Source organism: Sphingomonas baiyangensis (assembly GCF_005144715.1).
In the GTDB taxonomy this organism is placed as follows: domain Bacteria; phylum Pseudomonadota; class Alphaproteobacteria; order Sphingomonadales; family Sphingomonadaceae; genus Sphingomonas; species Sphingomonas baiyangensis.
Window position 1 is genome coordinate 341,350 of sequence record NZ_SWKR01000002.1, and the last position, 55,886, is coordinate 397,235.

General features: G+C 66.3%; 55 protein-coding genes and 4 tRNA genes (2 of these 59 only partly in view). 32 read left to right on the forward strand and 27 right to left on the reverse strand.

Translation table 11 applies throughout. The annotated features are described in order from the left end of the window. Together FBR43_RS04695 and FBR43_RS04700 are read right to left on the reverse strand one after the other, a co-directional pair. A protein-coding gene (locus FBR43_RS04695) for a peptidylprolyl isomerase (RefSeq protein WP_136942076.1) crosses the window boundary here: on the reverse strand, nt 1–1,687 show its 5' portion. It extends 245 nt beyond the left edge of the window; the window shows 1,687 of its 1,932 coding nt (coding positions 1–1,687); its start codon is at nt 1,685–1,687; its stop codon lies beyond the left edge, outside the window. Between the two features lie 92 nt (nt 1,688–1,779). Then, a complete protein-coding gene (locus tag FBR43_RS04700; protein WP_136942077.1) occupies nt 1,780–2,970 on the reverse strand; it encodes an acetyl-CoA C-acyltransferase in 1,191 nt (396 codons plus the stop codon). A gap of 86 nt (nt 2,971–3,056) precedes the next feature. Between FBR43_RS04700 and FBR43_RS04705 the strand changes: the two genes are divergently transcribed. Beyond that, nucleotides 3,057–3,803, forward strand: a complete 747-nt coding sequence (locus FBR43_RS04705) for a prepilin peptidase (protein WP_136942078.1) — start codon at nt 3,057–3,059, stop codon at nt 3,801–3,803. Between the two features lie 16 nt (nt 3,804–3,819). Then, nucleotides 3,820–5,229: a coniferyl aldehyde dehydrogenase gene (locus FBR43_RS04710; RefSeq protein ID WP_136942079.1), complete on the forward strand. Its 1,410-nt coding sequence runs from the start codon at nt 3,820–3,822 to the stop codon at nt 5,227–5,229. 149 nt (nt 5,230–5,378) lie between these two features. On the opposite strand, the gene FBR43_RS04715 is transcribed toward FBR43_RS04710, so the two are convergent. Beyond that, nucleotides 5,379–5,975, reverse strand: coding sequence for a DUF1989 domain-containing protein (locus tag FBR43_RS04715; protein WP_136942080.1), 597 nt, complete (start codon nt 5,973–5,975; stop codon nt 5,379–5,381). Beyond that, nucleotides 5,972–6,658 carry a guanitoxin biosynthesis heme-dependent pre-guanitoxin N-hydroxylase GntA gene (gene gntA / locus FBR43_RS04720; RefSeq protein ID WP_136942081.1) on the reverse strand — a complete coding sequence of 229 codons (687 nt, stop codon included), beginning with the start codon at nt 6,656–6,658 and terminating at the stop codon, nt 5,972–5,974. The genes FBR43_RS04715 and gntA overlap by 4 nt, the downstream gene beginning before the upstream one ends. 127 nt (nt 6,659–6,785) lie before the next feature. On the opposite strand from gntA, the gene FBR43_RS04725 reads away from it, so the two are divergent. The 3 genes from FBR43_RS04725 (at nt 6,786) to FBR43_RS04735 (ending at nt 11,744) form a co-directional block, all read left to right on the forward strand. Continuing rightward, a complete protein-coding gene (locus FBR43_RS04725; RefSeq protein WP_136942082.1) occupies nt 6,786–7,238 on the forward strand; it encodes a MarR family winged helix-turn-helix transcriptional regulator in 453 nt (150 codons plus the stop codon). Between the two features lie 72 nt (nt 7,239–7,310). Further along, nucleotides 7,311–9,425 carry a malate synthase G gene (locus FBR43_RS04730; RefSeq protein WP_136942083.1) on the forward strand — a complete coding sequence of 705 codons (2,115 nt, stop codon included), beginning with the start codon at nt 7,311–7,313 and terminating at the stop codon, nt 9,423–9,425. Between the two features lie 48 nt (nt 9,426–9,473). Then, entirely contained in the window at nt 9,474–11,744 is a 2,271-nt protein-coding gene (locus FBR43_RS04735; RefSeq protein WP_169542494.1) for a spermidine synthase, read from the forward strand. A 7-nt stretch (nt 11,745–11,751) separates the two neighbouring features. On the opposite strand, the gene FBR43_RS04740 is transcribed toward FBR43_RS04735, so the two are convergent. Beyond that, entirely contained in the window at nt 11,752–12,264 is a 513-nt protein-coding gene (locus FBR43_RS04740; RefSeq protein WP_136942084.1) for a hypothetical protein, read from the reverse strand. A gap of 83 nt (nt 12,265–12,347) precedes the next feature. Here FBR43_RS04740 and FBR43_RS04745 point away from each other — a divergent pair. Continuing rightward, nucleotides 12,348–12,424, forward strand: a tRNA-Arg gene (locus tag FBR43_RS04745). A 39-nt stretch (nt 12,425–12,463) separates the two neighbouring features. Here FBR43_RS04745 and mutL read toward each other — a convergent pair. After that, on the reverse strand, nt 12,464–14,254 hold the full coding sequence (mutL, locus tag FBR43_RS04750) for a DNA mismatch repair endonuclease MutL (protein WP_136942085.1): 1,791 nt from the start codon (nt 14,252–14,254) through the stop codon (nt 12,464–12,466). A gap of 147 nt (nt 14,255–14,401) precedes the next feature. Here mutL and FBR43_RS04755 point away from each other — a divergent pair, with 147 nt between their 5' ends. From FBR43_RS04755 to FBR43_RS04780, 6 genes are all read left to right on the forward strand, one after another. Further along, nucleotides 14,402–15,445, forward strand: a complete 1,044-nt coding sequence (locus FBR43_RS04755; protein ID WP_136942086.1) for a rod shape-determining protein — start codon at nt 14,402–14,404, stop codon at nt 15,443–15,445. A gap of 33 nt (nt 15,446–15,478) precedes the next feature. Next, a complete protein-coding gene (gene mreC, locus FBR43_RS04760) occupies nt 15,479–16,360 on the forward strand; it encodes a rod shape-determining protein MreC (RefSeq protein ID WP_136942087.1) in 882 nt (293 codons plus the stop codon). Further along, nucleotides 16,357–16,866, forward strand: a complete 510-nt coding sequence (locus FBR43_RS04765) for a rod shape-determining protein MreD (RefSeq protein ID WP_136942088.1) — start codon at nt 16,357–16,359, stop codon at nt 16,864–16,866. Before mreC ends, FBR43_RS04765 begins: the two co-directional genes overlap by 4 nt. Next, a complete protein-coding gene (gene mrdA / locus FBR43_RS04770) occupies nt 16,863–18,812 on the forward strand; it encodes a penicillin-binding protein 2 (RefSeq protein ID WP_136942089.1) in 1,950 nt (649 codons plus the stop codon). The genes FBR43_RS04765 and mrdA overlap by 4 nt, the downstream gene beginning before the upstream one ends. Further along, the gene (gene rodA, locus FBR43_RS04775; protein ID WP_136942090.1) at nt 18,809–19,921 is read left to right on the forward strand and encodes a rod shape-determining protein RodA; all 1,113 of its coding nucleotides are present in this window, start codon (nt 18,809–18,811) and stop codon (nt 19,919–19,921) included. Before mrdA ends, rodA begins: the two co-directional genes overlap by 4 nt. A 127-nt stretch (nt 19,922–20,048) precedes the next feature. Further along, nucleotides 20,049–20,124 (forward strand) — tRNA-Lys (locus FBR43_RS04780). A gap of 886 nt (nt 20,125–21,010) precedes the next feature. On the opposite strand, the gene FBR43_RS04785 is transcribed toward FBR43_RS04780, so the two are convergent. Then, the gene (locus tag FBR43_RS04785) at nt 21,011–22,102 is read right to left on the reverse strand and encodes a 3-dehydroquinate synthase (protein ID WP_136942091.1); all 1,092 of its coding nucleotides are present in this window, start codon (nt 22,100–22,102) and stop codon (nt 21,011–21,013) included. Nucleotides 22,103–22,128: 26 nt separating this feature from the next. Then, nucleotides 22,129–22,953: a substrate-binding domain-containing protein gene (locus FBR43_RS04790; RefSeq protein WP_169542495.1), complete on the reverse strand. Its 825-nt coding sequence runs from the start codon at nt 22,951–22,953 to the stop codon at nt 22,129–22,131. 185 nt (nt 22,954–23,138) lie between these two features. Between FBR43_RS04790 and FBR43_RS04795 the strand changes: the two genes are divergently transcribed. Genes FBR43_RS04795 through FBR43_RS04825 form a run of 7 tightly spaced genes read left to right on the forward strand, consistent with a single transcriptional unit; the run spans nt 23,139 to nt 29,926 of the window. Further along, the gene (locus FBR43_RS04795) at nt 23,139–23,891 is read left to right on the forward strand and encodes a class I SAM-dependent methyltransferase (protein ID WP_212611884.1); all 753 of its coding nucleotides are present in this window, start codon (nt 23,139–23,141) and stop codon (nt 23,889–23,891) included. Beyond that, the gene (locus FBR43_RS04800) at nt 23,888–25,087 is read left to right on the forward strand and encodes a glycosyltransferase (RefSeq protein WP_212611885.1); all 1,200 of its coding nucleotides are present in this window, start codon (nt 23,888–23,890) and stop codon (nt 25,085–25,087) included. The genes FBR43_RS04795 and FBR43_RS04800 overlap by 4 nt, the downstream gene beginning before the upstream one ends. Next, nucleotides 25,084–25,989: a nucleotidyltransferase family protein gene (locus FBR43_RS04805; RefSeq protein WP_136942094.1), complete on the forward strand. Its 906-nt coding sequence runs from the start codon at nt 25,084–25,086 to the stop codon at nt 25,987–25,989. The genes FBR43_RS04800 and FBR43_RS04805 overlap by 4 nt, the downstream gene beginning before the upstream one ends. After that, nucleotides 25,986–26,864, forward strand: coding sequence for an NAD-dependent epimerase/dehydratase family protein (locus tag FBR43_RS04810; RefSeq protein ID WP_212611886.1), 879 nt, complete (start codon nt 25,986–25,988; stop codon nt 26,862–26,864). The genes FBR43_RS04805 and FBR43_RS04810 overlap by 4 nt, the downstream gene beginning before the upstream one ends. Continuing rightward, nucleotides 26,798–27,853, forward strand: a complete 1,056-nt coding sequence (locus tag FBR43_RS04815; protein ID WP_212611887.1) for an NAD-dependent epimerase/dehydratase family protein — start codon at nt 26,798–26,800, stop codon at nt 27,851–27,853. The genes FBR43_RS04810 and FBR43_RS04815 overlap by 67 nt, the downstream gene beginning before the upstream one ends. After that, a complete protein-coding gene (locus FBR43_RS04820) occupies nt 27,834–28,700 on the forward strand; it encodes an ROK family protein (RefSeq protein ID WP_136942095.1) in 867 nt (288 codons plus the stop codon). Before FBR43_RS04815 ends, FBR43_RS04820 begins: the two co-directional genes overlap by 20 nt. Beyond that, a complete protein-coding gene (locus tag FBR43_RS04825; protein WP_136942096.1) occupies nt 28,697–29,926 on the forward strand; it encodes a family 4 glycosyl hydrolase in 1,230 nt (409 codons plus the stop codon). Before FBR43_RS04820 ends, FBR43_RS04825 begins: the two co-directional genes overlap by 4 nt. A gap of 61 nt (nt 29,927–29,987) precedes the next feature. Here FBR43_RS04825 and FBR43_RS04830 read toward each other — a convergent pair whose 3' ends face one another. The 6 genes from FBR43_RS04830 to FBR43_RS04855 form a co-directional block, all read right to left on the reverse strand. After that, the gene (locus tag FBR43_RS04830; protein WP_136942097.1) at nt 29,988–30,548 is read right to left on the reverse strand and encodes a sugar transferase; all 561 of its coding nucleotides are present in this window, start codon (nt 30,546–30,548) and stop codon (nt 29,988–29,990) included. Next, nucleotides 30,545–31,474 (reverse strand): NAD-dependent epimerase/dehydratase family protein, encoded by a 930-nt coding sequence (locus FBR43_RS04835; protein ID WP_136942098.1) that lies wholly within the window; start codon nt 31,472–31,474, stop codon nt 30,545–30,547. The genes FBR43_RS04830 and FBR43_RS04835 overlap by 4 nt, the downstream gene beginning before the upstream one ends. Before the next feature lie 839 nt (nt 31,475–32,313). Further along, nucleotides 32,314–32,508: a helix-turn-helix transcriptional regulator gene (locus tag FBR43_RS04840; RefSeq protein WP_136942099.1), complete on the reverse strand. Its 195-nt coding sequence runs from the start codon at nt 32,506–32,508 to the stop codon at nt 32,314–32,316. 35 nt (nt 32,509–32,543) lie between these two features. Beyond that, nucleotides 32,544–33,326, reverse strand: a complete 783-nt coding sequence (locus FBR43_RS04845; RefSeq protein ID WP_136942100.1) for a hypothetical protein — start codon at nt 33,324–33,326, stop codon at nt 32,544–32,546. Further along, nucleotides 33,323–34,561 carry a tyrosine-type recombinase/integrase gene (locus FBR43_RS04850; RefSeq protein WP_169542496.1) on the reverse strand — a complete coding sequence of 413 codons (1,239 nt, stop codon included), beginning with the start codon at nt 34,559–34,561 and terminating at the stop codon, nt 33,323–33,325. The genes FBR43_RS04845 and FBR43_RS04850 overlap by 4 nt, the downstream gene beginning before the upstream one ends. A gap of 248 nt (nt 34,562–34,809) precedes the next feature. Continuing rightward, nucleotides 34,810–35,244 (reverse strand): copper chaperone PCu(A)C, encoded by a 435-nt coding sequence (locus FBR43_RS04855; protein ID WP_249276463.1) that lies wholly within the window; start codon nt 35,242–35,244, stop codon nt 34,810–34,812. 188 nt (nt 35,245–35,432) lie between these two features. Here FBR43_RS04855 and dnaK point away from each other — a divergent pair, with 188 nt between their 5' ends. Beyond that, complete coding sequence (gene dnaK / locus FBR43_RS04860; RefSeq protein ID WP_136942102.1) at nt 35,433–37,340, forward strand: molecular chaperone DnaK; 1,908 nt, start codon at nt 35,433–35,435, stop codon at nt 37,338–37,340. Between the two features lie 66 nt (nt 37,341–37,406). After that, a complete protein-coding gene (gene dnaJ / locus FBR43_RS04865; RefSeq protein ID WP_136942103.1) occupies nt 37,407–38,519 on the forward strand; it encodes a molecular chaperone DnaJ in 1,113 nt (370 codons plus the stop codon). Between the two features lie 102 nt (nt 38,520–38,621). Here dnaJ and FBR43_RS04870 read toward each other — a convergent pair whose 3' ends face one another. Beyond that, entirely contained in the window at nt 38,622–38,891 is a 270-nt protein-coding gene (locus FBR43_RS04870; RefSeq protein ID WP_136942104.1) for a hypothetical protein, read from the reverse strand. Between the two features lie 134 nt (nt 38,892–39,025). After that, nucleotides 39,026–40,411, reverse strand: a complete 1,386-nt coding sequence (locus tag FBR43_RS04875) for a M28 family peptidase (RefSeq protein ID WP_136942105.1) — start codon at nt 40,409–40,411, stop codon at nt 39,026–39,028. 137 nt (nt 40,412–40,548) lie between these two features. On the opposite strand from FBR43_RS04875, the gene ettA reads away from it, so the two are divergent. Both ettA and FBR43_RS04885 read left to right on the forward strand, forming a co-directional pair. Further along, a complete protein-coding gene (ettA, locus tag FBR43_RS04880; RefSeq protein WP_136942106.1) occupies nt 40,549–42,228 on the forward strand; it encodes an energy-dependent translational throttle protein EttA in 1,680 nt (559 codons plus the stop codon). Between the two features lie 7 nt (nt 42,229–42,235). After that, entirely contained in the window at nt 42,236–43,423 is a 1,188-nt protein-coding gene (locus FBR43_RS04885) for a sensor histidine kinase (protein ID WP_136942107.1), read from the forward strand. Here FBR43_RS04885 and FBR43_RS04890 read toward each other — a convergent pair. Further along, nucleotides 43,360–44,889: an alkaline phosphatase gene (locus tag FBR43_RS04890; RefSeq protein ID WP_136942108.1), complete on the reverse strand. Its 1,530-nt coding sequence runs from the start codon at nt 44,887–44,889 to the stop codon at nt 43,360–43,362. The two genes, FBR43_RS04885 and FBR43_RS04890, sit on opposite strands and share 64 nt — an antisense overlap. Before the next feature lie 63 nt (nt 44,890–44,952). Between FBR43_RS04890 and FBR43_RS04895 the strand changes: the two genes are divergently transcribed. The 8 genes from FBR43_RS04895 (at nt 44,953) to FBR43_RS04930 (ending at nt 50,884) form a co-directional block, all read left to right on the forward strand. Then, nucleotides 44,953–45,300: an arsenate reductase gene (locus tag FBR43_RS04895; protein ID WP_136942109.1), complete on the forward strand. Its 348-nt coding sequence runs from the start codon at nt 44,953–44,955 to the stop codon at nt 45,298–45,300. Nucleotides 45,301–45,363: 63 nt separating this feature from the next. Further along, nucleotides 45,364–45,804 (forward strand): hypothetical protein, encoded by a 441-nt coding sequence (locus tag FBR43_RS04900; RefSeq protein ID WP_136942110.1) that lies wholly within the window; start codon nt 45,364–45,366, stop codon nt 45,802–45,804. 39 nt (nt 45,805–45,843) lie between these two features. Then, on the forward strand, nt 45,844–46,704 hold the full coding sequence (panB, locus tag FBR43_RS04905) for a 3-methyl-2-oxobutanoate hydroxymethyltransferase (protein ID WP_136942111.1): 861 nt from the start codon (nt 45,844–45,846) through the stop codon (nt 46,702–46,704). Nucleotides 46,705–46,777: 73 nt separating this feature from the next. Next, on the forward strand, nt 46,778–47,479 hold the full coding sequence (locus FBR43_RS04910) for a tetratricopeptide repeat protein (protein WP_136942112.1): 702 nt from the start codon (nt 46,778–46,780) through the stop codon (nt 47,477–47,479). Continuing rightward, nucleotides 47,476–48,798, forward strand: coding sequence for an outer membrane protein assembly factor BamB family protein (locus FBR43_RS04915; RefSeq protein WP_249276464.1), 1,323 nt, complete (start codon nt 47,476–47,478; stop codon nt 48,796–48,798). Before FBR43_RS04910 ends, FBR43_RS04915 begins: the two co-directional genes overlap by 4 nt. A 30-nt stretch (nt 48,799–48,828) precedes the next feature. Continuing rightward, a complete protein-coding gene (der, locus tag FBR43_RS04920; protein ID WP_136942113.1) occupies nt 48,829–50,196 on the forward strand; it encodes a ribosome biogenesis GTPase Der in 1,368 nt (455 codons plus the stop codon). Beyond that, on the forward strand, nt 50,193–50,393 hold the full coding sequence (locus FBR43_RS04925; protein ID WP_136942114.1) for a sulfurtransferase TusA family protein: 201 nt from the start codon (nt 50,193–50,195) through the stop codon (nt 50,391–50,393). The genes der and FBR43_RS04925 overlap by 4 nt, the downstream gene beginning before the upstream one ends. Nucleotides 50,394–50,464: 71 nt before the next feature. Further along, nucleotides 50,465–50,884 (forward strand): Hpt domain-containing protein, encoded by a 420-nt coding sequence (locus FBR43_RS04930; RefSeq protein WP_136942115.1) that lies wholly within the window; start codon nt 50,465–50,467, stop codon nt 50,882–50,884. Between the two features lie 48 nt (nt 50,885–50,932). Here FBR43_RS04930 and bfr read toward each other — a convergent pair whose 3' ends face one another. The 8 genes from bfr to hspQ all read right to left on the reverse strand — a co-directional run bounded on the left by bfr (nt 50,933) and on the right by hspQ (nt 55,294). Next, nucleotides 50,933–51,427, reverse strand: a complete 495-nt coding sequence (gene bfr, locus FBR43_RS04935) for a bacterioferritin (RefSeq protein ID WP_136942116.1) — start codon at nt 51,425–51,427, stop codon at nt 50,933–50,935. Between the two features lie 104 nt (nt 51,428–51,531). Next, complete coding sequence (locus tag FBR43_RS04940; RefSeq protein WP_136942117.1) at nt 51,532–51,702, reverse strand: (2Fe-2S)-binding protein; 171 nt, start codon at nt 51,700–51,702, stop codon at nt 51,532–51,534. Between the two features lie 55 nt (nt 51,703–51,757). Beyond that, entirely contained in the window at nt 51,758–52,999 is a 1,242-nt protein-coding gene (locus tag FBR43_RS04945) for a DUF418 domain-containing protein (RefSeq protein ID WP_249276465.1), read from the reverse strand. A 40-nt stretch (nt 53,000–53,039) separates the two neighbouring features. Further along, entirely contained in the window at nt 53,040–53,381 is a 342-nt protein-coding gene (locus FBR43_RS04950; RefSeq protein ID WP_136942118.1) for a hypothetical protein, read from the reverse strand. A gap of 64 nt (nt 53,382–53,445) precedes the next feature. After that, on the reverse strand, nt 53,446–53,997 hold the full coding sequence (locus FBR43_RS04955; protein ID WP_136942119.1) for a GNAT family N-acetyltransferase: 552 nt from the start codon (nt 53,995–53,997) through the stop codon (nt 53,446–53,448). A gap of 166 nt (nt 53,998–54,163) precedes the next feature. Further along, nucleotides 54,164–54,433 carry a 50S ribosomal protein L27 gene (gene rpmA, locus FBR43_RS04960; RefSeq protein WP_136942120.1) on the reverse strand — a complete coding sequence of 90 codons (270 nt, stop codon included), beginning with the start codon at nt 54,431–54,433 and terminating at the stop codon, nt 54,164–54,166. A gap of 26 nt (nt 54,434–54,459) precedes the next feature. Next, on the reverse strand, nt 54,460–54,840 hold the full coding sequence (rplU, locus tag FBR43_RS04965) for a 50S ribosomal protein L21 (RefSeq protein ID WP_136942121.1): 381 nt from the start codon (nt 54,838–54,840) through the stop codon (nt 54,460–54,462). 115 nt (nt 54,841–54,955) lie between these two features. Then, complete coding sequence (gene hspQ / locus FBR43_RS04970; RefSeq protein WP_249276466.1) at nt 54,956–55,294, reverse strand: heat shock protein HspQ; 339 nt, start codon at nt 55,292–55,294, stop codon at nt 54,956–54,958. Between the two features lie 174 nt (nt 55,295–55,468). On the opposite strand from hspQ, the gene FBR43_RS04975 reads away from it, so the two are divergent. Further along, a tRNA-Ser gene (locus FBR43_RS04975) sits at nt 55,469–55,558 on the forward strand. Between the two features lie 69 nt (nt 55,559–55,627). Here the strand turns inward: FBR43_RS04975 and FBR43_RS04980 are convergent. Beyond that, nucleotides 55,628–55,717 (reverse strand) — tRNA-Ser (locus FBR43_RS04980). A 77-nt stretch (nt 55,718–55,794) separates the two neighbouring features. Then, nucleotides 55,795–55,886, reverse strand: partial view of a tyrosine-type recombinase/integrase gene (locus FBR43_RS04985; protein ID WP_136942122.1) — the 3' portion only. Its footprint extends 952 nt past the window's final position; 92 of the gene's 1,044 nt are visible here — the last part of the coding sequence; its start codon lies beyond the right edge, outside the window; the stop codon is at nt 55,795–55,797.

A 55,886-nucleotide genomic window follows, 5' to 3' on the forward strand; every position in this document is an offset into this window, starting at 1 on the left:
TGCCTTCCTTCATCGAGAACATGAGCGCGACGGGCGGCGGCAGCTGTTGGCGGCGCGCGGCGAGATCGGCGCGCGACACGTCGATCGACTGGACAGGCGGCGCCTGGATACCCGCCGCGCCGATCGCCTGGCGCAGCGCGGTGCCGCGATTGACGTTGGCGATGACGCGATTGGCCTGCGTGCGCGCGGCCTGGCGCGCCTGATCGAGCCGATAGTCGCGCGCCACGGTCTCGCGGATCGAGGCTAGGGGGCGGGCGGCGGCGGGAACCACACGCTGGAGTGCGACGAGCGCGAAGCTGCCATCCTCGCCCATCGCGACGAGCTGCGGCGAATCGCCTTCCTCAGCGGCGAAGCCGGCTTCGGCGATACGCGCGATGGTGGGATCGGGCTCGGCGGGGCGATCGGGATCGAAGCCGCGCGCGGTGACGGGCGGGGTCTGGCGCGCCTCGAGCCGCGTCTCGGCGATCAGCTCGTCGAAGGTGGCGCCATCGGTGATGCCGGTATCGAGCCGGTCCTGCGTCGCGCCAATCGCTTCGGTCGCCTTGCGCTGGCGGACTTCGGCGGTCAGTTCCTCGCGCACTTCGGCAAGGCTGCGTGCCGGTGTCTGCGTGACGTCGCTTACGCGCAGCACGTGCCAGCCGAGCGGCGAGCGGACGGGGCCGGCGACCTCGCCTTCGCCCGCGGCGAACGCGGCGGCGGCGACGGCGGCGCTGGTGCGACCGGCCAGCGCCTCCTGCGACGCATCCTCGATCGTCGTCGGGACGAGCCCGGCGCCGCGCGCGGCATCGGCGATGCTCGTGCCGCCGCGCACCGCGGTGGCGATGCGGCGCGCGGCCGCCTCGTCGGCGACGATCACCTGATCGACCGAGCGGGCGGTGCTGGCGCCATAGCGCGCGGCGGCGGCGCGATAGGCTGCCTGCAGATCGGCATCGGTCACCTGCGTCGCGGCGGCGACGCTCTCGGGCGAGACGAGCGCGTAGCGCAGCACGCGGCGCTCGGGCAGCATGTAGCGCGAGCGGTTGCTGTTGTAGAATGCGGTAAGCTGCGCATCGCTGGGCGCGGCGGCGGCATCGGCGCGTGCGGGGACGAAGGCGATATCGGCCTGGCGGCGCTCGAGCAGCAGTGAGGCATAGGGCAGCGCATGCTGGCGCGCGACCTGGCTCGCACCGGTGGTGGGGGCCAGCAGCCACTGCGCGAAGATCTCGCGGCGAATGTCGTCGCGCAGCTGCTGCTGGGTGATCTGGTTGCTGGCAAGCGCGCGCTCGAACGTCGCCTGGTCGAACTGGCCGTTGAAGCCCTGGAAGGCGGGGATGCTCGCGATCCGCCCGTCGATCAGCGCCTTCGAGGCGACCATGCCCGATGCGTCGGCGAACTGCTCGAGCGCGACCGAGCCGATGACACGCGACAGCACGCCTTCGAGCCCGCCGGCGCCGACGAAGCTCGAAATGTCGAGATCGGGATTCTGCTCGCGCGCGGCGTTGAGCGCGATGCGCGTGCGCTCCTCGAGCTCGCGATCGGTAATCGCCGCATCGCCGACCGTCGCCACCGTCTGTCCCTGCGGGCCGCCGGTGGGCGCGACGTTCGACAGGTCGGTCAGCCCGAAGGCGAGCGCGATGATCGCCAGCACGCCGAGTGTGACGATGACGCCGATCCGCGAATTGGTGAGGCGGCGAATGAAGCTGAGCATGCGGAACCGATCTTCAGGGAAAATGCGCCGACGGCTTTAGGGCGCACCCTTCGCGCTTGCAACGATTCCGCTGGCGTTCGCGCAGGCGAGCTTCAGCGCAGCAGCTCGACTGCCATGGCCGTCGCCTCGCCACCACCGATGCACAACGAGGCAAGGCCGCGCCGCGCGCCCTTCGTCTCGAGCGCCGAGAGCATGGTGGCGAGGATGCGCGCGCCGGATGCGCCGATGGGGTGGCCCAGCGCGCACGCGCCGCCATGCACGTTGAGCACGTCATGCGGCAGCGAGAGGTCGCGCATCGCGATCATCGCGACGCAGGCGAACGCCTCGTTGACCTCGAACAGATCGACATCGCCGGCCTGCCAGCCCGCCTTCTCCAGCGCCTTGCGCATCGCGAACACCGGAGCGGTGGTGAAGCGCGCGGGCGCGTGCGCGTGGCCGGCATGCGCGACGACGCGGGCGACGGGATCGAGGCCGTATTTCTCGGCGACCGACATGCGCGTCATCACCAGCGCGGCGGCACCGTCGGAAATCGACGAGGCGTTGGCGGCGGTGATCGTGCCTTCCTTCGAAAAGGCGGGCTTGAGCGTGGGGATCTTGGCCACGTCACCGCGCGCGGGCTGCTCGTCGAGGCGGATCGTGTCGGTGCCCTTGCGCGTCGACACCTCAACCGGCACGATCTCGCGATCGAACGCGCCCGACTTTTGCGCGGCCTGCGCGCGCTCGAGGCTCCGGATCGCGAAATCGTCCTGCGCTGCGCGGGTGAACTGATATTCGGCCGCCGTCTCCTCGGCGAAGCTACCCATCAGCCGGCCGGGCTCATAGGCATCCTCGAGCCCGTCGAGATACATGTGATCCTTGAGCACGTCATGGCCGATGCGCGCACCGGCGCGGTGGCGCAGCGAGAGATAGGGCGCGTTGGTCATGCTCTCCATGCCGCCCGCGACGATGAGGTCGACCGAGCCGGCGGCCAGCGCCTCGGCCGCCATGATCGCGGCCTGCATCCCCGAGCCGCACATCTTGTTGACCGTCGTGGCCTCGACATGCTGCGGCAGGCCGGCGCCGATCGCCGCCTGGCGCGCGGGCGCCTGGCCGAGGCCGGCGGGCAGCGCGCAGCCCATGTAGATGCGCTCGATCGCCTCGCCCTTCAGCCCGGCGCGCTCGACCGCGCCGCCCACTGCCGCTGCGCCGAGCGCGGTTGCCGCCGCGCCCGACAGGGAGCCCTGGAAGCTGCCCATCGGCGTGCGGGCATAGCTGGCGATGACGACGGGGTCGGTGGCGGGCATTCGGGCATCCTCTCGCTTGGTTGCCGGCCATGTAGGCGGCGCGGCGGCGCTTGTCACCGCGCGGGCGATGCGCCAACGCTCGGGCGATGTCGGCGGCATGGGTCTGGCCGCTGTCGCTCGGGCTACTGGGGCTCGTGTTCGGCAGCTTCATCGCGACGCTGGCGATCCGCTGGCCGGCGGGGCGGTCGATCGCGCGCGGGCGCTCGGCGTGCGACGGCTGCGGGGCGACGCTGGGGCCGGGCGAACTGGTGCCGGTACTGAGCCATGTGATCCAGCGCGGGCGATGCCGCCATTGCGGCACGCCGATCGCGCACAGCCATCTCGCGATCGAACTGCTCGGCTGCGCGGTGGGGCTGGCGGCGGGCATTGCGGCGCCCGGCATCGAAGGGGCGGCGGGCGCGGTGTTCGGCTGGCTGCTGCTGGCGCTGGCGGCGACCGATGCGGTGGCGTTCTGGCTGCCCGACCGGCTGACCGCGACGCTGGCGCTGGCGGGCCTCGGCGCGGGGGCGCTGGGGCTGGGCGCGCCGCTTGGCGACCGGCTGATCGGCGCCGCGGCGGGGTTCGCGGTGCTGGCGCTGGCGGCAGCGGCGTACCGGCTGATGCGCGGGCGCACGGGGCTGGGCGGGGGCGACCCCAAATTGTTCGGCGCGATCGGGCTTTGGCTAGGCTGGCGCGCGCTGCCGGCGGTGCTGCTCGTGGCGGCGTTGCTGGGCATCGCCTGGGCGATGGCGCGGGCGATGCGTGCCGACGCGCGGCTGCCGCTCGGCACGCTGCTGGCGATCGCTGCATTCGGCTATTGGCTGGCGAGGCAATTGTCGCTTACACCGATGTAGATAAGGGAGAGCGGCGATGCGCGACATACTCGATCGGCAACGAAGCGCCTTCATGGCCGAGCTGCCCGTTTCCGCCGCGGTGCGCCGCGACCGGCTGAAGCGCGCGGCGGCAATGATCGTCGACAACCAGCAGCGCTTCTGCGACACGCTGAGCGAGGACTTCGGCCATCGCAGCCACGAACAGTCGCTGCTGACCGACATCGCCTCCTCGGTTTCGCCGATCCGCCACGCGACGAAGTCGCTCGATCGCTGGATGAAGCCCGATCGCAGGCCGGTGCTGTTCCCGCTGGGGCTGCTGGGCGCCAGGGCCTGGGTGGAATATCAGCCCAAGGGCGTGATCGGCATCATCGCGCCGTGGAATTTCCCCGTGAACCTGGTGATGAGCCCGCTTGCCGGCGTGCTTGCGGCGGGCAACCGGGCGATGGTAAAGACGAGCGAGTTCACGCCATGCGTTGCCGCCTTGTTCGAGGAACTGGGCGCAAGCTATTTCGACGAGAGCGAAGTCGCGTTCGTGTCGGGCGGGCCCGATGTCGGCAAGGCGTTCGCCGGCCTGCCCTTCGACCATCTGCTGTTCACCGGGGCGACGGGGATCGCCAAGCATATCCTCCACGCCGCCGCCGACAATCTGGTGCCCGTCACGCTCGAACTGGGCGGCAAGTCGCCGGTGATCGTGGGCGCCGGGGCCGACATGCGCCAGGCGACCGAGCGCGTCGTGCTGGGCAAGATGATGAACGCGGGGCAGATCTGCCTCGCGCCCGATTACATGCTGGTGCCCGCCGGTCGCGAGCAGGAGGCGATGGACGGCCTGCGCGCCGCAGCATCGGCGCTGTACCCCAGCCTCATCGACAATCCCGACTATACCGCGATCATCAACGACCGGCATCACCAGCGGCTGACCGACTGGATCGAGGACGCGCGCGCCAAGGGCGCGACGGTGGAAGTCGTGAACCCGGCCAACGAGGATTTTGGCGCCAGCAACGGCCGCAAGATGCCGTTGCACATCGTGCGTGATGCGACCGACGACATGACGGTGATGCAGGAGGAGATATTCGGCCCGGTGCTGCCCGTGCGCCGCTATCATGCGATCGATGACGCGATCGGCGAGGTGAACCGTCGCGACCGGCCGCTTGCGCTCTATCATTTCGGCACCGACGAGGCCGAGCGCCGCCGTGTGCTCGACCGGACGATCTCGGGCGGGGTGACGCTCGACGACGTGATCTTCCATGTCAGTCAGGAGGAGCTGCCCTTCGGCGGCATCGGTCCTTCGGGCATGGGCGCCTATCACGGCGAAGCAGGCTTCCGCACGTTCAGCCATGCGCGCAGCATCTACAAGCAGCCACGAATCGACGTGGCGAAGCTGGGAGGGCTCAAGCCGCCCTATGGCGCCGCGATCCGCAAGGCGGTCGCGCGGCAGATGAAGGGCTAAAGGCTGCGAACAGCGTCACGAACCAGTCCCGTTCGTGCTGAGCTTGTCGAAGCACCGTTCTCCTTTTCTCGCTCAGCAGAAAGACCGGCCCTTCGACAAGCTCAGGGCGAACGGGCGGGCACGATAGCGACCGCGCAGCCGACTAATCGCTAGGCGGCAGGCTCGATGCGGTATTCGATCGGCTTGAAGCTGCCGCCGTTCGAATCCTTCGCCGAACAGGCGGTGAGGCCGACGACTAGGTCCATCGCGGCGCGAAAGGCGATGTGGTCGCCGGCCTTGCTGATCGGCGGCAACACCTTGAAGCGACCCGTCTCGCCGTCGACGGGCACGTTCATGAAGCAGTTGAACGCGCTCGGGATGCGATCGGGCAGCACGCCATATGGTTCGAGCGCGGCGGCGAGGTTGCCGAAGCAGCCGCGATGCGGCGGCTCGTTCTCATAGCATATACGAAACGTATCGTAACTGCATGGTGTGAGCAGGAAATCATGCCGCCCGACGCTGTCCGACACGATATCGAGCATCACGTTCGACCGGTTCGAATAGAGTTTGTCGCCGGTGGTCAGATAGATGCGCTCGGCATAGTCGAAGCTGCGCCCCGAGGAGAGCACTTCGTCGATATCGTCGGCGTTGAACACCAGCAGGTCGGCGACCTGCTCGCCCATCGGATCGACGACCACGAGCGTCTCGCCCTTTGCCAGCCGGAATCCGGCGCCGCTGCGCGGCGCGATGCGGTGTTGTGCGGTCACTTGCCGCTCCCGCCATATGCGAAGGGCGGCGACCAGCCTTCGTCGACGACGCGGCCCGAATACTGCCGCGCCTCGCTCGCCTCGCCGTGGCGCGCGAGCATGGGGTTGCGGCTGCCCGCCAGCGCTTCGTCGCGCACCATGATCTTCTCGCGCATCGATTCGTACTTGCCGTCGGCGCGCAACGTTTCGAACTGGTCGTGCAGGTTGAACACCATCGCGGGTCGCGCGAAGCGGCGGGCGGGGCGGCTGGCGTGCGGGTGCAGCCCGACGATGAAAAACGCCTCGCCGCCGAAGCTTAGTGAGAAATGCGGGTTGGCCGGATCGGGGCTGACGCGCGCGTCATATTCCTGCCCGCGCCACACGTCCTTGTCCGACAGCGACTGGACGCGCGCCCACAGCGCCGCCTCGAAGCCGGCCTCGTCGAGCGTGCCCGGCCCTTCGAACACTACGGCGAAGCTGCGATACAGGCCCGGATCGTCTCGATAGGCGCTGGCGAAGTGCAGCAGGCCGTCATGGATGCGCACATCGTCCCACGCGCTGTCGATCGCGCGGCAGGCGAGTACCTGGAGCGTGCCGCGCGCCATCGCCGCCTTCGCGCCGACACAGGGGAAGGCGCGCGCATCGACGTGCGCGTACATCATCGCTTCGAGCGCGCCTTGCGCTTCGGATGCCCAGCTAAACATAGGTTAAGATCATATCGCCTTGGTAACAATCGGTTTTCGGCACTACGAACCGCAGCAAGGTACGGTTCCGCGCATAACGCGATAATCGACGGATGACGTGCCGCGCGGCGGGCGCTAGCGTCGCGCCATGTCACGCCTGCGCCTCGACGAATTCCTGCCCTACCGGCTCTCGATCGCGTCGAACCGCGTGTCGAGCATGGTGGCGACGACCTATCAGGCGATGTTCGGGCTGCGCATTCCCGAATGGCGGCTGGTGGCGGTGCTCGCCGAGGGCGACGGCATGACGCAGCACGCGCTGTGCGGGCGCACGCGGATGGACAAGGTGTCGGTCAGCCGCGCGGCGATCGCGCTCGCCGAGCGCGGGCTGGTCGAGCGATCGCCCAATCCGGGCGACCAGCGATCGCACCTGCTGCGCCTGAGTGCCGAGGGCCGCGCGCTCTACGATCAGGTGGCACCCAAGGCGATCGAGATCGAGGCCCGGCTGCTCGCGGCGTTCGAGCCCGGCGAGATCGAGCAGCTGCGCGTCATGCTGACGCGTCTCGAGGATGCCGCCGCGCAGATCGAGCCCGACCGGGGTTGATCGGCGCGGCGCGGCATGCTCAACCGCACGCGCCTCCCCGGGCCGTGACCGACCGACAGCCAAGGAGGAATCATGCCCGCCACCATCGATCGTGCCGGCCTCGCCGTCGCCGCGCCGCTCGCGCGCTTCGTCGAGGAGCGCGTGCTGCCCGATATCGGCATCGCGGCCGACGCCTTCTGGCAAGGTGCGGCCGACATCTTCGCGCGCTTTGCACCGCGCAACCGCGCGCTGCTCGCCGAGCGCGAACGCTTGCAGGCGGCGATCGACGAATGGCTCGGCGCGCGCGCGGGCACGCCGATCGACCCCGCCGAGCACGAGGCGTTTCTGCGCCGCATCGGCTATCTGGTCGACGAGCCCGGCGACTTCACCATCGATACCGCCAATGTCGATCCCGAGATCGCGCGCATGGCGGGGCCGCAACTGGTGGTCCCCGCGCTCAACGCGCGCTTCGTGCTCAACGCGGCGAACGCGCGCTGGGGCAGCCTGTACGACGCGCTCTACGGCACCGATGCGCTGCCCGGCGCGGCGGCTCTTGGCGGTTATGACGCCGAGCGAGGCACTGCCGTCATCGCGCGCGGCCGCGCGTTTCTCGATGAAGCGGTGCCGCTCGCCGACGGCAGCTGGCGCGACCATGTGCAGGGACCGATCGCGCTCGCCGATCCAACGCAGTTCGTCGGCCATGCCGGCGCCAACCTGCTGTTCCGCCACCATGGCCTGCATATCGAGGTGGTGATCGACCGCGATCACCCGATCGGCAGCGGCGACCAGGCGGGAATCGCCGACATCCTGCTCGAATCGGCGCTGACGACGATCGTCGATCTCGAGGATTCGGTCGCGGCGGTCGACGCCGACGACAAGGTGGCGGCCTATGGCAACTGGCTGGGGCTAATGCGCGGCGAGTTGGAGGAGCGCTTCGACAAGGGCGGCACCACCGTCCACCGCACGCTTTCGCCCGATCGCAGCTACACGCGCACCGACGGCGGCGAGCTCGTGCTGCCGGGGCGGGCGCTGCTGTTCGTACGCAATGTCGGCCATCTGATGACGACGCCCGCGATCCGCCTGCCCGATGGCGGCGAGGCGCCCGAAGGCATCCTCGATGCGATCGTCACCGCCGCGATCGCGCTGCACGACCTCAAGCGCGTCGGGCGGCTGGCGAACAGCCGGACGGGATCGGTCTATGTCGTCAAGCCCAAGATGCACGGGCCGACCGAATGCGCCTTTACCGACGAACTGTTCGATGCGGTCGAGGACATGCTGGGCATGGCGCGCCATACGATCAAGGTGGGCGTGATGGACGAGGAGCGGCGCACCTCGGCCAATCTGGCGGCATGCATCCATACCGTGCGCCACCGCATCGCCTTCATCAATACGGGCTTCCTCGATCGCACCGGCGACGAGATCCACACGGCGATGCGCGCCGGCGCGGTGATCCCCAAGGTCGAGATGAAGAAGGCCGACTGGATCGCCGCCTATGAGGATCGCAACGTGCTCATCGGGCTGCGGCACGGCCTTTCGGGGCGCGCGCAGATCGGCAAGGGCATGTGGGCGGCGCCCGATCGCATGGGCGCGATGCTCGCTGAAAAGGCGGCGCATCCGATGAGCGGCGCGAACACCGCCTGGGTGCCGTCGCCCACCGCGGCAACGTTGCACGCGCTGCATTATCATCAGGTCGATGTGGCGGCGCGGCAGCAGGCGCGCGCTGCCGAGCCGGTGCCGGGGCTCGACCGGCTGCTGGCGCTGCCGCTGGCGATGGGGCGCAACTGGTCGCGCGATGAAGTAGCGCGCGAGCTCGACAACAATGCGCAGGGCATATTGGGCTATGTCGTGCGCTGGATCGACCAGGGCGTGGGCTGCTCGAAGGTGCCCGATATCGACGATATCGGGCTGATGGAGGACCGCGCGACGCTGCGCATCTCGTCGCAGCTGCTCGCCAACTGGCTGGCGCACGGCGTGGCGAGCGAGGAGGAGGTCGAGGCCGCATTGCGGCGCATGGCCGCCAAGGTCGATGCGCAGAATGCCGGCGACCCGGCCTATCGCGCGATGGCCGACGATCCCGCGCACAATCTGGCGTTCCGCGCGGCGCGCGCGCTGGTGTTCGAAGGCGCGAGCCAGCCGAGCGGCTATACCGAGCCGCTGCTCCACCGCTTCCGCGCGCAGGCCAAGCAATCGAGCCAGGCCGGATTGTAGGCTCCGCGCCTACTGGCAAACGCCGAAACCGCTGATACAAGGCGCGGCATGACCACCGAACCCGTCGGGGATGTCGCTGCGGCGGGTCCGGCCATCGAAGCGAAGCGCGGCGTCCGCCCGCTGTTCGTCGTCGCGATCCTCACCGGATCGTTCCTGCTGTTCCTCGTCCAGCCGATGATCGCGCGCATGGCGCTGCCGCGGCTGGGCGGTGCGCCGGCGGTGTGGAACTCGGCGATGCTCGTCTATCAGGCGCTGCTGCTGGGCGGCTATGCCTATGCCCACTGGCTGGGCCGCGTGCCGCTCCGGCGACAGGCGCAGATCCATCTGGCGGTGCTGGCGATCGCCGCACTGTGGCTGCCGATCGGGCTGATGCAGGCCAATCCGCCGCCCGACGCCGAGCCGGCGGTCTGGGTGCCGTGGCTGCTCGGCGCCTCGATCGGACCTTTGTTCTTCGCGGTCGCCGCGCAGGCGCCGCTGCTCCAGCGCTGGTTCGCCGCCTCGGCCGAGGGCCAGAATCCCTATGCGCTCTATGCCGCATCGAACATCGGCAGCTTCGGCGGGCTGATCGCCTATCCGCTGCTCGTCGAGCCGGCGATGGCGCTGTCGCGGCAGAGCCTGTTGTGGAGCGCGGGCTATGCGCTGCTGTTCGCGCTGGTGGCGGCATGTGCATGGCGGCTGCCGCGCGGACAGGCGGCGATCATCGTCGAACGCCCGACCAGCGCGCGACCCTCCGCGGCTCGCGTGCTGCACTGGATCGCGCTTGCGCTGGTGCCCTCGGGGCTGATGCTCGCTACCTCGACCTTCCTCACTACCGATATCGTCGCGGTGCCGCTTTTGTGGGTGCTGCCGCTCGGCCTCTATCTGCTCAGTTTCTCGGTGGCGTTCGCCACGCGGCGGGGCGTGGCTGATGCGATCACGCTGTTCGCGCCCGTCACCATCCTGATGTTCGGCGGCGTGATGATCGCCGGGCAGCACGAATATCCCTTCCTCAACGCGCTGATGGCGCTGGCGCTGTTGTTCATGGTGGCGGTCGCGCTGCACACGCAGATGTACCGGCTGCGGCCCGAGCCCGACCGGCTTACGGGCTTCTATCTCGCCATGTCGGTGGGTGGCGCGCTGGGCGGCGTGTTCGCCGCTTTGCTGGCGCCGGTGCTGTTCGACTGGACCTATGAATATCCCATCCTGATCCTCGCGGCAGGGCTGCTGGCGCCGCGCGCCTTCCTGATCGAGGTGATCGGGCGGTGGTGGCAGGGCGATCGGTTCGCGCTGGCGACGCGGACGATGCTGGTCGCCGCGGTGACGGCGCTGCTCGTCTATATCGGCCTGTTCGACCCGCAGGGCTGGCTGGGCGCGCGGCACCAGAACCTGGCGTTCCTCGCGCTCGGCGTCGTAGGTATCGCTACCATCGGCACGCGCATTCCCTATGCGATCGTGCTTGCGGGGGCGTTGTTCCTGTTCGGCGGCTATGGCGCGCTGCAGGTCACGCTGCAGGGAGATACGCGCACGCGCAGCTATTTCGGCGTCTATACCATTCGCGACTATCCCGAGAGCGGCACGCGCACGCTGGCACATGGCACCACGCTGCACGGCGTGCAGTTCACCGGCGATGCGGCGACGCGCCGCCAGCCCACCAGCTACTATATGCCGCGATCGGGCGTGGGTGTGGCCTTGGGCGCGGCCGACGATCTCTACGGGCCCAATGCGCGCATCGGCGCGGTGGGGCTGGGGACGGGGACGCTCGCCTGCTATGCGCGACCGGGCCAGCGGTGGCGCTTCTACGAGATCGACCCGACGGTGATCGCGATCGCGCGCGACAGCGGCAAGTTCAGCTTCCTCGCCGATTGCCTGCCCGATGCCGATATCGTGCTCGGCGACGCGCGCCTGTCGCTCGCGGCGCAGGCGCCCGGCAGCCTCGACCTGCTCGCGCTCGACGCCTTCTCGTCGGATGCGGTGCCGATGCACCTGATGACGCGCGAGGCGTTCCAAACCTATGGCCGCGTCCTGACGCCGCGCGGACTGCTGCTGGTGCACATCTCGAATCGCTTCATGGATCTGGAGCCGGTGGTGACGGCGACGGCGGGCCGCGGCTGGCTGGCGGCGAAGCTCAGCTACGCGCCGGGCCTTGGCGACAATGCCGAAGCGACGGTATCCGACTGGATCGCGCTGACGCGCGACCCCGAGGTGCTCGCCGAGCTGATCGCCGGCGGCGAGAACTGGCAGATGCTGCGTGGGCGCGACGATCTGGAGGCGTGGACCGACGATTACGCCTCGATCATGCCGGTGCTGCGCAATCCCTTCGCGAGCGTCGCCGGCGACTAACGCGGCGTCAGGCCGGCGCGAGGCTGCGTTCGATCGCCGCGATGCGCTCGATCTGCGCGGCGACTGCGGCGCGCTGGGCGCTGAGCAGGCGATCGAGCGCGGGGTAGGCGGGCTGACCCGAAAGCGCGCGATCGGTCGCCAGCTTCTCGGTATCGCCGAGCACGGCGGCGGTTGCGCTGCGCAGCGTGTCGAGCTCGGCGAGCGCGACCTGCGCCTCGATCCACGGCTCGCTGCCCGCTGCGGCGCCGGCGGCGCGCGTGGCGAGCGTCTGCGCGCGCGCGGACGCGGCGTCGAAGGTCCGCACCGCCTCGGCCAGTGCCGCCTGCTGCTCGCCGATCTTCAACTCGAGCGCGGGATCGGGCGCGCTCTCGCGCACCGGCCGCACCGGATCGGCGAAGCTCGTCTTCTCGATCGCGCGCGGCAGCAGCGAGGGATAGCGGTCGTCGGGCGCCGAACAGCCCGCCGTGGCAAGCAGAAGCAGCAGCGCGGCAGGGGCAGGGGCAGGGAAGGGGTGTCGCATCGCCCTTGCCTATGCGCGCAAATTATCGTGCGCAACGGGGTTGCCATGCCTGCGAACGCCTTCTATGTGCCCACCTCCAATGCGCGCCCGTAGCTCAGCTGGATAGAGCATCAGACTACGAATCTGAGGGTCGGACGTTCGAATCGTTCCGGGCGCGCCACTTTTTCCCCGTACCGACCGGCGGCATCGCGCCGCCTCGTCAGCGGCGGCCAAACAGCTTCTCGATATCGCCGTGCGCCAGCTTCACCCAGGTGGGGCGGCCGTGATTGCACTGGCCCGAATGCGGCGTCGCTTCCATCTCGCGCAGCAGCGCGTTCATCTCGGCGACCGACAGCACGCGACCGGCGCGCACCGAGCTGTGGCAGGCCATCGTCGCGGCGACGTGATCGAGCCGCTCGGCAAGCGCCAGCGCCTCGTCATGCGCGGCGAGATCGTCGGCCAGATCGCGTACCAGGCCGGCCGCATCGCTCTGGCCGAGCATCGCGGGCGTCGCGCGCACCAGCATCGCCTGCGGGCCGAAGCGTTCGAGTTCGAGCCCCATCGCGGTCAATTCGTCGAGACGCGCCTCGAGCCGGTCGCAAGCCGGCTCGTCGAGTTCGACGACCTCGGGCAACAGCAGCGCCTGGCGCGGCGCGCCGCCTGCGGCCAGCGCGCGCCGCATCCGTTCGAGCACGAGGCGTTCGTGCGCGGCGTGTTGGTCGACGAGTATCAGCCCGTCCTCGGCCTCGGCGACGATATAGGTGCGCGCCACCTGCCCGCGCGCGGCGCCGAGCGGATGCGCGGTGGTGCCGGGGGCGGGATCGTGCGCGGCCTCGGCGCGCGCAAGCGGGGGGGCGGCGGCGAAGGTCGGGCGACGGTCGGCGACGTGATCGGCAGCGCCGGGCTCGCGACCGCTCCACCAGCTTTCAGCCGGCGGTTCCGGGGCGACGGGCGAGAGGGGCTCCGCCTGCCACATCGCCAGCGTGTCGGCGGTGGGGCGCGCGCTGCGATGGCCGGCGGCATCGAGCGCGCGCCTGAGGCCGCTCACGATCGTGCCCCGCACCATCGCGGGATCGCGGAAGCGCACCTCGGTCTTGGCGGGGTGGACGTTGACGTCGACCTGATCGGCATCGACATCGAGGAACAGCGCGACGACGGCATGGCGATCGCGTGCGAGCATTTCGGAATAGGCGCCGCGGATCGCGCCGGTCAGCAGCCGGTCGCGTACCGGGCGGCCGTTGACGAACAGATATTGATGATCGGCGATGCCGCGATTGAAGGTCGGCAGCCCGGCGATGCCGCCGAGCACCAGCCCCTCGCGCGCGATGTAGATCGGCACGGCATTGTCGATAAGCGCGCGGTCAGTGAGCGCGGCAACGCGATCGGGCCGCGCCTCGCCCGGCTGGACGTTGAGGCTGCGCCGCCCGTCATGCTCGAGCGTGAAGCCGATATCGGGACGCGCCATCGCGAGGCGCCGCACTGCATCGAGGCAGGCGGCATATTCGGCGCGCGGCGTGCGCAGGAACTTGCGCCGGGCGGGCACGCGCGCGAACAGCGCCTCGACGATGACGCGCGTGCCCGGCGGCAGCGCGGCGGGGCCTTCGCCGGCAGGCATGCCGTTGTCGATCACCAGCCGCCAGCCGCTGTCGGCGTCGCGCGGTCGGCTCTCGATCGTCATCGTCGCGACGCTGGCGATCGAGGGCAACGCTTCGCCGCGAAAACCGAGCGTCGTAACGCCTTGTATCTCGCCCGAATCCCACAGCGATTCGGGCAGTTTGGAGGTTGCGTGCCGTTCGAGCGCCAGATGCATGGCCTCGGGCGCCATACCGCAGCCGTCGTCGATCACCTCGATGCGCTCGATCCCGCCGCCCGAAAGCCGCACGACGATACGCGAAGCACCTGAATCGATTGCGTTTTCCACTAGCTCCTTGAGCGCCGATGCGGGGCGCTCGACCACCTCACCCGCGGCGATGCGGTTGACGAGATGCGAGGGGAGGCGGCGTATTGACATGGGGGGCGCTGTAGCCCAAGCGGCGGCATCCCGCGACCCGCATCCGCCACCGAACCGGAGCTGGCCTTTCCAGTCACCGGCGGGTCCGGCTAAACCTGTGTGCGATACGCCGCGTGCCTGAGCGCCGCGGCAAGGGACGGATGGTCGATGGTATTCTCGCGCTTCTTCAAGTTCATGTCGCACGATATGGCGATCGACCTCGGCACGGCGAACACCGTCGTCTATGTCCGTGGCCGCGGCGTCGTGCTCAACGAGCCGTCGGTGGTGGCGGTCGAGACGCTCAACGGCGTCAAGCGCGTGAAGGCCGTGGGCGACGATGCCAAGCTGATGATGGGCAAGACCCCCGGCTCGATCGAGGCGATCCGGCCGCTGCGCGATGGCGTGATCGCCGACATCGACGTCGCCGAGCAGATGATAAAGCACTTCATCGACAAGGTGCATGGCCGCCGCCGCAGCCCGTTCAACTTCCAGCAGATCGTCATCTGCGTACCGTCGGGCTCGACCTCGGTCGAGCGGCGCGCGATCCGTGACGCCGCCTCGAATGCCGGCGCCAGCCAGGTATTCCTGATCGAGGAGCCCATGGCCGCCGCGATCGGTGCCGACATGCCCGTGACCGAGCCGATCGGCAGCATGGTCGTCGATATCGGCGGCGGCACCACCGAAGTCGCGGTGCTCTCGCTGCGTGGGCTTGCCTATTCGACGAGCGTGCGCGTCGGCGGCGACAAGATGGACGAGGCGATCGTCAGCTATGTGCGCCGCAACCATAATCTGCTGATCGGCGAGGCGACCGCCGAGCGCATCAAGCAGGAAGTCGGCTGTGCCAAGCCGCCCGCTGACGGCATCGGTGCGACGATCCACATCAAGGGTCGCGATCTCGTCAACGGCGTGCCCAAAGAAATCCAGATCAACCAGGGCCAGATCGCCGAAGCGCTGAGCGAGCCCGTCGGCACGATCGTTGAGGGCGTGCGCATCGCGCTCGAGAACACCGCACCCGAGCTTGCGGCCGATATCGTCGATCAGGGCATCGTGCTCACCGGCGGCGGCGCGCTGTTGCAGGGCATCGACGAGGTGCTGCGCGACGAGACGGGGCTGCCCGTCACGATCGCCGAGGACCCGCTGACCTGCGTGGCGCTCGGCACCGGGCGCGCGCTTGAGGATCCGATCTTCCGCGGCGTGTTGCTCGCGGTCTGACGAAGGCGATCGACAAAGGCAGGGGTTAGCCGCATGGCGCCGCAGCGAAATCGGCGCCCGGGCTTTTCGCGGCGGGCGCAATATGTGCTGTTCCTCGGCTATGTCGCCGCGGCGCTGGGGGCGCTCGTCGGCGCGGTGCTGCTGATCCTCTCGACCTTCGACCCGCCGGCCTATGCCGTGGCGCGCGGCGCGCTGCGCGAGCTGACGACGCCCGTGTCGTCGGGGCTGCACTGGGTGCGGCGCGGGCTTGCCTCGATCCCCGAGGGCGTCGGCGACTATTTCGGCGTGGTCGGAGAGAACCAGAGGCTGCGCGCCGATATCGAGCGCCATCGCGGCACCGTGGCGCGCGCGCGGCAGCTGGTGGTCGAGAATGCGCGGCTGCGCCGGCTGCTGGCGGTGCGCGACCGCGCGACCGAGACGGTGGCGGTGGCGCGGCTGGTGAGCGCCAGCGCGTCGAGCACGCGGCGCTATGCGACGCTCAACGCGGGCCATTGGCAGAATGTGCGCAGCGGCTATCCGGTGCGCGGGCCCGAGGGGCTGATCGGCCGCGTCGTCGAGACGAGCCCCAATACCGCGCGCGTGCTGCTCACCTCCGATCCCGAGAGCGTCGTGCCCGTACGCCGCACGCGCGACGGCGCGCCCGCAATCGCCGCGGGGCGCGGTGACGGGCTGGTCGACATCCGATCGGCAAGCGTCGCCAACCTGGCGTTCCGGGCCGGCGACCTGTTCGTGACGTCGGGGGCAGGGGGGCTGTATCCGCCGGGCATTCCGGTGGCGCGTGCCGCCGCCGACAGCCGCGATGCGGCGCAGGCGCGGCTGCTGGCCTCGCCCGATGCGCTCGATTTCGCGATCGTCCATCGCCCCTATCTGCCCGCGCCGACACCCCCGCCGCCTCCGCAGGCTGCAGCCGAATGAACGAGCCGTTGCGCACCGGCTTCGTCGAGCCCGAGGCGCCGCTGCGCGCCAAGCGGCTGGCGCCGCTGATGGTGATGGCCGGATCGCTCGTGACGCTGCTGCCCGGCGTCGCCACGGTGCCGTGGCTGCCGCCCTTCGGCCTGATGCTGCTGATCGCCTGGCGGCTGCTGCGCACCGACTTGCTGCGCATCTGGGCGGCGGCCCCGCTCGGCCTGTTCGACGATCTGGTGAGCGGTCAGCCGATCGGCAGCGCGACGATGCTGTGGACGATGTGCATCCTCGCGATCGACATGCTAGACACCCGCCTTGTGTGGCGTGATTTCTGGCAGGACTGGCTTCTTGCAACCGGTGCCATCGGCTTCTGCCTGATCGCCGGGCGGCTGGTCGCATCGCCGCTCTCGGCGCATGTCGATACCGCGCTGGTGCTCCAGATCGCGCTCTCCGCCTCGGCCTATCCGCTGATCGCGCGGATGTGCGCGGCGATCGACCTGAAGGCGCGCGCATGAGTGGGCCGGTGCGCATCGTCAGCGAGGCTGCGCAGACCTTCAGCTTCTCGCGCCGCGCCGCGATGCTGGGCGCGGGGCAGGCGGGCATCGGGCTGCTGCTCGCGGGCCGGATGGGCTGGCTCGCCGTCGCCGAGAACGAACGCTACAGCCTGCTTGCCGAGAGCAACCGCGTGAACCTGACGCTGATCCCGCCACGCCGCGGCTGGATCGTCGACCGGCAGGGACGGCCGATCGCCAACAACCGCACCGACTTTCGCATCGACCTGATCCCCGAGCGTATCGAGGATGCCGAACAGGTGCTGCTGCGGCTGACGCGGCTGCTCTCACTCGAACCCGACCAGGTCGAGCGCGTCCGTCGCGACCTGAAGGACGCGCGCGGCTTCACGCCGGTGGTGGTGGCCGAGAATCTCGATTGGGAGCGCTACGCCTCGGTCGTGGTGCGCCAGCCCGAGCTGCCGGGCGTGGCGCCGAGCCAGGGCTATGCCCGCAACTATCCCGCCGGCGCCGCCGTCGCGCATCTGATCGGTTATGTCGGCGCCGCCTCGGCCGAGCAATATCAGGAAGTGAAGGATCCGCTCTACCTCGCGCCGGGCTTCAAGCTCGGCAAGGACGGGATGGAGAAGTCGCTCGAGGAGCGGCTGCGCGGGCGGCCCGGCGCCAAGCGCGTCGAGGTGACGGCGCGCGGACGCCCGGTGCGCGACCTCGAGACGCGGCGCGACGTGCCCGGCGCGACGACGCGGCTCACCATCCATGCCGGCTTGCAGGAATATGCCGCGCGCCGGCTCGGCGACGAATCGGGCGCGGCGGTCGTCATCGACTGCAACGACGGCGGCATCCTCGCCATGGCGTCGATGCCCGCCTACGACCCCAACGCCTTTTCGGACGGCATCGGCCAGCTCGAATGGGGGATGCTGCGCGACGACGATCATCTGCCGCTGGTCAACAAGTCGGTGCAGGGCCTCTATCCGCCGGGCTCGACCTTCAAGCCCGCCACCGCCACCGCGCTGCTGGCGGCGGGCGTCGACCCCGAGCGCGTCGTCTATTGCGGCGGCGGCTATCAGCTCGGTAATCGGCGTTTCGGCTGCCTCGGCCGGCACGGGCCGATGAACCTGCACCGCGCGATCGCGCGCAGCTGCAACACCTATTTCTACGCGATGGGTCGCGAGATCGGCATCGAGCGCATCGCCGCCGCCGCGCGCGCGCTGGGGCTGGGCGCCGAATATCCGCTGCCGATCCCCTCGCAGCGCTACGGCACCGTGCCCGACGCGGTGTGGAAGGAGCGCAAATACGACCAGCAATGGACGCAGGCCGACACGCTCAACACCTCGATCGGTCAGGGCTATCTGCTCACCAGCCCGTTGCAGCTGGCGGTGATGGCGTCGCGTATCGCATCGGGCCGCGCGCTGGTGCCGCGACTGCTGGCCGACGCGCCGGTCGTCGGCCCCTCGCTCGGCGTAAGCGCCGAGGATCTGGCGCGCGTGCGTGCGGGGATGGACGAGGTGGTGAACGGCGCGGGCACCGCGGTGCGCAGCCGTCTTCAAGTCGAAGGCGTGCGGATGGGCGGCAAGACGGGCACCGCGCAGGTTCGCCGCATCGCCGGTGGCGCGCGCGGCGGGCTGAACGTGCCCTGGAAATATCGCGATCACGGCCTGTTTGTGTGCTTCGCGCCCGTCGACAATCCGCGCTACGCCGCGGCCGTCGTGATCGAGCACGGCATGTCGGGATCGGGTGCGGCGGCGCCCGTGGCGCGCGATATCCTGACCTATCTCTATGATCGCCCGAAGGCGCTCGAATCGCTGGCGGCACTCGAGAAGGGCTGGGGCGGCGACCTGCGTACGCGTATGGCGGCGAAGGAAGCGGCCTATCGGCAGGCGAAGCTTGCGCCCGACCCCGCCGCGACCCCGACGCCGGTCGCCGCAACTACGGCCCAGGCGGCTGGCGAATGAGGATCGGCGAACTCGTCCCCGCGCCGCTGACGCGGCTTCCCTGGCACATGCTCGTGCTGCTGTGCGCGATTGGCGGGTTCGGCGTGGTGGTGCTCTATTCGGCCGCGGGCGGCAGCCTGACGCCCTGGGCCTATAGCCAGGCGCTGCGCTTCGGCGTGTTCCTGTGCATGGCGCTGGTGTTGTCGTACGTGCCCGCGCATGTCTGGGGGCGCGTCGCGCTGCCGGGCTATGCGATCACGCTCGTCGCGCTGCTGCTCGTCGAACTGCTCGGCGCCGTGCGTGGCGGCAGTCAGCGATGGCTCGACCTCGGCATCATCCGGTTGCAGCCTTCGGAGTTCATGAAGCCGTTCATCGTGCTCGCCTGCGCCAAATTCTACGATCTGCTGCCACCTAACGAGACGCGGCGCCTGGGCGGGCTGTGGCCGGCGGCGCTGCTGATCGCGATGCCGGCGGGGCTGGTGATGCTCCAGCCCGATCTCGGCACCGCGCTGATGATTACCGGCGGCGGCCTGACGATCATGTTCCTGGCGGGCGTGCCGCTGCGGCTGTTCATCGGCGGCGCGCTGGCGTTCGCGCTGTTCGTGCCGCTCGCGGTCAATTTTCTGCTGCACGAATATCAGCGCAACCGCGTGCTCATCTTCCTCGATCCCGAAAGCGACCCGCTGGGAACGGGCTATCACATCAGCCAGTCGAAGATCGCGATCGGATCAGGCGGGCTGTTCGGCAAGGGTTTCGGCAACGGCAGCCAGGTGCATCTCGACTATCTCCCCGAAGGCCATACCGACTTCGTCTTCGCGACGATGGCCGAGGAATGGGGGCTGGTGGGCGGCCTGTTGCTGATCCTCGCCTTCATGCTGCTCATCCGCTGGGGCATGGGCGTGGCGCAGCGCGCACCGAACCGCTTCGCCCGGCTGGCAGCCGCGGGGCTGGCGACGACGATCTTCTTCTACGTCGCGATCAACCTGATGATGGTGATGGGGCTGGCGCCGGTGGTGGGCATTCCGCTGCCGCTGGTGAGCTTCGGCGGATCGGCGCAGATGACGACGCTGATCTGCATCGGCATCCTGATGTCGATCGATCGCGCCGCCACCCGCCAGCCGCGCTGGTAGAGGCGCCGCGACTGCAATTTCCGCTGCCGCGCAGTTTTTCGCCGCGGGGGTGTTGCCAACCCCCAAACCCGATGCTAACCGCGCCCCTCCCGACGGGAACCGGCGCTTGGCCGCTCCCTTCCGGCACGGACGCATAGCTCAGTTGGTAGAGCAGCTGACTCTTAATCAGCGGGTCCTAGGTTCGAGCCCTAGTGCGTCCACCATTTTCTCAATAACTTAGCGATAGGCTGCATTCTCTCTTTGCGCCTGGGTAAGCACCCGATAAGCACGAGAGTCCTTTCCGCGCCATTGGTCGCACAGCGAGGGGCATGGGTCCTCCGGGCTTGGTAAGTTTAACGCTAGCGATGGCGGATCGCGCGGAAGGCAATCTTGTGACACAGAATTTTTGAGCAGGAGCGATTCAATTCGGGATAATCGCGCAATGACAGCACTTGGGTAGGTCAACATTGGTAGTCGGCCTCAAACCTGACGTTCGCGCTCGCGCTATGAATCGTAATGCGCTCTTCTACTGTCGTGGCGCACCCCCGTTCATCAGATCACTCGACGGCGGCTATGCGCCCCGATTTCTGCCGTTCGACCGGCGACAAACTGATCCCGAAAGCCGCCGTTCGTTCAGAAGCTCCGCTCAAGAGAGTGGGTGGAAAGCGGCCTGTCCGGTTTCGGCAGCGTCGTGACGATATCGGCCGTTCGTTCATCTGGAACGCAATGGCAGCTACGCGCCCTAATCTTGGTCGTTTGCCGGGCCGGAGGTTGATCCTGAAAGCCGCCGTTCGTTCAGGTAGTTCGTCGTTGAGTGTGCTGTCCATCAGCTTTCGGCAAGGATGAGCGGCAAACAGGCTTTCGTGGAAGAGGAGCCTGGCAGCAGATATGCGCGATTAGTTTCGTCCATTCAACGGTCGACCTAGGCCTGTAGAGCGGTCATTTATACCGGCTGTTAGAACGCCATCTATTGATAGAGACCGACCCTCCGGCACTTCAGCGGCCAAATTGCTTGAGAAAGTGCCGCGATGGGGCAATACAGAAGTAAAGCCTGATTCGATAAAAAATCGCGCTGCTCGCTTAAAGCTTACCAACTACGCCGCCGTCTCTCTAGGCGACTACGATCTCTGGAGTCCGCAGGACCAGCTGCTCTGCCGCCCGCCACGCATCGCGCAGCACGGAATCAGGCACATCGTCGACAATTACACATCGGCCAGCCTCCTCGACACAGACGATGTTAAGCGCCCCGCGTCTCATCGCACGAGTATTGTCGATCAAGGGGCGCGCAGTCTCGAAGTCCAGCCAATGTGTACGGCATTTGAGGGTGAGCAGGTGCGTGATCGTTGCCTGCAATGAGTCAACAAATCCTGGCTGAGGGCTGGCGATTAATGGCGTCAAGGCATTCTCGATCAGCATGCCGAGCAGTACCGCTTCGCCATGTGCGAGGTCATATCCTGATTGATCTTCCAATAGGTGCGCGAAGGCGTGTCCGTAATTTAGCAGGCGGCGCGAGCTCTTCTCGAACGGATCGTCGGCCAGCAGATCGAGCTTACGGTCGATCGAGACCTCAATCAGTCCGGTCAGATCGCGCGGAGCCTCGGGCGACTGGAAATGACGCGCGAACGCTGGAGCGTCGGATGTAACGAGTACCTTGATCGCTTCCGCCAGACCGCAGCGTATGGCTCGCTCGTCGAGCGTGGAGAGAAACGCCGGATCACATTGCACTAAATCTGCATGATAGAAACCGCCGATTAGGTTTTTCTCGGCGCCGAAGTTGATGCCATTCTTGCCGCCGATCGCCGCATCGATCTGCGCCAGAAGCGTGGTCGGGAAAAGTGCGAGCGGCAGACCGCGGCGCATGATGCTGGCAGCCATTGCCGCAACGTCGAGCACCGCGCCGCCGCCGATCGCGATCAGCAAGCCGTGCTTTGGCAGCTCGACATTATTCAGAAAACCCAAGATTCCGAGCAGGACATTCATGCTCTTGGCTAGTTCGCCTCCATCGATTTCGTACACGTCCGTGCAATCGGCGGCGGTAAGCATCGCATCGATGCGCGCGCTCTGCGCTTGGCGCGCCCCGCGATCGATGATCGCTACCGATGGCCGGCCGATCCAGCTTTGTGCCGTAACCGCAGCCTCGGCGGGGCCAGTTTGATATAAGGTATTCGTTTCCCGTCCGGTATGGAACGTCCGGTGCAGCATGGTCGACTGTCCCTCGATTGAAATCGTCAGAAGGCCGCGAAGCGCGGGCCGGTCAATATGTCTGCAACGGGCACCACGCCTTGACGCAGAAACTGAATCATTAGCGTGACACCCAGATAGCCCTGCAGAAATGGCTGGCAGTCAATCGTAGCCATCGTCTGGCCGGTTGCGCACGCGGCGATGCTTTCGGGCGTTACGTCGAACGTGACGTTCGCCGGCGGCATGCCATAGTCACAAGCGGCAGCAAGTAGTGCCAGCCCTGGGGGCCCGAGCGTTAGGACGCTGTCAGGTCGATGCTTCGCGATCGCCTGAGCAATGTCGCTCGGCGCATGCGAATTTAGCGTGTCTACCGCCACCACCTGCGTGGTGACTCCCGACGCGGCCATCGCATCTGCGAACCCGCCGATCCGGGCCGCGTGGCACGTGTTTCGCACTCGGTAATGATCAATCGCGAGCGCCGGGCCGCGATGCCCAGCCCCCAGCAGCCTGCCGGCGGCCATCCGTCCACCACGATAATCGTCGGCGCCGACGCGGAACAGACTGGCCAGCCGCTGTTCAGCCGGGCGGCGATCAAAGGTGTTGAGGACGCCGACGGGCAATCCTTCAGCAATCGCCTGCGCAAGGACTGGCTGTTGCTTCTCGGGTTGGGGCAGCGTTGTGACCAGTCCGTCAGGCTTCATCGCCAAAGCCTGTTGGGTTAGGTCGAGCAAACCCATGAGCGAATAGGTTTCCGGTCGCAAGTGGATGACCTCGCAACCCGTTTCTGCACGCCCAGTGGCGATTCCTGCGACAAACGGCTCCCAGAATGGGTCGCCGAGCAGGTCGTGCGTTACTGCGACGATCTTCGGCAAAGGGACCTCGACTGACGAACCACACTCATCTAGAACGTAGCCAGCCCACGGAGAAAAGTACACTGCAAGTATCGGGAAAATGTCCGGTTTGTCGCTTAGGGGGTGACAAGATCGCACTGCGCGAGGGCGATTATATCGGTCGGCTTTGTGGGTGCGGCATCACCTACATTGATCCACAACCGCCGGTGGGATCGATAGACCCCCAGGTCGATCATCACCATCGCGTTTATTACGAGGCGCCTGCCGCTGCTCGCGTCGCATGGGTCAAGCGTTTCAAGCAAAAGGGCCTGCTGCTCGACATCGGCTGTGGCGACGGTGAGTTCACGCGCGCGGCGATAGGGGCTGGGTTCGAGGTCGAAGGCATCGAGCCGAACCCTGACCGTGTAGCCACAGTGAAGAAGCGCAGTGCGATTCCAGTCGAGCAGGGTCTGATTGAAGAGAGCAGCTTGCCCGCCGGCCGTTACGACGCGAGCTTTCATGTTGATCTGTTAAGCCATTTCCCCGATCCCGTTGCCGCCTTACGCGCGATCGCGGAAAAGATGCGGGACGACGGAGTGATCTGTTTCGAGGTCGGCTTATTCTCCAACCTGCCATTACGCTGGCGGCGGTTGGCCGGGCGGGCCAACATGCCAACTCACCTGTGGTTTTTTGATGCGCCGTCGATCGAGCATTTATTGGATGCGGCCGGACTTAAGCTGGTCGCGATGCGGCGCTATAAGGTAGGAGTGTCAACTGCGGTGAGCGCAGCGTTGGTCGCGATGCGGCGCGAGCGGGCGGTGGCGGCGACCAGGGCAGGGCTGCCCATGGCGCGGGGGCGAGCGAGCGGCGTCTATTATCGATTTCATATGTGGCTGCGCTACGGGCTTGGCCGTTGGCTGCCGATCGGCGGCCCTCAGACCGCCTTCGTCGCGGCGGTGCGCCGGTTGCCCGCGTCGTGAGCGCGATCACCCGGCGGGTTATCGTCATAGCGACGGCCTTGCCGCGTTGGATATCCGATTTCGCCGAGGTCTCCACGGCGCTGGCAGCGGCCGGTCATCGGGTTGAACTGTGGTTTCCGCGAGATAACGGACTGCCGGGAGCGGGGTGGGACGGCAAGCAGGCGATTGACGCAGCTCGGGCTACGTTGCCGCTTGGCGTGTCGACGCGGTCGTTGCCCTTCACTCGAAATCGCGGGCCACTGAGTATCGCCAAGCTGACGCTTGCCAGCCTAATCTGCGCGCGTGCGGCGTGTCGCGAACGCGATGGCCTGTTCATCCTGTGGTCGGCCTTGTCGGTGATCATCGCGGGGCCGTGGGTACGTCTGTTCGGCCGCCGGGGGATGTATCTTATTACTGGGCTTGGCGCCGCCTTCTCGGCTCGCCAAAGGAACAGTTTCGTAACGAAGCTCATATGCCTCGTCTATCGCTACGCCTTTTCGAGTGATCGAGCGATCGTCATCGTTCACAACCACGAGGACAAGGCCGAATTGGTCGCGCATGCCGGCGTGATGCCCGAGCGTGTGATCGTCACGGGAGGCTGCGGTGTCCGGCCCGAGGATTTTTCGTATCGCGCCGCTTTGTCACACCCGCCGCGACCGACGATCCTGGTGCCGGGTCGTCTGCTGCGTGACAAGGGCGTGATGGAGGCTGCCCAAGCGTCGGGCATCTTGTCGGGTCGCGGCGTGGCGCATCGGATGATCTTCACGTCGAATGCTATGTCGGGACGCGACGATGCGCTGAATGCCGACGAATTGGCACGGGCGGCCGCGCATCCCGATGTTGAGTTCGTCGGCTTCCAGCCCGACATCGCGGCACTCTATCGCGAGGCAGACCTAGTATGCATCGCGTCATGGTATCGCGAGGGGTTGCAAACGGCGTTGCTCGAATCGGCTGCGTCGGGATGCCCCCTGGTCGTCTGTGACAATGTCGGCGTGCGCGACTTCATGCGTGACGATGTCGAGGGACTGATCGTGCCGCCCCGTGATGCCGCCGCGATCGCCGACGCATTGGAGCGCCTGGTCCGCGAGCCCGAGACTGCCGAGCGGCTGCGCGTTGCAGCCTATCGGCGGTACAGATCGGGCTTCACCCGTGACCACATGCTCGATGCGACACTCGCTGGCCTCCGCTCGATCGGCGTAGCGACGGCGAGCGCATGAAGCGCGCCGACTGGACCGGACTAATCATGGCTGGCGGGCGGGGCCTGCGTATGGCTGCATCAGGCGTCGCCGGGCGCAAGCCGCTGATCATGGTGCGCGGCGTATCGTTGCTTGAGCGCAATGTCTGGATGATGGCGCGTGCCGGTTGCACCGACATTCGGATCGCAATTGGTGAATCTGACCTGGCGACGGAGAGGGTCGAGCTCAATGATCTGGCGATGCGGGCGTCTGGAATCGGCGTCACGATCGGGGTCGTCATGGAGGATCGCCCGCTAGGCAATTTCGGCGCGGCAACGCTGGTCGGGGCAGCCACTGATCTAATGGTGGTCTACGCCGACAATCTGACCTTGCTCGACTTGGCGGCGTTGGCGCAGGCTCATCGACAAAGCGGCGGGGCGATGACGCTGGCGGCCCATGTTGAGCCATTCCGCCTGCCCTATGGCGAACTGGATGTGGACGCCGCACGGCCGGGTCGCTTGCGCGGCTATCGCGAGAAGCCTTTGCGTGAGCTTCTTGTCAGCAGCGGGCTGGCGATCGTATCGGCGGCGGCGCTCGCGGAGTTGCCCAAGGGTGAAGAGATCGGCCTGTCGGACGCCGCCAACCGGCTTCTCGCCGGTGGCCTAGAAGTAGCGCTGTTTCGCCACTCCGCGCCTTGGATCGACGTCAACGATGCCGCCAAGCTGCGTGATGCGGATGCCTTGGTCGCTTCTCACGCTGCGTTCGATGCTTGGTGGCCTGACGCGCCGACAACCGACTTAAGGGTAGCGGCACAAGGTCCAGAACGCGTGCTGCATGCAATGACTTCGCAGGGCGTCGTGCAAGCACGCTTGTCCGCCGATGGCACGGTGCCCGTATCCGCGCTCGGCCCGCTCTGGGCGGGTCGGTTCGGCGGTGCTGCGTGAAGATCGCCGTCACAGGGACCGACGGCTTTGTTGGCAGTGCACTTGTGCGGCTCGCGGGGCCGCTGGTCTACGCGCAGCATCGCGGACCGGATGCGGGTGGCTTCGACCTCGCCGAGCAGCGGCGGATCGAAACGTTGTTCGATGGTGCCGATGTAGTTGTCCATTTAGCCGGTCCAAGCGCGGTAGGAAAGTCGTTCGCTGCCCCTGCCGAGTTTGCTCGCGTCCACGCTGCGGGTACGGCATCTGTGCTCGCCGCGGCGGAGCGGATCGGCGTGCGGCGCTTCGTCCATGTTTCTTCCGCCGAAGTTTATGGTCGTGTCGTTCCTGTGCCCGTCGTGGAGACAGCGCCAATCGCCCCGGTGTCACCTTATGGCGCGGCAAAGTGGGCGGGGGAGGTGCTGGTTGCCAGCGCAGCGCAACGCGGCGCGTTCGACGCGGTGACGATCCTTCGACCATTCTCGATCTACGGTCCAGGCCTACGTTCCGAGGGCTTGGTCGGCCGTCTGGTCCGCCAAGCGGCCGCGCGCGTGCCGATGAGGGTATTCTCCACCGCGCCGGTCCGCGATTATGTGCATGTCGACGATGTCGTGCACGCGCTAATGCTCGCCTCGGCGCGCACCTCCGGTGGCCTACTGACATTGAACATCGCTGCGGGGCGGCCGGTCACAGTGCCCGACCTCGCCGTGCTTTGCGCCGAAATCGGCGGCGGGCCTTCCGAACTCTGCGAGATCGGCAGCGCAGACCGCCCTTCCGCGCTCGACATTTTGTGGCTAGTCGCGGACATCTCCTTTGCCGAACGAGCAATTGAATGGAGACCTACTATCGCCCTTCGCGACGGATTGCGAAGCTGCATGGCCGATGGGACTTGCGCGTGACCGTGCTTGTCACTGGGGCGCAGGGCTTTATCGGCCGCTACCTTGTGATGGCGCTACTAGCTCGCGGTGATGTGGTCTTTGGATGTGGACGGTCACCGAGGCGAGCAAGGCATTTTACGCACAAGATCACGCGGCTGGGTGTTGAGTTGGTAGCACCGCTGCCAGAGGCGCTACGGCCGGGGCCGCAATACCATTACCGCAGGCTCGACCTGTCGCATGCCGGGGCGGTGGCACAGGCAGTGGAGAACATCGCGCCGACGATCGTCTATCATCTCGCGGGATCGTTGCGCGATGCTCCGTTCGAGCAGCTTGTCTCCAATAACATCGTCGCCACTCGTAACCTGTGCGATGCATTGGCTGATAGCGGCGCGACCCTAGTGCTGGGATCGTCGGGATCGGTCTATGGTGCGGTTGGTGGGGATGGCATGCCCTTGCGCGAAAGCGGTCCGGCTGAACCGATCGATCCTTATGCCGCGACGAAACGGACAAGTGAGGATCTGGTGCGGATCGCGATGCGCGCGGGCAAGCTCGACGGGCGGATCGCGCGTATCTTTAACGTGGTCGGCCCGGGGCAGGAGGAGCGCCATGTCGCCGGTCGGATCGCCAGTCAGATCGCTGATCTTCGCGATAGAGCGGCAGAGAAACTGGCCTTGGGCCCGCTCACCGCGTGGCGCGACTTCATCGACGTGCGTGACGTGGCCGCCGCGCTTATCGCGGTCGGCGAACGTGGTATGGCGGCCACAACGTACAATGTCGCCAGCGGACGAGAAAGCCGCATCAGCGAGATACTCGACGGGCTGCTCGTCGCGGCGGGCGCAGAAACGCCGGCGATCGAGAAACAGCCCGGTCGCGCTGTCGACATCGCCAGGCAAGTGGTCGATGTCGCCGCGCTCAAGGCGCTCGGCTGGCACCCCGTGCACGACCTCCCGGACAGCCTTGCCGACGTTATGCGCTATTATCTAGATCTGGATGATGCGCGTGCTGGCTGAACAGGTGCTCGGGTTCGATGTCGGTGGCAGCAAGATCCTGGCACGGATTGGACCGTGGCGAGAGAGGATTGCGAGTGGGCGCGATTGTTCGCCCGATCGGCTGGTCGACATCGTGGTTGGATCGATCGCACGCGCCACGGCGGCGGGGCATTGCCCGATGGGAATCGGGATTGGTTTCCCCGGCCTGGTCGCGGATGGCGGATCGGGGGTACGCTCGTCGGTGATTCTCGACGGGTGGAGCGACGTACCGCTGGCAGCCTTATTGAGACAGCGCACGGGCCTTCCGGCAAGGATCGAGAACGACGTCAATTGCTGGGCATTGGGAGAGCTTGCAAAACGGCCCGACGCGACCAGCTTTCTGTTGTTGACGGTCGGCACCGGCGTGGGTGGCGCGATTGTTCTCAACCGGCGGCTCTGGCGGGGACGTAGCGGGCTGGCCGGCGAGATTGGGCATGCCTCGGTCGACGAGGATGGTATCCTATGTCTATGCGGGCAAAAAGGTTGTGTCGGGCCATTGGTGGGGGGTGAGGCATTATGCGCCGAATTGGCGATCAATTCGCACCTTTTGAAGGAACGGATCAGGTCGCGTGATCCGGTCGTGGCAGCGGCGATCCGGTGGCGTGCCGAAGCGTTGGGCAGCGTTGTGGCGAATGCGCTCAATCTGCTCGACCCCGGCCTTGTCGTGATCGCGGGCAGCCTAGCCCCCGCTTTTCTACCCGGCGTCAAGCTGAAGGCGGGCAACGCCTTCGCCGAGATCGTCGCAAATACCCGCGTCGAACTGTCGTGTGCGATGCCCGATGGTGCGGCGGTTGGCGCAACGCACCTGCTTGACGGAGAACAGGCATGAGCACCCGATCGGGCGCGGTACCGATGACGATCGTCGGTGGAGGCGTGTGGATTCTCCAGCTGATCCGCTTGCTGGTGGAAGCACCCGATTGTCCACCGCTCGACATACGCTTGGTCGCCATCGACGCCGACCGGCTGTCTATCATCGCCGGATACGGTGCCAAGATCGTACGGGCGCGGGACGGATGGTGCGTGTCTGCAACCACGCTGGCTACGGCACTGGAGGGCGCCGAGGTCTGCATTCTGATGCTTCGCCAAGGCAACAGCGCGGCACGCGAGATCGATGAGAGCTTTCCGGCACGCTTCGGCATGGTAGGCGACGAAGGTCTTGGTCTGGGTGGGTTTGCCAACGCTTATCGGACGATGCCGACGATGACCTCGATTGCAGGGAAGATGCGCCGGTACGCCCCCAACGCTCTGACGATCAATCTGGTCGCACCGTTGGGATTGACAACACGCGCCTTGCATGTTGCCGACGTGTCCGCGGTTGGTCTTTGTGAGCTGCCGATGACCACTGAGGCTGACTTGCGCGCGACCTTCGATTCCTGCGATCATGATTTACCGCTCGACTATGCGGGTCTGAACCACCTTGGTTGGTTCTGGTCACCCGATCGCGCGCCGAGCCAATTGTTCGCAAGGGCAATCGCGAAAGGCATGGCTGATGCAGCGACGGTAGGAGGATTTGGCGCGATGCCCTTAAAGTACCACGCCAAGATGATTTCGGATCGAGATCGGACGATCGGGGCGGGCGCTTCACGAGCGCGTCAACTTCGTGACATCGCCACCAAGGCGGTGGAGGCCGTTCGGCAAGGCCAAAACCCGGAGCGCCTGCTGCGGGCGCGGTCGATGCCGTGGCTCGACCAGGCTTTGACGCCGCTGCTGTTAGCGGTACTTAACAACAACATATGGCGCGGGTTCGTAAACATCCCCGCCGGGCAAGCTTCCACTTGGTGCTGCTCCGACACGGTGATCGAAGCCAGAGGAACCGTCTCGAGGACAGGCGGGCAAATTGAAAACGTTGGGGAGCCGGGCGGTGCGGTACGTCAGTTCCTTGCCGCCGCTGCGCTCTCGGAAGGTCACCTTTTCGACGGGTTCCGGTCCGGCGATCTTCATGGCGGGGCGGTTCGCGCAATCTTGGATAGTCCTATTGCCTTCCCGCGATCGCTAGTCGAGGAAGCCGCGGCGGCGGTATGCTCCGCAGCCGCCATGCACGTTGTCAGCGAGTGAACCGCGAGCGTCGTTACAAGACCGGCCAAACACGTATGCAGGTATGCCCGGATCATTCCTCTCAAAATCGCACGCCCTTGCCGCTAAACACCGTCCTGACAGTCATGAAGAGGATACGCAGGTCGAACCACAAAGACTGTCGGCGCAGATATTCGACGTCAAACTCGACCTTCAAGGGGATTGGTAGGTCATCGCGTCCATTGACCTGCGCCCATCCCGTTACTCCCGGTAGGAGCGTTTGCGCACCGCGATCGGTGCGCAACGCTATAAGGTCTCCCTGATTAAACAACGCAGGTCTCGGTCCGACCAGGCTCATCGTGCCAGTCAGCACGCTCCAAAGCTGCGGTAACTCGTCCAAGCTGGATCTACGTAGGAATCTGCCGACCTGCGTCACGCAATCACTGCAGTTGGTAAGCAGGTGGGTTGGTAGCTGCGGCGTGCTGTCGCGCATTGTCCGGAATTTTGGCATCTCAAACTTGCGATTGTCCCGCCCGACCCGGTTGGACCAGTGCAGTGCTCGGCCGGGAGTGGTCAGGCACACGAGCGCAGCGAGTACGACAAATAAGGGTGAGAGCAGGATCAGCAGGACGAAGCTGACCACGATGTCGATCAGCCGCTTCACGCCGCGGCAACCGTTTCACAGATCGCCCGGTCGAAGCTCACCGGCGGGGTCCAGCCGAACGTGCGGGCGAAGCGTGCTCCGTCAAACGCCGAGCTGCCGAGAAGACTTTGAGCCCGCCCCCCGAGAACCGAGCGTGCCGCAAGCGCGACCAGCCCCGTTGGCAGCGACGGGATCCGGGTACGCCGACCCGCGGCCTGAAGCAGCGCTCGATATAGATCGGCCGTCGCGATCGGGGGCGAATCGGTGACGCAATACACGCCCTCATGCCGACACTCCGCTGCCGCCACCAATGCATCAGCGGCATTTTCCAAAAAGAGGAAGCTGCGGCGATTTGCAACCCCCCCGATTGGGAGCGGTACGCCGTTGTTCGCGCATCGCATCAGCTTGGCAAAGAGCGCACCGACGCCCGGTCCATAGATTGTCGGCAGTCGCAGCGACACGATACGCATCGCACCGAAAGATCCGCTTGCAAGCGCTCGATCGGCGGCGAGCTTGCTATACCCATAGGCGTTTTGCGGAGTTGGCGGCGTATCATCGTCGGCCACTTTGCCTGGCTCGGTGACCGAAGCGATCGCCGCCACCGAACTCACCTGAACGAACCGCCCGATCTTTTCTGCGGCTGCTGCCTCGGCGAGCCGCAATGTCAGATCGCAGTTGGCCTGCATGAACGCTCCCGTGGGATCGGTTGCAGTCTCCCTCAAGACATGCACGCGCGCCGCAAGATGGATGACAGCGTCGACGCCGTTGAACATCGACCGTAGATGTTTCTCCCCGCTAAGGATCAGATCAGGCACCAAGACCGTCTCGCTTGCATCGACTAAAGTCCCCTCTCTGACAATAGCACGCACGCGATGGTTTTGTGCCATCGCCCGCCTGATGACCGCTCTGCCAACGAAACCGCTGGCGCCGGTGACCGCAATTAGCAAGTGGTTCTAATTTTCATAACGCAAGGCGACTGCATAGCCCCTCTTCCTCGATCCTAGCAACCAGAATCGTCGATGTATGAATTGTTAGCCGTTCTATAGACCCTAGATCTGCTGTCGTTTCACTTCTCAAATCAGTGCCAGTGGGTTCACCCCTGATCGGCCTGGTTGCAATATCGGCTACTTGTTGCCTAGCGCTCTTCGACGGTATTTAATATCTGGCCTAGTGCAATCCCTGGCATCTTTGCATCGCATCGTCTAGGCTCCTGAATTCAGCGGCAGCATGCATTTATGATTGAACGGTCCGCTAACGCTCCATCGCGCCTGAAACGGTGTTAAGGGTGAGGTGAACGACCTTTCACTTTGCGAGCTTATGTCAGGTGCGTTCCGAATGCGCGAGCATGGCTGAGTTTGCGCACCTATTTGCCTCAGAATATGTCGAGGCATAATTTGAGCCAAAACGTTGCTACGACTCTGAACTGAGTTCAACATCTTACTTAGTTAACGTCGTTCTGGCTGGTGGTGAGGCTAGGCCTGAGAGGCAAGCGGGACCAGCCCCGCCTCATGGCGAAGCTGATCCCGCTACCTGATACGTCCTCTGGCTGTGTGGAGCCGGCTGAGGCACATCGAGGCATTCTTCCTGCAAGAGATGAGCACAGGTCGAACAACCAGCTTCTTGACGGCCGGGCTCATTCCCAGCCGGAGGTCGGGCATCTGGCTAGCGGTACCCTGGAACTGTGACCTCGCCCCACAGTAGTTCCTTACTAGCGTCGCGCTGCCGTTTTTCGCCGACCACGAGCTAGTCCGCCGATCTTGCGACGGGCATGGGGTTTGGTAGACAGTCAACCGCTATCGTAGGCACTCGTGCTCGAGTGCGCGTGCTGATCGAGCCACGCGTCAAGATCCGCATTTCTATAACATATAGCTCGGCCGAGCTTTACGAAGCTCGGACCCCGACCTTGCGTCCGCCACTTGTTGAGGGTGTTAACGCTCAATCCAAGATAGCCGGCCGCCTGAGCTACTCTCATTGCACCCATTTTGACCTCCCGTCCGTCTGGGAGGTCCTCAGTAGTCAGCTTTGACCTGTCGAATGCAGCTTCTGTTTTTTAAGCCAAGCTGCGTTCTGTTTTGACATTTTCAAACGGACGGCAGACCGACGCTTCTCCTCGCTTCTGGCCTTTTCTGCGATCTGAAATCGAACTCTCAAAACGCGCGTCCAATTAACCGCAATCGATTGCTCTGCGTCAGCCCAGACAAGATTTAGGAAAGTAGTAAGATGTCGTGGTTTCGAGTTGGGCCCCATCAAGGGATGCTCGTTCCTAGCTAACGCTTCTAGGACTCGAACGCCAAACTTGTCTTTCGGACTTTTGAACGGCACCGTTTCGAACCCATCGGCATACCCAATCGCGCGCAAGTCCGACTCCTTGCCTTGGCTGGAGCCAGTGCCCTGACCGCTTTCCAAGTCTGAAAAGTGGCCCACTTTAATGATATCGATAGCTCGTTTGCACGCATCCGCTAAATTGAGACCAATGCTGACTGCGCCACGTATTTCCGCTCGAAATATTGCCTTCGGCATAAACGGTTTGCCATTTAACTCCAGCTTGCGGCTTTGTCCTCGAGAGCCTTCATTTATTGCGCTCAAAGCAACTGGAGAGAGACTGGAGAGTTGTTGAGCAAGCAATGTTGCTCCACTCGAGATCTCTCGCAAAAGCCCTATGGTTTCGCTGACCTTAAAGCTCCCCTTTTCGTATTCCTCATCGGCCTTAAGTTGAGCAATTGCAGCGTGAATATCGATTACTAACTGCGGGCGGGCATCGATTTTCCAATTCTCATCCGAGCCGCGCGCCGTAGTCACTGCCCAATAGCCTGAATTCCAAGGGCAGTCGAACCTGTGGCGGGGATTCCGTTCCCGTCGACGCATCGTTGTAGCGCATCTCCCCACGCCTCCAGTGCAACGCGCTTTTCGACAGCCCAGTTATATCGCTGATATATGCCCGCTACGCCGGCACGTGCGCCACTTACGTGATTGAGAATTGCCTCGGTAACCTCAAATCGGACCCCAAGTCTCTGTAGACCCGTTGCAACAGTCCTGCGAATGTCGTGCGTGCGCCATGCCTTGATCTCGCTGACGCCAAGTTCTTCGGCGACTAGCTTATCCAAGCGTCGCTTTACCTTGCTCCAGCCGCTTGGCGGCGTCCGGCCAGTTGTACTCAGAATGAGCCCGGACGTCCCGCGATCTAAGCCAGCTAACTCCTGCATCGCGATTGGGCTTAACGGAACGACGTGGCCCAAACCATTCTTTGCTCTTGCTGCAGGGATGGTCCAAGTCGCGCCTTCCCAATCGATTTCGTCCCAAGCAATGCCGCCCACCTCTTCACGCCGTTGGCCGGTTGCAATCAGTAGCCTGAATGAAGTGCCGAACGGAAAGCCCAGCTTGACGGCCGCTCGCCAGATGGCGGCTAGTTCGCTGTCGGAGAGTACCCGATCCCTGGCTGCGATGGGCGCGGGTGCCGGCATTTCCGACATGGGTGAATGTAGAATATCACCTCGAGCGACTGCCCAACGAAATAGCTTCCGAAGGCATGCGTGAAGATAACGAGCTGTCGCCTCTTTGTCTTCGGCGATTAATTCAACTAGCCTTGAAATATCCCGCCGAGATATCTGCGGCAATGCCTTCGCAGAGAATGCTGGAACGGCATATGTAATTAGCGTTCGCTCGGCTTGGTGCCAAGATCTCGGTTGTTCTCGCCTCGCGTATCGCTCGATAAACTGAGTCACGTAGCTACGAAAATTCAACTCTGCCTGTTCAACCGCTCGATCGCGCTCATTGTTGATAGGATCGATCCCACGACGTACGTCTGTCAACAACTCATGTGCGCGTCGCCTAGCTGTATCGGGGGTCCAAGGCGAACCATGCGTGCCGATCGTGTAGCGGCGCGTTGGAGTACGCCTGCCGCCCAGTCGATACTGCAGCACGTAGGATTTTGCGCCTTTCGGCGTTACCTTGAGACCAAAACCTTTCAGCTCGGTATCCCATAGGAAGGTGTCGGTCGCACCGGAGGATGCGTCATCTACCGCGCGCTTCGTCACTTTGCAGCCTGGCATCGGCCTCTCAGAGCAATCACGCAGCAAGCACTAGCAGTACTGCTCGGGCCATCGCCGTACAACAGAAGATGCCGCGTATCGCCGAAAAAGCGTGGAAACCCTGTTTGAGGTTACCCCGTCTACGTCAGGACAATATATAGCTCGTATCTCTTAATCAGCGGGTCCTAGGTTCGAGCCCTAGTGCGTCCACCATCCTCAGAACCGAACGAACGGCAGGCTTTCGCAGCTCGCGCTCAGGGTGACGCGTCGCCCGCGCCGACAAGCTGGGCTTGCGCCTCGATGCTGCGGCCATCGGCGAAGCGCAGCGTCAGCGTGGTGGTGCCGCCCGGCGCCAGGCCGGCTGGCATGTCGAACAGCATCACGTGCCGGCCGCCGGGAGCGAAGCGCGTCGGCTCGCCGGGCGCGATCGCCACGTCGGCCAGCGGGCGCATGCTCATCATCCCGCCGCCCTGCGACATGCTTTCGTGCAGTTCGGTGCGGGCCGCTGCCGGCGTGGCGACGGCGGTCAGTACCTGCGGCTCGCGTGCCGCAAGCGTGAAATAGGCCGCGCCGGGTCGCCCGGCGACCGCGGGCAGGCGCACCCACGCATCCTCGACGACGACGGCTTCCTGTTGCTGACAGCCTGCCAGCATGAGCAGCGGCGCGAGCAGGCGCATCGGTCCGGACATTGCGATTTCCCGTTGCAGGACATGGTCGTCGGCAGGCCTTCGCCTAGCGTCGCGGCAATCTTGCGGCAAGGCTAACCCCACCTATATGCCGTATCGCATTTGGTTCCGCAGGTTTTCCCCAAAGCCCGCGGTTCCGCCGTCATTTCCATCCCCCGCATCGGGGGGCATACAGGGGCCAACGAGGGACTATGGCTAAAGTAATCGGGATCGATCTGGGCACGACCAACAGCTGCGTGGCGGTGATGGAGGGCGGCAAGCCCAAGGTGATCGAGAATGCCGAGGGCGCGCGTACCACGCCGTCGATCGTGGCGTTCGCCAAGGATGGCGAGCGGCTGATCGGCCAGCCCGCCAAGCGCCAGGCGGTGACCAATCCCGACAACACGATCTTTGCGGTCAAGCGCCTCATCGGCCGCCGCTTCGACGACCCGGTGACCAAGAAGGACACCGAGCTGGTGCCCTACACCATCGTGCGCGGCCCCAATGGCGATGCCTGGGTGAAGGCGGGCGGCGAGGAATATTCGCCGTCGCAGATCAGCGCCTTCACGCTCCAGAAGATGAAGGAGACCGCCGAGGCCTATCTGGGCGAGACGGTGACGCAGGCGGTCATCACCGTGCCGGCCTATTTCAACGACGCGCAGCGTCAGGCGACCAAGGACGCCGGCAAGATCGCCGGCCTCGAGGTGCTGCGCATCATCAACGAGCCGACCGCGGCGGCGCTTGCCTATGGCCTCGAGAAGGACAGCAACAAGACGATCGCGGTCTATGACCTGGGCGGCGGCACCTTCGACATCTCGATCCTCGAGATCGGCGATGGCGTGTTCGAGGTGAAGGCGACCAACGGCGACACGTTCCTGGGCGGCGAGGACTTCGATTCGACCGTGTTGCAGTTCCTTGCCGACGAGTTCAAGAAGGCCGAGGGCATCGATCTCACCAAGGACAAGCTGGCGCTTCAGCGGCTGAAGGAAGCCGCCGAAAAGGCCAAGATCGAGCTGTCGTCGGCGCAGACGACCGAAGTGAACCTGCCCTTCATCACCGCCGATCAGAACGGCCCCAAGCATCTGGTCAAGTCGATCAGTCGCGCCGACCTCGAGCGCATGGTCGATGGCCTCATCCAGCGCACGCTCGAGCCGCTCAAGAAGGCGATGGCCGATGCCGGCGTCAAGAACGACGGCATCGACGAGGTGGTCCTCGTCGGCGGCATGACGCGCATGCCCAAGGTGCGCGAAGTCGTGAAGAACTTCTTCGGCAAGGAGCCGCACACCGGCGTCAACCCCGACGAGGTCGTGGCGATCGGCGCTGCCATCCAGGCGGGCGTGCTTCAGGGCGACGTCAAGGACGTGCTGCTGCTCGATGTGACGCCGCTGTCGCTCGGCATCGAGACGCTGGGCGGCGTGTTCACGCGCATGATCGACCGCAACACCACGATCCCGACCAAGAAGAGCCAGGTCTATTCGACTGCCGACGACAACCAGCAGGCCGTCACGATCCGCGTGTTCCAGGGCGAGCGCGAGATGGCGGCGGACAACAAGATGCTGGGTCAGTTCGACCTCGTCGGCATTCCGCCCGCGCCGCGCGGCGTGCCGCAGATCGAGGTGACGTTTGATATCGACGCTAACGGCATCGTCAACGTGAGCGCCAAGGACAAGGGCACGGGCAAGGAGCAGCAGATCCGCATCCAGGCTTCGGGCGGCCTGACCGACAACGACATCGAGGCGATGGTCCGTGACGCCGAGCAGTTCGCCGAGGAGGACAAGAAGCGCCGTGCCGCCGCCGAGGCGAAGAACAACGCCGAGAGCCTGATCCACACCACCGAGCGCCAGCTCGCCGACAATGGCGACAAGGTCGACGCCTCGCTCAAGGGCGAGATCGAGGCTAAGATCGCCGAGGCGAAGGCAGCGGTCGAGAGCGGCGATGCCGACCAGATGACCACCAAGAGCCAGGAGCTGGCGCAGGTGGCGATGAAGCTCGGACAGGCGATCTACGAGAAGCAGCAGGCAAGCGAAGCCTCGCCGCAGGGCGAGACTGCCGATGCCGGTCCCCAGGAGGACGTAGTCGACGCCGAGTTCTCCGAAGTCGACGACAACCAGAAGGCATAAGGGCATGTTCGCGATCCGCCGCACCGGCCATCACCGGCGCGGCGGCTTCGCGGACGGGGGCAGCATATGACCACCGAAGTCGACTATTACGAAGTGCTGGGATGCCAGCGGCAGGCCGACGGCGCGACGATCAAATCGGCCTATCGCAAGCTGGCGATGCAGTATCACCCCGACAAGAATGGCGGGTGCAAGGACGCCGAGGCGCGCTTCAAGGCGGTGAGCGAGGCCTATGAGGTGCTCAAGGACCCGCAGAAGCGCGCCGCCTACGACCGTTACGGTCATGCCGCGTTCAAGAGCGGCGGCGGTGGCGGGCAGGCCGATTTCGGCGGGTTCAGCGACATCTTCGAATCGATGTTCGGCGAGTTCATGGGCGGGCAGGGCGGTGGCCGCCGGCAGACGCGCCGCGGCGCCGATCTGCGCTACGACATGGAGATCAGCCTCGAGGAGGCGTTCCACGGCAAGTCGGCCGAGATCACCGTCGACGTCTCGGGCACCTGCGATGCCTGTGCGGGCAGCGGCGCGCGGCCGGGCACCGTCGCGCGCGGCTGTAACACCTGCGGCGGCGCGGGCAAGATCAGAGCGCAGCAGGGCTTCTTCGTCGTCGAGCGGACGTGCCCTACCTGCATGGGTGCGGGCGAAGTGATCGCCGATCCGTGCGGCGAATGTCGCGGCGACGGCCGCGTCGACAAGACCAAGACGCTGTCGGTCAACGTGCCGCCGGGCGTCGACGAAGGCACCCGCATCCGCCTGTCGGGCGAGGGCGAGGCGGGCCCGCGCGGTGCGCCGGCCGGCGACCTCTACATCTTCCTCCACGTCAAGCGGCACCCGATCTTCACGCGCGAAGGCACGACGCTGCACGCGCGCGCGCCGATCAGCTTCACCACGGCGGCGCTCGGCGGCAGCATCGACATGCCGGGTCCCGACGGCAGCGCGCACACGATCCGCATCGCCGCGGGCACGCAGGGCGGGCGCGAGGTGCGCGTACGCGGCGCGGGGATGCCGGTGTTGCAGGGCAGGGGACGCGGCGACCTGATCGTCCGCATCGAGGTGGAGACGCCGACGCGCCTCTCGGCCCGCCAGCGCGAGCTGCTCGAAGCCTTTCGTGAGACCGAGACAGGCGAAGAATGCCCCGAAACCAGCGGCTTCTTCGCCAAGATGAAGGCGGCGCTGGGCGGGTGAGGCCGCCGCTTCGCATCGCTGCATAGAAAAAGGGCGCTCCCGCCATCGCGGAAGCGCCCTTTTTGCTGGCTGTCCGGCCACCCGAAGGCGGCCGGAGCGCGATTACATCGCGTTGGTGACGTTCGCCGGGCCATCCATCTCGCCGATGTCGTCGGCGTTGTCGGCGGCATCCTCGAGGTTGTCGGCAGCGTTCTCGAGCATCATCGCTTCGGCGTCGGTCGTGGCGTTGTCGGCCATCATTTCCATGTTGTCGGCCTGCGCCTCGAGATTCTCGGCCATCATGTCACCGGCGTTCTCGGCGGGGGTGCCCTGATTGCATGCCGCCAGAGTCATCAGGCCGGCTGCCGCAACGGCAAGAGCTATCTTCTTCATATGCGTTTGCTCCCAAGCAAAATCCGTTTCGTGTCCGGCCCGAACGCCGTCACGAAGCTGCCGCATTAGCGTGGGCCGCGACGGCGTCAATGGCAAAAACATGGCGGTCCCCACGCGGCACACGCTGTAAAAGACTATTGCGCCGCGGGATTCTGCCGAATTTCCTCAGGGGCATTGGCCACGATCGCTAGCGTCGCGGTCCATGCCGCCACATTCTGTCGCAATTGGACGCGATCGATCTTGTCGAGCGTGTCGTCGGGCGTGTGGTGCAGGTCGAAATAGCGCGTGCCGTCCTGCGCGAGATCGATGCCCGGAGCGCCCGCACGCACGATTGCCGCTACGTCGGCGCCGCCTCCCGCACGGCCCGAGCCGGCGGCGATGCCGAGCGGCGCGAGCGCTGCGGCGAGCCGGGCGGCGACAGGTTGCGCGGTTCCGGCAAGCCCGGTCTGCACACGCCAGATGCGATCGGCGCCGAAATCCGATTCGCCCGCCGCGTCGTGCCGCTCGCCTCGATGCGCCTCGAAATAGGCGCGGCCACCGAAGATGCCGACTTCCTCGGCCCCTGCCCACAGGATGCGAATCGTCCGACGCGGGCGGCCGGCGTCCATCACTCGCTTGGCCGCCGCCGCGACGATGCCGCATCCGGCCGCATCGTCGAACGCGCCGGTGCCCAGGTCCCAGCTGTCGAGATGGCAGGCGACGAGCACGATGCCGGCCGAAGGATCGCTGCCGGGCACTTCGGCGATGACGTTGCCCGACTGGCGGATGCCCACCTGCCGCGGCGTGAGCAACAGCTTCATGCGCACGGGCTTGCCCCGCTTGAGCACGCGCTCGAGCTGCTCGGCATCGGGGATGGCGAGCGCGGCGGCGGGAATGGGCTTCACACCCTCATCGAAATTGGTGCTGCCGGTATGCGGATTGCGGTGGCTGTCGGTGCCGATCGAGCGGATGACGATCGCCGCCGCCCCCTTGCGCGCGGCGAGGTTGGGGCCGGCGCGGCGCACGCGACCAAAATAGCCGTAGCTCGATCCGTCCTGCGTGCGCGTCATCGCGTGGCTGACGAAAGCGATCCTGCCCTTCAGGCTCCCCTCCGGCGCGGCTTCGAGATCGGCGAGCGTGGGGAAATAGGCGACCTCGCCAACGAGTCCGCCGGCGGGTGTGGCGCCAGAATTGCCGAGCGCGGTGAGGTACAGCTGCTGCGGGAACGGATCGACGATCGCCCCGCGCTCCTCGCCACGAACCCATACGGGCATGTCGAACGGCTCGATGCGGACATTGCTGAAGCCGAGCGAGGTCAGCTTGTCGACCGACCAGCGCCGCGCCTTCGCTTCCACCTCGGTGCCCGCCAGACGCGGCCCGATCTCGGTCGTGATGCCTTCGGTAATTTCCCAGGCGAGTTCGTCTTCGAGTGCCGCGTCGCGCAGCGCGGCGGCGTCGAGCGGTGCTGCCTGCTGCGCGGCGAGCGGGGCGGGGGCGGCGAGCGCGGCGGCAATGGCGGCGGCAGGGGCTAGATATCGCATGCCCGCCTGCTAGCGCGTTGCGTCGGCAAGCCCAACCCCCCTGCGGTTAGGCGCGCGCGTTGCCAATATGCGGCCGCATCGCTATGTGCGCGACCGACTTTCCTTCCGCTTCGAAACCCCTTGCCGGAGACCCGATCGTGGCCGCCCAATACGCCTTCGTGATGAAGGACATGACCAAGACCTTCCCCGGCGCCCAGAAGCCGGTGCTGTCGAACATCAACCTGCAATTCTACCAGGGCGCCAAGATCGGCATCGTCGGCCCCAACGGCGCCGGCAAGTCGACGCTGATGAAGATCATGGCGGGCGTCGACAAGGATTATACCGGCGAGGCTTGGCCCGGCGAATATATCACCGTCGGCTATCTCGAGCAGGAACCGCAGCTCGACCCGACCAAGACCGTGCTCGAGAACGTCAAGCAGGGCGCGCGCGAGACCGCCGATCTGGTCGATCGCTTCAACGCGATCTCGGCCGAGATGGGCGATCCCAAGGACGATACCGACTTCGATGCGCTGATGGAGGAGATGGGCGAGCTCCAGGCCAAGATCGACGCGGTCGACGGCTGGACGCTCGACAACCAGCTCGAGGTCGCGATGGAGGCACTGCGCTGCCCGCCGGGCGACTGGCCTGTCGACAACCTGTCGGGCGGCGAGCGGCGCCGCGTGGCGCTGACGCGGCTGCTCATCCAGAAGCCCTCGATCCTGCTGCTCGACGAGCCGACCAACCATCTCGATGCCGAAAGCGTCAAGTGGCTGGAGAACCACCTCAAGGAATATGCCGGCGCGGTGCTGATGATCACCCACGACCGCTATTTCCTCGACAATGTGGTCAACTGGATCCTCGAGATCGATCGCGGCAAGTATTTCCCGTACGAGGGCAATTACTCGACCTATCTCGAGAAGAAGGCCAAGCGGCTCGAGCAGGAGGAGCGCGAGGAATCGGGCCGTCAGGCCGCGATCCGCAACGAGCTCGAATGGATCAGGCAGGGCGCCAAGGCGCGCCAGACCAAGTCGAAGGCGCGTATCGCCAAGTTCGAGCAGCTCGTCGAGCAGCAGCAGAACCGTACGCCCGGCAAGGCGCAGATCGTCATCCAGGTGCCCGAGCGCCTCGGCGGCAAGGTGATCGAGGTCGAGAACGTCTCGAAGGCCTATGGCGACAAGCTATTGTTCGAGAATCTGTCGTTCACGCTGCCCGCCGGCGGCATCGTCGGCGTGATCGGGCCCAACGGCGCGGGCAAGTCGACGCTGTTCAAGCTTATCACCGGGCAGGAACAGCCCGACAGCGGCACGATCGAGATGGGGACCACGGTGCGCCTCGGCTATGTCGACCAGAGCCGCGATCATCTCGATCCGTCGAAGAACGTCTGGGAGGAAATTTCCGACGGGCTCGATTACATGAAGGTCAACGGCCACGACGCCTCGACGCGTGCCTATGTGGGTGCGTTCAACTTCAAGGGGCAGGACCAGCAGAAGAATGTCGGCAAGCTCTCGGGCGGCGAGCGCAACCGCGTCAACATCGCCAAGATGCTGAAGCGCGGCGGCAACGTGCTGCTGCTCGACGAGCCCACCAACGACCTCGACGTCGAGACGCTGGGCGCGCTCGAGGAAGCAATCGAGAATTTCGCGGGCTGCGCGGTGGTCATCAGCCACGACCGTTTCTTCCTCGACCGGCTCGCGACGCATATCCTCGCCTTCGAGGGCAACAGCCATGTCGAATGGTTCGAGGGCAATTTCGAAGCCTATGAGGAAGACAAGCGCCGTCGCCTGGGCGATGCCGCCGATCGCCCGACGGCGCTCGCCTACAAGAAGCTTACGCGCTGACGGCGCGATGCCCGTCGTAGAGGAGGGCGCCGAGGCGGTGCCGCCGCCCAGGGGCGGCGACATCGCCTATCGCCTGCGGCAGCAGCGCTATCTGGCCGAGTTCGGCATGGAGGCGCTGCGCTCGCGCGATATCGGCGCGATGCTCCAGCGCGCGACCGAGCTGTGCGCGCGCGGCATGGATGCGCGCTATTGCAAGTATCTGGCCGCGCCCGACGGCGAGCAGCGGATGCTGGTCGAAGCCGGGGTCGGCTGGCGCGATGGCGTGGTGGGCACGGCGTCGCTCGGTGGCGATACCGAGAGTCCCGCGGGCTTCGCCTTCAAGACCGGCGAGGCGGTGATCTCTAACCATCTCGACCAGGAGGAGCGGTTCCGCACGCCCGCGCTGATGGCCGATCACGGCATCCGCCGCGCGATCAACGTGCTCGTCGAGGCGAACGGCAAGCGCTACGGCGTGCTCGAAGTCGACAGCCCGAATGAGGGCAAGTTCGACGAGGACGACCTGGCCTTCATGCAGGGCTTCGCCAGCCTGATCGGCGTCGCGCTCGAACGCCAGCAGGCCGAGGCGCGGCTGGCGGCAGCGGTCGAGCATCAGGAGCTGCTGACGCGCGAGGCCAGCCACCGCGTCAAGAACAGCCTGATGCTCGTGTCGGCGATGCTCGACCTGCAGATGCGCGACGACGACGATCCGAGCGTGGCGCGGCTGCTGGGCGATGCGCAGGCGCGGATCACCGCGATCGCGCAGGCGCATGACCGGCTGTGGCGCGGCGAGCGGCTGGGCATGGTGATGCTCGACGACCTATTGTGCGGGCTGGTCGATGCGCTGGCCGAGCAGGCGCCGCGCCACCGCATCACCTGCGAGGTAGACGCGGTCGAGCTCAGCGCCGACAGCGCGATTCCGCTGGGGCTGATCCTCACCGAGCTCGTCACTAACGCGGTCAAATACGCCTATCCCGAAGGCGAGGGCGGCGAGATCGCGGTGCGCGTGCGGCGCGAGAATGGCGCGATGGTGATGCGCGTCGCCGATGCCGGTCGCGGGATGCCCGCCGATTTCGACTTCGCCGCGCAGGCGCGCAAGAGCCTGGGCACGCGGATGATCGCTAGCCTCGCGCGCCAGCTCGGCGGCAGCGTCGATTATTCGGCCGGCGAGGGCGGGCGCGGCACCGTCGTTTCGGTCGACTTTCCCGTCCCCGCCTGATCGCGCGTCAGTGCCTCAACCATCACGGCGTGGATGCTGTGCTGCTCGATCGTGCCGCGCAGCAGATGCGCCATCGGGCCGCTCGCACGCACCGCTACGTCATCGCCGCCATGCGTCTCGCCGCCGAGCGGCACCAGCGCCTGCTGGCGATAGTCGAGCGCGGCGGTGTCCTCGGCCGCCGGATCGCTGCGCTCGCTGCCCGAAGCGGCGCCGAGGCCATTGGCATAACCGAGCGTGGTATAGCCCTTGCCGTCGCGCGCCTTCACCGGTGCTCCGGCCTCGTTGCGTACCACGCCGAGCACCGGATTTCCGCGCCCCGGATAGCCCGCCATCGTGAACGCGTGGCCGTGATCGGCGGTGGTGACGATCAGCGTGTCGGCGGGATCGGTCGCGGCGACGGCGGCGGCGACGGCGGCGTCCATCGCGATCGCATCCTCGAGCGCGCGGCGCGCATTCCTGGCATGGTGCGCATGGTCGATGCGCCCCGCCTCGACGAGCAGCACGAAGCCCTCGCGATTGCGCGACAGCATCGCGATCGCCTTGGTGGTCATCTCGGCAAGCGAGGGCTCGCCGGCCTTGTCGCCGGCGCGATCGGCTTCATATTGCATGTGATCGGGCTGGAAGAGGCCGAGCACCTTGGTGGCACGCGCCGGATCGAGCGCGGCGAAGCCCGCGGCGTCGCTCACATAGCTGCCGCGCGGGTGACGGCGGCGCCATTCGGCGATCAGATCGCGTCCGTCGTCGCGCAACCCCTTCACCTGGGGATATTCGCGATCGGTCGCGGCGGCCGGCAGGAAGTAGCGCCGCCCGCCGCCGAGCACGAGGTCGAGGCGGCTGCCCACCGTGCCTTCGATCAGCTGGCGCGCGATATCGATGCAGCCGGCGGCGCGCCGCTCGGCGGGCACGCTCGCTTCCCAGTCGCGCTGCGGCGTGTGGGCATAGGTGGCCGCCGGCGTGGCATGGGTGATGCGCGCGGTGGAGATCACGCCGGTGGCGCGGCGCTGCTGCTGCGCAAGCGCAAACAGCGACGGCAGCGTGGCGCGGCGCGCGCTGGCGCAATCGTCGGGCAACGCCTCGGGTCCGACGCCGATCGATCCGTTGCGCGTCTTCACGCCGCCCAGCAGCGCGGTGGCGGTGGGGGCCGAGTCGGCGACCTGCGCGTCGTGCGAATAGGTCTTCACCAGCGCCGAATAGGGCAGCGCGTCCATCGCGGTGACGAACGATTCGCCGTCCTTGCCCGCGCGCTGCCCCTGATGAATGCGTGCGGCGGTGATCGTCGAGACGCCGAAGCCGTCGCCGACGAACAGGATGACGTTGCGTGCGCGCGCGTCGACCGGCGTGACGGCCTTGAGGCGCGCTAGTTCGGCGGCGGCCTGCGCGCGATAGGCGGCGGTATCGGCCTGCTGCGCGGCGGCGGGCGTGGCGAGCGTCAGCAGCGCGAGCGCGGCGACGGAACGGACAAGCATGGACATCTCCTTGCCGATCGCCTTTCCAGACGAAGATGACAATCGCGATACAGGAGACGCGGCGTGACGGTGACGATGTACGGCATTCCCAATTGCGGCAGCGTGAAGAAGGCGCGGGCCTGGCTCGATGCGCGGGGGACTGCCTATGACTTCCACGACTACAAGAAGCACGGCGCCGATGCCGCGCGATTGGCGCGCTGGTGCGAGGCGGCGGGGTGGGAGCGCGTGCTCAACCGGGCGGGCATGACCTTCCGCAAGCTGCCCGATGCCGACAAGGCAGTGGGCGATGCCGACGCTGCGGTCGCGCTGATGGCGGCGCATCCCTCGTGCATCAAGCGGCCGGTGCTCGAGCATCCAGGCGGCGTGCTGGTGGGGTTCGATGCCGAACGATGGTCGCAGGCCTTGGGCTGATACACCGCCGTTGCGCGGGCAGGCGGGGTGGCGATAGCATCGCGCGGACAAGGGGGAGGACTGATGGCAAACGGCTTCACGACGAAACCACCGCGACGCCTGACGATCATCGCGATCGTGCTGGCGCTCTGGGGCGCGATGGGGGTGTTCGCTTTCTATGGCGATGCCACGATGAGCGCCGCGAAGTTGGCGGCGATGCCCGAATGGGACCGCCAATTTTATGCGACGCGGCCGGGATGGTTCGTCTGGGCCTATGGCATTGCGACCTGGGCGGGGCTGGCGGGCGCGGTGCTGCTGTTGCTGCGGCGCGCGCTCGCGGTGCCCGCCTTCGCGGTGTCGCTGCTCGCCGCGCTGGTGCAATTCGGCTTCGTGTTCGCCGCGACCGATCTGGTGGCGGTCAAGGGCGCGGCGGCGACGGTGCCGTTTCCGCTGTTCATCCTCGCGGTCGCGATCTTCCAGCTCTGGTTCGCGACCGATGCCAGGCGCCGCGGGTGGTTGCGTTGAGCTTGGCGTAAGGCTGCCGAGCGCGTAGAGCGCGGCGGCATGTCGACCACCTTCACGCTCGATACCGCGACCAGTCGCGCCAATCCCACGCCGGCGCCGATGCGCCGGCTCACGGTGCCTGCCATTGCCGCGCGCAAGGGCGGCGAGCCGATCGTGATGCTGACGGCCTATACCGCCCGCATGGCGCAGCTGCTCGATCCGCATTGCGACATGCTGCTGGTGGGCGACAGCCTGGGGCAGGTGATCTACGGCCTGCCTTCCACGCTGTCGGTCACGCTCGACATGATGTGCGCGCACGGCGCCGCGGTGGTGCGTGGCAGCTACCACGCCGTGGTGGCGATCGACATGCCGTTCGGCAGCTATGAAGCCTCGCCCGAGCAGGCTTTCGCCTCGGCGAGCCGGGTAATGGCCGAGACGGGTGCCGCGGCGGTGAAGCTCGAAGGCGGCGCGGCGATGGCGCCGACGGTCGCGTTCCTCGGCCAGCGCGGCATTCCGGTGATCGGCCATGTCGGGCTCACGCCGCAGGCGGTGAACGCGCTCGGCGGCTACGGCGCGCGCGGCCACAGCGAGGCCGAGCAGGCCAAGATCGGCGACGATGCGCAGGCGATCGCCGATGCCGGCGCGTTCGCGCTGGTAGTGGAGGGCGTGATCGAGCCGCTGGCAGCCGACATCACGCGCCGCGTTGCCTGCCCGGTGATCGGCATCGGCGCATCGGCGCAGTGCGACGGGCAGGTGCTGGTCATCGACGACATGCTCGGCATGTTCGAGCGCACGCCGCGCTTCGTGAAGCGCTATGACGACATCGCCGGCCGTATTTCCGCCGCGGTCGAGACCTATGCGGGCGAGGTGCGTGCGCGTTCGTTCCCCGGAGAGGATCAGCTGTACCGGCCCAAGAGCTGACGGTATTTGATCGTTTCGTTTCGCACGAGGCGCGGCTAAGGTCCGCCGCCTGTACCCCCTGGAGTAAGAAGTCTTGGCGCTGACCCCGCAGAACAACGATGTGTTTCTTCGCGAAGTCGACGAGGAACTGCGTCGCGACGAGATGCGCGATTTCATGACGCGCTGGGGCCGCTGGGTGATCGTGGCGGTGATCGCCGCGCTGGTGGCGTTCGGCGGGTGGCTGTTCTGGCAGAACCGGCAGGAGGCCGCCGCCGGCGAGCAGGGCGAGGCGTTCAGCGCCGCACTCGACGATCTGGCCGCGAACAAGGCCGATGCCGCGCGCGTGCCGCTCGAGACGCTCGCCAGTTCGGATCGCGACGGTTACCGCGCGATGGCGCGCTTCACCCAGGCCGATATTCTGTTGCAGCGCGACGACCTGAAGGGTGCGGCGGCCAAGTTCGCCGAGATCGCGGGCGATTCCGATCTGGCGCAGCCCTATCGCGACCTTGCGCTCATTCGCCAGACTTCGGCCGAGTTCGACAGCCTGCAACCCGCGCAGGTGATCGACCGGCTGCGCGGCCTTGCCACCAAGGACAGCCCGTGGTTCGGCAGCGCGGGCGAGCTGGTGGCGATCGCCTATATGCGCATGAACCGCCCGCAGGAGGCCGGCCGCATGTTCGGCGAGATCGCGCGCACCGAAACGGTGCCCGAGACGATCCGTCAACGCGCGGTTCAGCTGGCAGGCGTACTCGGGGTCGACGCGGTCGATCAACCTCAGGAAAAGACGGGCGAATGATGAAGCTTGGGCGTATTTCGGCAGCGGCTATGGCGCTTGCCGCGCTGAGCGGTTGCGGCATCTTCCGCGGCGGCGACAAGAAGACGCCGGTGGTGGGCGAGCGCGTGCCGATCCTCGTGGCCGAACAGGATGTCGAGGCCGATCCCAATCTCGTGGGGCAGGCGGTGCTGGTGCCGCCGCAGATCGCCAACGACGCCTGGACGCAGCCCGGCGGCAATGCCGCGAAGGCGATGGGCCATGTCGCGCTGGCGGCTGCGCCCACACAGCTATGGTCGCGCTCGATCCCCGGCGGCACCACGCGCGTGCGGCTCGCCGCGGCGCCGGTGGTGGCGGGCGGCCGGCTGTACGTGGCCGATGTCGAAGGAGCGATTCATGCGCTCGACGCCGCGACGGGTTCGCCCGTCTGGCGCGTCGAGACCGGACGCGGCGATTCGAACGAGAATGCGCGGTTCGGCGGCGGCGTGAGCGTCGAGGGCGATCGGCTCTACGCGACCAATGGCGTGGGCGACGTGGTGGCGCTCAACGTTGCCGACGGCAGCGAGATCTGGCGCGTCAAGCCCGGTGGCCCGCTGCGCGGCGCACCCACGATCGCCAACGGCCAGGTCTATGTGCTGACGCAGGACAACCAGCTCTTCGCGCTCAACATCGCCGATGGCGCGACCGTGTGGACGCAATCGGGCAGTCTCGAGGCGCAGGGCGTCTTCGGCGTGGCGGCCCCGGCCTCGGCGCAGGGCACCGTGGTGGCCGGCTTCTCGTCGGGCGAGCTCAACGCCTATCGCTACGAGAATGGCCGCTCGGTCTGGGCCGATAGCCTGTCGCGCACCAGCATCTCGACCTCGGTGTCGAGCCTTGCCGATATCGATGCCGAGCCGGTGATCGATCAGGGCCGCGTCTACGCCGTGGGCGAGGGCGGGCGCATGGTCGCGGTCGAAATCCTCAGCGGCCAGCGACTGTGGGAGCAGAATCTCGCCGGCATCTCGATGCCATGGGTGGCGGGCGAGTGGATCTTCGTCGTCACCGACGATGCGCGCCTGCTGTGCATCTCGCGCGGCAATGGCCGCATCCGCTGGATCTCGCAGCTGCCGCGCTGGCGCAACGAGGAGAAGCGCCGCGGGCCGATCGGCTGGGTAGGGCCGCTGCTCGCGGGCGGGCGTCTCTATGCGCTGAGCTCGCGCGGCGTCGTCGCGGCGGTATCGCCCGAGGACGGATCGATCGTCCAGCAGATTGAGACCAAGGGCACCTACACGCTGCCGCCACTCGCGGCGGGCGGCGTGATGTATACGCTGAGCGACGAGGGCACGATCACCGCCTGGCGGTGAACTCCGGTCCTCGCATTGATTGATTTACGCATGCCGATTCCAACCGTTGCCATTATCGGGCGCCCCAATGTCGGCAAGTCGACGCTGTTCAACCGGCTGGTCGGCAAGCGCCTCGCGCTGGTCGACGATCAGCCCGGCGTCACGCGCGACCGGCGCGAGGGCGACGCGCATCTGCTCGGTTGTGATTTCCGCGTCATCGATACCGCGGGCTATGAGGACGAGGACCCGAATACGCTGCCCGGCCGGATGCGCCAGCAGACGCAGGCGGCGCTGGCCGAGGCCGATGTGGCGCTGTTCCTCGTCGATGCGCGCGACGGGCTGACGCCGCTGGACGAGGAGATCGGCCGCTGGCTGCGCGCCGCCGACGTGCCGGTGATCCTCGCTGCCAACAAGGCCGAGGGGCGGATCGCGGCATCGAGCATCTATGAAGCGATGGCGCTGGGGTTCGACGATCCGATCGCGCTGTCGGCCGAGCATGGCGAAGGCATCGCCGATCTGTTCGAGGCGCTGCGGCCCTTCATCGATCGCGAGGACGAGGAAGGCGAAGCGATCGACGCCGACAGCCCCGATGCGCCGCTCAAGCTGGCCATCGTCGGGCGACCCAATGCCGGCAAGTCGACGCTCATCAACCGGCTGCTCGGGCAGGACCGGCTCATCACCGGCCCCGAAGCCGGCATCACGCGCGATTCGATCGCGATCGAGTGGCAATGGACCGACGCCGAAGGGCGCGTGCGCCCGGTGCGGCTGATCGACACCGCCGGCATGCGCAAGCGCGCCAAGGTGCAGGACAAGCTCGAGAAACTGTCGGTCGCCGACGGGCTGCGCGCGGTCGACTATGCCGAGGTCGTCGTGCTGCTGCTCGACGCCACCAAGGGGCTCGAGGCGCAAGACCTCAAGATCGCCGACAAGGTGTTGCAGGAAGGCCGCGCGCTGGTGATCGCGCTCAACAAGTGGGACGTGGCCGAGAACGCATCGAGCCTGTTCAACGGCGTCAAGGGCGCGCTCGACGAGGGGCTCGCACAGGTGAAGGGCGTGCCGCTGCTCACCGTATCGGCGGCGACGGGCAAGGGGCTCGACGTGCTGATCCGCGTCGCCTTCGAAACGCGCGAGGCGTGGAGCCGGCGCGTTTCCACCGGCGCGCTCAATCGCTGGTTCGAAGAAGCGCTGGAAACCAACCCGCCGCCTGCGCCCGGCGGCAAGCGGATCAAGCCGCGCTACATCACCCAGAACAACACGCGCCCGCCGAGCTTCGTGCTGTTCGGCACGCGCGTCGATCTGCTGCCCGAGAGCTATCGGCGCTATCTGGTCAACGGCCTCAGGCGGCATTTCGATTTCGGCGCGGTGCCCGTGCGCCTCAATCTGCGCGCGTCGAAGAACCCGTTCGATACCGACCGGTGACGCGCATCGACGCGCGCGGGCTCAAATGTCCGTGGCCCGCATTGCGCGCCGCGCGGGCGCTGCGGGGCGGCGACATCGCGATCGAGATCGAGGCCGACGATCCGGCTGCCGAGCGGGAGCTGGCGGCGCTTGCGGGTGCGCACGGGCTTGCGTTCCGCGCATGTGCGGCGGGCGTGTATCGCATCGGTGAAGGATAGCGCGTCAACGGGTCGTTTACAGTCTGGGGCATATGATCAGGCGACCGCGGGGTGCGGGGCGGAGGCTGTGAATGACGAATACGATCGAACCGCGAACGGTGGTCGATTGGGCGAGCTTTTCGCAGGCGCGCGCCGAGCTGGGGTCCAATTTCGTCCGCATTCTAGGCTATTTCCGCGAGGATGGCGTCAAGTCGCTCGAGCGGATCGAGGCGGCGATGCGTGGCGGCCAGGCGGCTGCCTTGGTCATTCCAGCGCACACGCTCAAAGGCGAGGCACGCCAGTTCGGTGCCGAACCGCTGGCCGACTGTGCCGAGACGATCGAAATCATCGCGCGCGATTGCGTCGAGCGGCATGACGCGCCCGACGCCGCGCTCGAGCATGTCGTGCGGCTGCGCCCGCTATTCGACCAGACGCTGGCGATGCTCGAACAGGAAGCCAACCCGCTGGTGATGCGCAAGCCCGGCGGCTTCGGCCGGCGCGCGATCGCCTGACGGCGCGACAGCCGCCGCCCCGCGCGTAAGCGGAGCGGCGTGCTGCAATCAGTCCTTCTTGTCGGCGTCGTGCTCCGAACGCGCGTTGAGCTGGATATAGTTCTCGAGCCCCATGCGCTCGATCATCTCGAACTGGCGTTCGAGCGTGTCGACATGCTCCTCCTCGCTATCGAGGATACGGCGGAGCAGGTCGCGGCTGACATAGTCGCGCACCTTCTCGCAATGCTCGATCGCGTCGCGCAGCAGCGGGATCGCTTCCTCCTCGAGCGCGAGATCGGCCTTAAGCACTTCCTCCACCGTCTCGCCTATGCGCAGGCGACCGAGCAGCTGGAAATTGGGCAGACCGTCGAGAAATAGAATGCGCTCCGACAGCCAGTCGGCATGCTCCATTTCCTCGATCGATTCCTTCCGCTCGAAGGCGGCGAGCTTGTAGACGCCCCAGTGATCGAGCAGGCGATAATGCAGCCAATATTGGTTGATCGCGGTCAGCTCGTTCTTGAGCGCGATGTTGAGATATTCGATGACCTGAGGGTCGCCCTTCATGATGTTCGCCTTGCTCTGGATGCAGGCGCACATCTTACCGCCGAAACGGGCAGGGCGATAGTCGGAAAATGGCGGAATTCTGCGGTTTCTGGCGGCTGCGAACGTTATGCAGCAGCACGCTCGGCGTCGATAATGGCTCGCGCGAACGGTACGCACTGTCCGCATTTGGCCTGCTTGCCCATGCTGCGATAGGCTTGGCAGGCGCTGATCGCACCGCAGCGCGCGGCTTCGCGCACTTCACGTTCGCGGATGGCATTGCAGACGCAGACGACCATGGAGCTACCCTCTCGATGATCGAGGCGTAGCGCTAATGCGAGCCGGTCGCAAGCGTTAATGCGTATCGCTCGCAATGAATGGTGCTAACTTGCGCGTCGCTAATGAGCGCCAAAGCCATTCGAGCGGTCCGTAGCGGAAGCGCGTTAGCCACCACGGCGAGAATGCGAGCAGCGCGAGCCATATGGAGAGCATGATTCCAAACTGTCCTAGGCGATCCACGCGTCCGTACAGGCCGAGGCCATAGCCGTAGAAGATCGTCGTGCAGATGAGACTGGTCGCGATATAGTTGGTGAACGCCATGCGCCCAACGGCGGCGAACCGCGCCGCGAGCGCGCCGCCCGCAAGCGCGAAGGCAACCATAAGGCAGGCCCAGCCGACGATCATCGGCACGCGCACGACCGGCGAAAGCAGCATTGTCGCCGACGTGACCGGGTAGAGCGCATATCGCGTGGCGATCAGCCAGCCGGCAAGCAGGAGGGCGGGTACGATCGAAACGCCAAAGCCGATCATCGCCCAGCGCCGGTAGCGCCGCCGCGGCCAATCGCCCGTCAGCAGGCCGCTGCGATAGGCCGCCATACCCCAGAGCATCAGTGCGAGCGTATCGAAGCTCTGGAACAGCAGCGCGAGAAGCGGCGTCCAGCGATGCTCGGCCCAGCGCTGCGCCAGCGCTGCGCCATAGCCGCCGTCGCGGAATGCCGCGTTCCACGTTGCGATATCGGCGGACGCGGGGGTGCCGAAGCTGCGTTCAATCCGCGCGAGCACAGCCGCCGCGCTTGCCGAATCAGGTAGGCCCGCTTGCGCCAGCGCCACCGCGCGGGGCGTCGCGCTGCCTATCCATAGCTGCACGATATACAGCAGCGCGCCGACGATCAGCAGCGCAGGCACGCGCAAGTCGCGCAGCAGAAAGGCCAGCAGGCCGACCAGCGCATAATGATGCAGGATGTCGCCGTGCCAGAGCAGGTAGAGATGCGCGAGGCCGAACACGAGCAGCCACGCCATGCGCGCCAGATGCGCGCCGCCGGGATCGATCCCGGCGGCCTCGTTGCGCTCGGCCATGAGCAGCATCGATGCGCCGAACAGCATCGCGAACAGGCCGCGCATCCGGCCATCGAACAGGATGAGGTTGACCGCGTGCAGCGCGACGTCGCCCGCGCCGGTCGGCTCGGCCGCGAGGGGGTTGAACGTCGCGGGGGGAATCATCGCGAACGACGCCATGTTCATCGTCAGGATGCCGAGCACCGCCACGCCGCGCACGACATCGATCGACTGGTAGCGCGGCGGTTCGCTCAAACTCACACCGAGACCCTGCACGAACGTCGTCCGCGCAGCCACACAATCAATGCGCGGCGGGCACGATTCGCGTCGCGGTCATGCCGGCGTCGAGCGGCACACGCCGCGTCACCGTGAAATGCGCTGCATCGTCGGCACCGCCATTGTCGCCGATCACCCAGATGGCACCCGCCGGCTGCATCAGCTGCACGACCGAGGAAAGCCGGTCTGCGAGATCCGGCCCATCGCCCAGAACCGCCACGTCGAGCCCCGCCGATGGCGCGAGTTCGACCTGGAGTTGCAGCGCCTCGGCATCGATGCCGGCGAGCACCGCATCGGGGACGGCATCGAACCATATCTTTTGGCCGGGCTGAAGGTCGAGGCACTCGGCGACGGTAGTGGCATGCATGCGGACTTTTCCCCTGTTGCCACTCCCGAACGCACGAACCCCGGCGGGTGTTGCCGAGCGCCGCTCAGGCGGCAAGCGGTACGAATGCCGCCTGCGGCGCCACGGCCGCCTGCCAGCGATACAGCACGCAATCGACCGCGCAGCCGCGCGCCGCCGACCAGCGCGGCGCGACCTCGCCAGTTGCTGTGAATCCAGCGCGTTGCAGCACACGGCCCGAAGCCGGGTTGTCGACGAAATGGCCCGAGACGAGCGCGGTGGTGCCGAAGCTGGCGCGCAGCGACGCGACCAGCGCGATTGCCGCCTCGGTCGCATAGCCGCGGCCCCAATAGGCGGGTGTCAGCCAGTAGCCGAGCTCGAGCGCGCCGCAATCGTCGCGCGCCACGCCGATGCCGCCGACGATGGGCGCAGCGCCGTCGTCACGCGCGACGATCAGCAGGCTGGGTTCGTCGCGCGGCATCTCGTGCGCGAGAAACGCCTCGGCATCGGCAACGCCATAGGGCCATGGGGCGCGCGCAAGGTTGCGCACCACCCGCGCGTCGCCGATCGCCGCTGCCAGCGCCGGCGCATCCTCGATCCAGCCCGGCCGCAACGTCAGCCGCCTCGTACGCACGAACATGCCCGCTCTCCTCAAATCGGCCATGCCGCCGCGACATGACGATCGCGCGACGGAACGGCGGGGGAGGGAGCATGAAAAAAGGGAGCCGGGGCGACCCGTCTCCCTTTGTGGCTGGTTCCGTTGCGGAACCCGGGTCACCCTGGTGGGCAACCCGGCCGGTTGCCCGTTATTCGGCGGCGTCCGCCATCGGCTGTACCGCGCAGAAGGTACGGCCCAGACGACCCTTGTTAAACGCCACGCGACCCTCGGTGAGAGCGAACAGCGTGTGGTCCTTGCCGATGCCGACATTGGGGCCGGGGTAGAACTTCGTGCCGCGCTGGCGCACGAGGATGTTGCCCGGCACGACCGACTGGCCGCCGAACTTCTTCACGCCAAGGCGCTTGCTTTCCGAATCGCGGCCGTTGCGCGACGAACCGCCAGCTTTCTTATGTGCCATTGCTCGATACTCCTAGGTGCTGGCGATCAGGCCGCGGCGCCTTCGCCCGCAGCGGTCTGCGCGGGCGCGGCTTCGGACTTGGCGGCCTTGGCCTTCGACTTCTTCTGCTCGCCGCCGATGGCCACGATCTTGAGGATCGTATGCTGCTGGCGGTGGCCGTTCTTGCGGCGATAATTGTGACGACGGCGCTTCTTGAAGATGATGACCTTCTCGCCCTGCGCCTGCGCGACGATCTCGGCGGCGACGGTGAGGCCCTGGGTCGACTTGAGCTCGCTGCCCTCGCCGGCCAGCAGCACGTCGTCCAGCGTCACCGAATCGCCGGCGTTGCCGCCCAGCTTCTCGACGACGATCTTGTCTCCTGCGGCAACGCGATACTGCTTGCCGCCCGTGCGCACGATAGCGAACATGGTCCAGTCACTCTTCTAGCAATGCTTGTTTCCCCGCCGGGGCTGGCCCCGCGGGAAGTGAGGGTCGCGCCTATGCCAAGCCTGGGGCGCTGTCAACCACGCGCATCGTTTCGGCCTAGTGGCGGTGGACGCGCTTCAGGCGATAGCGACCATTAACATAAGCATCGAACAAGCCGTCGATCGCCGGATGCTCGACCGGCTCGTCGCTATCGTCGGCGACCAGGTTCTGCTGGCTGACATAGGCGACATAGGTCGATTCGTCGTTTTCGGCGAGCAGATGGTAGAAAGGCTGGTCCTTGCGCGGGCGCACGCCCTCGGGAATCGCCTGATACCATTCCTCGCTGTTGGCGAAGACGGGATCGACGTCGAACACCACGCCGCGAAAATCGAACAGCGCATGGCGCACGACGTCACCGACGTTGAAGCGCGCGTGGGCGACCGGCGGCAGCGCCATATCCGCTGCCGTTGCATAAGCGTTCGAAAACATGTCCATCGCTGTAATCTAGGCGTTGTGCCGCCGTGCACAAGCAGGATGCGCGGCAGGACTTGTGCACCCGCTCGCTTTGGTCTAGCAGCCCGCCTCCAACGATCTCCCGCGCCGCTCCCACGCAGCGCGAGCCGTCCTCGCGGAGAGGTGCCAGAGTGGTCGATTGGGACGGTCTCGAAAACCGTTGTGCCCGTAAGGGTACCGTGGGTTCGAATCCCACCCTCTCCGCCACCCTTTCGTCAGGACAAGCCCGACGGGCCATCGGAAACGAGCTCGATATAGTTTCGGGAACGCGCGGGCTGGCGGAGGGGGTGGGATTCGAACCCACGGTGAGCGTGAACCCACGGCGGTTTTCAAGACCGCTGCCTTAAACCACTCGGCCACCCCTCCGGACCTTAGTAAATCTGCCGTTTCGTCACTATAGCAGGTTCTGAAACCGCTGCAACATGTGCCGTCCCTTGTGCCGTTCAGCGTTTTGCCTCCGCGGCTTGGGATGGCGTCAGATAGCGTAGATACCATTCGGTCTGCGATACCGTGCTGTGCCCGAGCAGCTTCTGCA

What these genes read in the sequence shown, in the direction of transcription:
- hspQ (WP_249276466.1), bottom strand. Translation starts at nt 55,294, where the DNA reads ATGGCGCTGCCGCCGGTCGCCCACGCGCGCTTCAACGTCGGTGACGTC.
- FBR43_RS04840 (WP_136942099.1), bottom strand. Translation starts at nt 32,508, where the DNA reads ATGGGTGCAATGAGAGTAGCTCAGGCGGCCGGCTATCTTGGATTGAGC.
- FBR43_RS04805 (WP_136942094.1), top strand. Translation starts at nt 25,084, where the DNA reads ATGAAGCGCGCCGACTGGACCGGACTAATCATGGCTGGCGGGCGGGGC.
- FBR43_RS04815 (WP_212611887.1), top strand. Translation starts at nt 26,798, where the DNA reads ATGGAGACCTACTATCGCCCTTCGCGACGGATTGCGAAGCTGCATGGC.
- rpmA (WP_136942120.1), bottom strand. Translation starts at nt 54,433, where the DNA reads ATGGCACATAAGAAAGCTGGCGGTTCGTCGCGCAACGGCCGCGATTCG.
- FBR43_RS04955 (WP_136942119.1), bottom strand. Translation starts at nt 53,997, where the DNA reads ATGTTCGTGCGTACGAGGCGGCTGACGTTGCGGCCGGGCTGGATCGAG.
- panB (WP_136942111.1), top strand. Translation starts at nt 45,844, where the DNA reads ATGTCGACCACCTTCACGCTCGATACCGCGACCAGTCGCGCCAATCCC.
- rplU (WP_136942121.1), bottom strand. Translation starts at nt 54,840, where the DNA reads ATGTTCGCTATCGTGCGCACGGGCGGCAAGCAGTATCGCGTTGCCGCA.
- FBR43_RS04740 (WP_136942084.1), bottom strand. Translation starts at nt 12,264, where the DNA reads ATGCGACACCCCTTCCCTGCCCCTGCCCCTGCCGCGCTGCTGCTTCTG.
- FBR43_RS04930 (WP_136942115.1), top strand. Translation starts at nt 50,465, where the DNA reads ATGACGAATACGATCGAACCGCGAACGGTGGTCGATTGGGCGAGCTTT.
- gntA (WP_136942081.1), bottom strand. Translation starts at nt 6,658, where the DNA reads ATGTTTAGCTGGGCATCCGAAGCGCAAGGCGCGCTCGAAGCGATGATG.
- FBR43_RS04725 (WP_136942082.1), top strand. Translation starts at nt 6,786, where the DNA reads ATGTCACGCCTGCGCCTCGACGAATTCCTGCCCTACCGGCTCTCGATC.
- FBR43_RS04825 (WP_136942096.1), top strand. Translation starts at nt 28,697, where the DNA reads ATGAGCACCCGATCGGGCGCGGTACCGATGACGATCGTCGGTGGAGGC.
- FBR43_RS04755 (WP_136942086.1), top strand. Translation starts at nt 14,402, where the DNA reads ATGGTATTCTCGCGCTTCTTCAAGTTCATGTCGCACGATATGGCGATC.
- FBR43_RS04700 (WP_136942077.1), bottom strand. Translation starts at nt 2,970, where the DNA reads ATGCCCGCCACCGACCCCGTCGTCATCGCCAGCTATGCCCGCACGCCG.
- mrdA (WP_136942089.1), top strand. Translation starts at nt 16,863, where the DNA reads ATGAGTGGGCCGGTGCGCATCGTCAGCGAGGCTGCGCAGACCTTCAGC.
- FBR43_RS04900 (WP_136942110.1), top strand. Translation starts at nt 45,364, where the DNA reads ATGGCAAACGGCTTCACGACGAAACCACCGCGACGCCTGACGATCATC.
- FBR43_RS04890 (WP_136942108.1), bottom strand. Translation starts at nt 44,889, where the DNA reads ATGCTTGTCCGTTCCGTCGCCGCGCTCGCGCTGCTGACGCTCGCCACG.
- der (WP_136942113.1), top strand. Translation starts at nt 48,829, where the DNA reads ATGCCGATTCCAACCGTTGCCATTATCGGGCGCCCCAATGTCGGCAAG.
- FBR43_RS04885 (WP_136942107.1), top strand. Translation starts at nt 42,236, where the DNA reads ATGCCCGTCGTAGAGGAGGGCGCCGAGGCGGTGCCGCCGCCCAGGGGC.
- FBR43_RS04705 (WP_136942078.1), top strand. Translation starts at nt 3,057, where the DNA reads ATGTCGGCGGCATGGGTCTGGCCGCTGTCGCTCGGGCTACTGGGGCTC.
- FBR43_RS04785 (WP_136942091.1), bottom strand. Translation starts at nt 22,102, where the DNA reads ATGCTGCACCGGACGTTCCATACCGGACGGGAAACGAATACCTTATAT.
- FBR43_RS04950 (WP_136942118.1), bottom strand. Translation starts at nt 53,381, where the DNA reads ATGCATGCCACTACCGTCGCCGAGTGCCTCGACCTTCAGCCCGGCCAA.
- FBR43_RS04870 (WP_136942104.1), bottom strand. Translation starts at nt 38,891, where the DNA reads ATGAAGAAGATAGCTCTTGCCGTTGCGGCAGCCGGCCTGATGACTCTG.
- FBR43_RS04915 (WP_249276464.1), top strand. Translation starts at nt 47,476, where the DNA reads ATGATGAAGCTTGGGCGTATTTCGGCAGCGGCTATGGCGCTTGCCGCG.
- FBR43_RS04820 (WP_136942095.1), top strand. Translation starts at nt 27,834, where the DNA reads ATGATGCGCGTGCTGGCTGAACAGGTGCTCGGGTTCGATGTCGGTGGC.
- FBR43_RS04710 (WP_136942079.1), top strand. Translation starts at nt 3,820, where the DNA reads ATGCGCGACATACTCGATCGGCAACGAAGCGCCTTCATGGCCGAGCTG.
- FBR43_RS04765 (WP_136942088.1), top strand. Translation starts at nt 16,357, where the DNA reads ATGAACGAGCCGTTGCGCACCGGCTTCGTCGAGCCCGAGGCGCCGCTG.
- mreC (WP_136942087.1), top strand. Translation starts at nt 15,479, where the DNA reads ATGGCGCCGCAGCGAAATCGGCGCCCGGGCTTTTCGCGGCGGGCGCAA.
- dnaK (WP_136942102.1), top strand. Translation starts at nt 35,433, where the DNA reads ATGGCTAAAGTAATCGGGATCGATCTGGGCACGACCAACAGCTGCGTG.
- FBR43_RS04735 (WP_169542494.1), top strand. Translation starts at nt 9,474, where the DNA reads ATGACCACCGAACCCGTCGGGGATGTCGCTGCGGCGGGTCCGGCCATC.
- dnaJ (WP_136942103.1), top strand. Translation starts at nt 37,407, where the DNA reads ATGACCACCGAAGTCGACTATTACGAAGTGCTGGGATGCCAGCGGCAG.
- bfr (WP_136942116.1), bottom strand. Translation starts at nt 51,427, where the DNA reads ATGAAGGGCGACCCTCAGGTCATCGAATATCTCAACATCGCGCTCAAG.
- mutL (WP_136942085.1), bottom strand. Translation starts at nt 14,254, where the DNA reads ATGTCAATACGCCGCCTCCCCTCGCATCTCGTCAACCGCATCGCCGCG.
- FBR43_RS04875 (WP_136942105.1), bottom strand. Translation starts at nt 40,411, where the DNA reads ATGCGATATCTAGCCCCTGCCGCCGCCATTGCCGCCGCGCTCGCCGCC.
- FBR43_RS04730 (WP_136942083.1), top strand. Translation starts at nt 7,311, where the DNA reads ATGCCCGCCACCATCGATCGTGCCGGCCTCGCCGTCGCCGCGCCGCTC.
- FBR43_RS04940 (WP_136942117.1), bottom strand. Translation starts at nt 51,702, where the DNA reads ATGGTCGTCTGCGTCTGCAATGCCATCCGCGAACGTGAAGTGCGCGAA.
- rodA (WP_136942090.1), top strand. Translation starts at nt 18,809, where the DNA reads ATGAGGATCGGCGAACTCGTCCCCGCGCCGCTGACGCGGCTTCCCTGG.
- FBR43_RS04855 (WP_249276463.1), bottom strand. Translation starts at nt 35,244, where the DNA reads ATGTCCGGACCGATGCGCCTGCTCGCGCCGCTGCTCATGCTGGCAGGC.